Below are 56,871 nucleotides of genomic sequence, written 5' to 3' on the forward strand. Positions count from 1 at the left end.
GGGTCACGGCGACGGCGGCGTCGGCGCGCGGCGTGGCGCCCGGCGTGCCCGCCGTCCGGGTGGAGGTGGTCTCCGAGCAGGAGGAGGCCGCCAGCGCCAGGGCCAGCAGGCTCACCCCCCATATCGGACCACGGATCGCCTGCCGCACATGAACTCCCTGTCCCGGTACTGAACCACTAATTCAGTTATTACCCGGAGTAAGGGGATCACTACGGAGGACATCCGTCTTGTGCAGCTAACAAACGCCAAAAAGCGGACCACGGAAACTTTCCGTGGCCCGCTTCCGGGTCCTGCCTCCGCGGGCCCCCGCTGTGGCGGGGGTCCGCGGAGGCCGGGTCCCGCGGGGTCGGGGACCGGCGAGGCCGGTCAGTGGGAGAAGTGCCCCCGGTAGTACTCGAAGACGAAGCCGATCATGCTCATGATGACCGCGAAGACGCCGATCATGAACAGCCACCAGCCGATGACCAGGCCGACCGCGGTGAGCGCGACGGCCAGGCAGACGAACAGCGGCCACCAGCTGTGCGGGCTGAAGAAGCCGAGTTCTCCGGCGCCGTCGGCGATCTCACCCTGCTTGTCGTCCTCGGGCTGGTCACCGATGCGGCGGGCGGTGTACATCAGGTAGTAGCCGATCATGAAGGCGAAGCCCACCGAGATGGCCATCGCCGTCGTGCCGACCGGCTCCTTGGACCAGTACCAGTAGACGACGTCCACCGCGGCGAAGAAGACGCCGCAGAGGATGAACAACCAGCCCTGAACCTTCATCGGGCGTCCTCCAGCTCACGCGGAGCGGTCACGTACGGGTACTTGAGGTCGAATGCCGGACGCTCGGAGCGGATGCGCGGCAGCGAGGTGAAGTTGTGCCGCGGCGGCGGGCAGGAGGTCGCCCACTCCAGGGAGTTGCAGTAACCCCACGGGTCGTCCACCGTGACCTTCGGCGCGTACTTGGCCGTCTTCCAGACGTTGTAGAGGAACGGCAGCGTGGAGGCGCCGAGGATGAAGGCGCCGACCGAGGAGATCATGTTCAGGTCGGTGAAGCCGTCGATCGGGCTGTAGTCGGCGTAGCGGCGCGGGAAGCCCTCGGCACCCAGCCAGTGCTGCACCAGGAAGGTGGTGTGGAAGCCGATGAACAGCGTCCAGAAGTGCCACTTGCCCAGCCGGTCGTCCAGCATCTTGCCGGTGAACTTCGGCCACCAGAAGTAGAAGCCGGAGAACATCGCGAACACCACGGTGCCGAAGACGACGTAGTGGAAGTGCGCCACCACGAAGTAGGAGTCCGACACCTGGAAGTCCAGCGGCGGCGAGGCGAGGATGACACCGGTCAGACCACCGAAGAGGAAGGTGACCAGGAAGCCGATGGCGAACAGCATCGGCGACTCGAACGACAGGTGGCCCCGCCACATGGTGCCGATCCAGTTGAAGAACTTCACCCCGGTCGGGACCGCGATGAGGAACGTCATGAACGAGAAGAACGGCAGCAGCACCTGGCCGGTGGGGAACATGTGGTGCGCCCACACGGTGATCGACAGACCGGCGATGACGATGGTCGCGCCGACCAGGCTGATGTAGCCGAACAGCGGCTTGCGGCTGAAGACCGGGATGACCTCGGTCACGATGCCGAAGAACGGCAGCGCGATGATGTACACCTCGGGATGGCCGAAGAACCAGAACAGGTGCTGCCACAGGATCGGCCCGCCGGTCTCGGTGGCGAAGATCTGTGCGCCGAGCTTGCGGTCGGCCTCCAGGGCCAGCAGGGCGGCGGCGAGCACCGGGAAGGCCATCAGCACCAGGATCGAGGTGAGCAGGACGTTCCAGGTGAACAGCGGCATGCGGAACATGGTCATGCCGGGGGCGCGCATGGTGACGATCGTGGTGATGAAGTTCACCGCGCCGAGGATCGTGCCCAGACCGGAGATGACCAGGCCGCAGATCCACAGGTCGCCGCCGACGCCGGGCGAGCTGATCGCGTTCGACAGCGGGGTGTAGGCGAACCAGCCGAAGTCGGCGGCGCCGCCCGGGGTGAGGAAGCCCGACAGGGCGATGAGGCTGCCGAAGGTGAACAGCCAGTAGCTCACCATGTTCAGCCGGGGGAAGGCCACGTCCGGCGCGCCGATCTGCAGCGGCATCAGCTCGTTGGCGAAGCCGGCGAACAGCGGCGTGGCGAACATGAGCAGCATCACCGTGCCGTGCATGGTGAACAGCTGGTTGAACTGCTCGTTGGTGGTCACCTGCAGGCCCGGCTGGGCCAGCTCCGCCCGCATGATCAGCGCCATCACGCCGCCGATCAGGAAGAACGCGAACGAAGTGATGAGGTAGAGGTGCCCAATGATCTTGTGATCGGTGGAGGACAGCCACTTCGCGATGACGGAGCCCTTGCGGTCCGGCACCGGGATGGAGGTGAGGGGTTCGTTAAGTGCGGTCACTGGGCACCCGCCTGACTAGCGACGTACTGGTCGAACTCGGCCTGGGGGACGAGCTTCACCGAGAACAGCATGCGACTGTGGTCCACGCCGCACAGCTCGGCGCATCGGCCGGCGTAGACGGCGGGCTTGTTGAGCGTGTCGACCTCGAACCTGTTCACCACGCCCGGGATCACGTCACGCTTGAAGTGGAAGGCCGGCACCCAGAAGGAGTGGATGACGTCCGGCGACTGCAGCTCGAACTCGACCTTCCTGTCGACCGGGAGCACCAGCTGGGGGCCGGCGGTGTAGTCGCTGACCGGCCGGCCGACGACCTGCACCTGCTTGCCGTTGTAGTCGGTCGTGAAGCGCCAGCTCCACTGGAACGCCTCGACCTTCACCTTCACGTCCGGCTTGCCGGACATCTTGTCGATGTAGGTCTCGTCCCGGGCGGTGAAGTAGAAGAACACGCCGACCATGATGATCGGCACCACCGTGTAGAGGATCTCGATCGGGAGGTTGTAGCGGACCTGGGGAGGCAGCTCCTCCTTCGAGTTCTTCCTCTTACGGTGGAAGGCCACGGACCACAGGATCAGGCCCCACACGACCACACCGGTGGCGAGAGCGGCGATCCAGGATCCGTTCCACAGACTCTGGACCGTCTCGGCCTGCTTGGTGATGCCGACGGGCATGCCGGCGCGCTTCCACTCATCGGCACTGCACGCCGTCGCGGACACCAGCAGCAGCGCCAGAGCGGCAGCGCGTGGCACCCGGCGGCGGGCCAACGGACGCCGTGCAGAACGGCGGGTCGGACTCACGGATCGCCTACCCCACAGATGAAGCCCAGAAGTCACTTCTGGGCGGTCGTTTGTTCGTATTAACAACTCGTAGTTCACAGCTTTACGCTGGAGGACACACTAGCGCGGACCCGCCTCGCCCCCCCGCGCAGCCCCCGGTTCCACCACGCGGTGCGACGATGGGGGAATGGCGTACTTCGACGCGGCCTCCACCGAACCGCTGCATCCCCAGGCGCGCGAGGCGCTGATCGAGGCGCTCGACGCCGGCTGGGCCGACCCGGCTCGGCTGTACGGTCCCGCCCGCCGCGCAAGGATGTTACTGGAACAGGCGCGTGCCGAGGTCGCCGAGGTGATCGGCGCCCGGCCCGACGAGGTCTCCTTCACCGCCTCCGGCACCCAGGCGGCGCACCTGGGCGTGCTCGGCGCGCTCCTGGGCCGCCGCCGGGCGGGCCGCCGCCTGGTGGTCTCCGCGGTCGAGCACTCCGCGGTGCTGCACGCCGCCGCGCTGCACGAGCGTGACGGCGGCACGGTCGAGACGGTCGGCGTGAACCGGGCCGGCGCGGTCGACCCGGCCGCCTTCGGCGCGGCCGTCGGCGCCGGGGACACCGCCCTGGCCTGCCTGCAGAGCGCCAACCACGAGGTGGGGACCCTGCAGCCGGTGGCCGAGGCGGCGGCCGCGTGCGCCGAGGCGGGCGTGCCGCTGCTGGTGGACGCCGCGCAGACCGTCGGCCGGGCGCCGGTGCCCGCCGGCTGGTCGGTGCTGGCCGCGAGCGCGCACAAGTGGGGCGGTCCGGCCGGGGTCGGGGTGCTGGCGGTCCGCAAGGGCGTCCGGTGGCGTTCCCCGCTGCCGGAGGACGACCGGGAGCGGCGACGGGTCCCGGGCTTCGAGAACGTGCCGGCGATCATCGCCGCGGCCGTCGCGCTGCGGGCCGTCGCCGCCGACGCGGCCCGGGAGTCGGCCCGCCTCTCCGCTCTCGTGGACCGGATCAGGAGCGAGGTGCGGAGGACCGTTCCGGACGTCGAGGTCATCGGCGACCCCGTGGCCCGCGCCCCGCACATTGTCACCTTTTCGTGTCTTTACGTGGACGGTGAGGCCCTGTTGACAGAGTTGGATAGGGCGGGGTTCGCCGTGTCGTCCGGCAGTTCGTGTACGGCGAGCACGCTTCGCCCGTCGCATGTTCTGGAGGCCATGGGGGTGCTGACACACGGGAACCTCCGGGTGTCGCTGCCCCGGGGAGCCTCCGCGGCGGACGTCGACCGTTTCCTCGCCGTCCTGCCGGACGTGGTGAAGAGGATCCGCGAGGACGCGGGAATGCAGCCGTGACGGACCATTCTTCGGGGAGTGAAGTGACATGACGGCCGGCCAGACGACCGCGGAGGGGGCCGGGCAGCCCCCGGCGCTGACCATCGACGCGCTGGGCAAGAAGTGCCCGATCCCGATCATCATGCTCGCCCAGCAGATCAACGACGTCCCGCGTGAGGCGATCGTGTCGGTCCTCGCCGACGATCCCGCGGCGTTCACCGACATCCCGGCCTGGTGCCGGCTCAAGTCGCACCACCACGTGGCCAGCCACGAGCTCCCCTCGGGCGGCTGGGCCATCCACGTGCGGCGCAACTACTGAGGCCGCCGGGCCCGGGACGGGCCGCCCGCCGCCGGGGCCCGCCGTGCCGTACGGCGGGCACGGCGGCGCCCCGGCCGCCGCGGAAGCGCGGTGACGCCGCGCCCGGACGGACCGGACGGCCGAGGCCGCCGGGTTCCGTTCGCGGGTCGCCCCGCCCGCCGCGGGGCGATCCGCGGAGCGGGTTCTAGGGGTGCTGGCAGCGCACGTGGCGGGAGATCTCGTCGGCGGCCTCCGAGCCGTAGGCGGCGGCGAAGCGGTCGAGGAAGACCCGCTGGCCGAGGCGGTACTCCTGCCCGCCGACGTGCTCCAGGACGTGGGTGGCGGTGAGGTTGCCGAGCTGGCCGCAGCGCTCCAGGGACAGGCCCCAGGCCAGGCCGGCCAGGAACCCGGCGCGGAAACCGTCGCCGACGCCGGTGGGGTCGGCCTTGCCCAGCTCGGGGACGGCCGGGACACGCAGGATCGGCTCGCCCCTGCGCTCGATCGCGACGCCCTTGGGGCCGAGCGTGGTGACGCGGACCTCGACGCGGTCGAGCACCTCCTCGGCGGACAGCCCGGTCTTCTGCTCGATCATGCCCTTCTCGTAGTCGTTGCTGAACAGGTAGGCGGCGCCGTCCAGCAGCGGGCGGATGTCGTCACCGGACATGCGGGCGATCTGCTGGGAGAAGTCGGCGGCGAAGGGGATGCCGCGCCGGCGGGCCTCCTCGGTGTGCCGCAGCATCGCGTCGGGGTCGTTCGGGCCGACCAGCACCAGGTCGAGGCCGCCGAGCCGCTCGGCGATCGGGCCGAGCTCGATCAGCCGCGCCTCGGCCATCGCGCCGGTGTAGAAGGAGGCGATCTGGTTGTGGTCGTCGTCGGTGGTGCACAGGAACCGGGCCGTGTGGTGCAGCTCGGAGGTGTGCACGGAGTCGCAGTCGACGCCGTGCCGCTCCAGCCAGGACCGGTAGTCGGCGAAGTCGGCGCCGACCGCGCCGACGAGGACGGGCCGCAGACCGAGGCACCCCATGCCGAAGGCGATGTTGGCCGCGCAGCCGCCACGGCGGATCTGCAGGTCGTCCACGAGGAACGACAGGGACACCCGATCGAGCTGGCCGGCGATCAGCTGGTCGCTGAAGCGCCCCGGGAAGGTCATCAGGTGGTCGGTCGCGATGGAACCGGTGACGGCGATGCGCACGGGGTTCTTCTCCTCGTTGTCGGCATCTGGAAGATGGTCGGGGGGCGGTTGCAGGCGTGCGGACACACGACGGCCCCGCCGGGTGAGTCAGCTCACCCGGCGGGGCCATCGTATTGCGACTAGTTGAAAGAGTCGCCGCAGGCGCACGAGCCCGTGGCGTTGGGGTTGTCGATCGTGAAGCCCTGCTTCTCGATCGTGTCGACGAAGTCGATCGTCGCGCCCGTGAGGTAGGGGGCGCTCATCCGGTCGGTGACCACGCTGACCCCGCCGAAGTCGGAGACGATGTCGCCGTCCATCGAACGGTCGTCGAAGAAGAGCTGGTAGCGCAGGCCGGAGCAGCCGCCGGGCTGCACGGCCACGCGCAGCTGGAGCCCCTCCTCGCCCTGCTGCTCCAGCAGGCTCTTGACCTTGGCGGCGGCGGCGTCGCTGAGGATCAGGCCCTGCGCCGTGGTCTCGCTGCTCTCAACCGACATGTGGTGACTCCCGCGTCTGCGTCAACCGCCCGGTCGGGACGGTTGTCTGTTTCTGACGTCCTACTAAGACGCTACCAACACCTGCGCGGGCCTACACATTCCTGCGGGCTCCGGTCTCCCGCCGCCGCCCCGCCCCGGCCGGGGCCGCCGGCCCGTGCGGACCCCGCCCGTACGGGCGCGGCGCGACCGGCCGTACGGCCGTGGCCCCGGCTCGGCGCGGCCCCCGGCCGGACGACCGTGACCGCCCCGATCAGGACGTTCACCCCGATCGACTCCCCCGGGAACAAAAACCCCCGGCCGTGTGTCATCATTAGTCGTCACTTCGACGATAAGGGGGTGGTGGTCGTGACGACCACCGAGACCGGCCTTCCGCTCTTCGTCCTCGGCCGGGGAACCGACCCGCACAGCGAGCGCGGTGTCGACTGCCCCGGCGAGCTGCCGCCCGCGTCCGACCCGGCGCTGGTGGAGCGGGCCCGGCGGGCCAAGGCCGCGCTGGGCGAGCGGGTCTTCGTGCTGGGCCACCACTACCAGCGCGACGAGGTCATCCAGTTCGCCGACGTGACCGGCGACTCGTTCAAGCTGGCCCGCGAAGCCGCCGCCCGGCCCGACGCCGAGTACATCGTCTTCTGCGGCGTCCACTTCATGGCCGAGTCGGCCGACATCCTCACCTCCGACGCGCAGAGGGTCGTCCTGCCCGACCTCGCCGCCGGCTGCTCCATGGCCGACATGGCCACCTTCGACCAGGTCGAGGAGTGCTGGGAGGCGCTGCAGGACGCCGGGATCGCCGACGTCACCGTCCCGGTCACCTACATGAACTCCAGCGCCGACATCAAGGCGTTCTGCGGGCGCAACGGCGGCGCCGTCTGCACCTCCTCCAACGCCCGGCGCGCCCTCGACTGGGCCTTCTCGCGCGGCGAGAAGGTGCTGTTCCTGCCCGACCAGCACCTGGGGCGCAACACCGCGGTGCTGGAGATGGGCCTGTCCCTGGACGACTGCGTCGTCTACAACCCGCACCGGCCGAACGGCGGGCTGACCGCCGGGCAGCTGGAGAACGCCAAGATGATCCTGTGGAAGGGGCACTGCTCGGTGCACGGCCGCTTCAGCGCGGGGTGCGTCGACGACGTCCGGGAGCGCATCCCCGGCGTCAACGTGCTGGTCCACCCCGAGTGCCGCCACGAGGTGGTCACCAAGGCCGACCACATCGGCTCCACCGAGCACATCATCGAGACGCTGCGGCGGGCGCCGGCGGGCTCCGCCTGGGCCGTGGGCACCGAGCTGAACCTGGTGAAGAGGCTCGCCCGGATGTTCCCCGACAAGAACGTCACCTTCCTCGACCGGACCGTCTGCTATTGCTCGACGATGAACCGGATCGACCTGCCGCACCTGGTGTGGGCGCTGGAGTCCCTCGCCGCCGGGCAGGTCGTCAACCAGATCACGGTCGACGACGACACCGCGCACTGGGCGAAGGTCGCCCTCGACCGGATGCTCGCGCTGCCCTGACGGCCCCGGGGCCGCCTGGGAGCCGTCGGGGACGGCGCCCGGCGCGGCCGCCGCCGTGACGGTCCCGGCCGCCGCTTCCCCGGCGGCCGGGGGCGGGCGGCTACAGCATCATCGAGTAGACCACCTGGACGTGCACCGAGACGTTCTGCTGGCCCGGGCTGATCGAGCTGCGGTCGGCCATCCCCGCGGCGGCGAACATGATGGGCCGCGGCGGCGTGACGTCCTGCTCCCTGATCGTCAGGACGTCGCCGAGCGTGCCGCCGGCCAGCCTCGCGTACTGCTGGGCGCGGGCCTTGGCGTCGGCGAACGCCAGGTCCCGGGCGGCCCGCAGCGCGGCGTTGTTGTCGGAGAGCTCGAAGGAGACGCCGTTCAACCGGGCCTCGGGCCCGACGGAGACGACCGTGTCCACCGCCTTGTCGGCGTTGTCGAGGTCGCGCACCACGACCTCGACGCCCTGCGCCGCCCGGTATCCGGCGATCTTCGGGTAGTCGTCGTACACCGGGGCGAGGGAGAGCTCGGTGGTCCGCAGGTCCTTGGGGGCGATGCCCGCGTCGAGCAGCGCCTGGGTCAGCCTGGCGGCGGCCTGGCGGGCCTGGGAGAACGCCTGTCCCGGCGTGTCGGTGCGCACCTCGACGCCGGCGTTGAGCCGCATGATGTCAGGGGTGACGAGCAGCTCGCCCTCTCCCATGACCGTGACCTTCGGCGGGTAGTCGTCCGCCGTCGCCCGCGCCGCTCCGACGGCGGGGCCGGCGCCGGGATCGACGCCGGCCAGGGCCGTGCCGCACATGCCCGCGGTGGCGATCGCCGCCGCCGCCGTGGCGGCGGCCAGGGCGTGAGATATCTTGATCATGGGGTCATGGCACCACGGGGCGGCGGGCCCGCCGGGGAGCCGCCCGCGCGCCCTGTCATGTCTTGAAGAGCAGATTACGGCGTGTTCCCGCCGCCGGGCCGGCGCGTCGCGGCGCCGCTGAAGCCCCGGCGCGCCACGAGGCCGCTGAAGACCCGGCACGCCGTGCCGCCGAAGACCCGGCACGCCGCGGCGCCGCTAAAGGCCCGGGGCGCCCCAGAGGGGGAACCAGCGGTCGAGGTCGGGCTCGACGGGCAGCTCGTCCTCCAGCGCGGCGCGCACCTGGAGTTCCAGTGCGCCGTCGCGGTGCTGCCCCGACAGGGGGGCGAACGGGTAGAAGGTGCCGCGCTTGTACAGATAGACCAGCGCCAGGCCGCGGCCGGTCGGGGCGGAGAAGCAGACCAGCGAGCACAGCAGGGACGGGCCGAACCCGGCCGACTCCAGGGAGGAGTTGACCGCGTGCAGGTCGGTGACCAGCTCGCCGAGCCGGTCGGGCGAATGGCGCATGAACAGCCAGGTGTAGCCGTAGGGGTCCTGCGTCTCCTCGACCGCCGGGCCGTTGCCGGCGGCGAGCAGGTCCACGACCTCCTCCTGCAGCCGGTTGAACGCCTCACCCTCGGCGGAGCGGAAACAGACCGACCCGTGCCCGCTCGGCGCCAGCCCGGTCGCCGCCTGCAGCGTCACCGCCGCCGACGGCAGCGCGAACAGCGCGTCCAGGTCCGGCTGCGCCGGCTCGGTACGGCCCAGCATCGCGTCCCACCACCGCTTCACCGCGTCACACCCCCCGGCCCAGGTCGGCGGAGATCCTGGCGAGCTGCTCCAGCCGCCGCTCCAGCGGCGGGTGGGTGGCCAGCAGCGCGGCCATGGCCGTGCGCCCCGACACCGCGGGGGCGAAGAAGAAGGCGTTGAACGGCTCGGCCTCGCGCAGGTCGCGGGTCGGGATGCGGGCCATGTCCCCGCTGATCTTGGTGAGCGCGCTCGCCAGCGTCGAGGGGCGGCCGGTCAGCAGCGCGCCGGCCCGGTCGGCCGCCAGCTCGCGGTAGCGCGACAGGGCGCGGATCAGCAGGAAGCTCACCGCGTACACCACGACCGACACCAGCAGGATGATCAGCCCGACCGGCGGGCCGCCCCGGTCGTCACGGGCACGCCCGCCCAGGCCGCTGTAGAGGGCGACCCGGGTCATCAGCCCGGCGACCACCCCGAGGAAGGAGGCGATCGTCATGACGGCGACGTCCCGGTGGGCCACGTGGGACATCTCGTGGGCGAGGACGCCCTCCAGCTCCGGCTCGTCCAGCCGGCGCATCAGGCCGGTCGTCACGCAGACCACCGAGGTGCGCTGGTTACGGCCGGTGGCGAACGCGTTCGGGACGTCCGAATCGGCGATCGCCACCCGCGGCTTCGGCATGTCGGCCAGCGCGCACAGGCGGTCGACCAGGGCGTGCAGGGCGGGGGCCTCCCGCGGTTCGACCACCCGCCCGTGCATGGCGAACAGGGCGATGCGGTCGGAGGCGAAGAACTGCACCAGAAGGATGCCGCCCGCGATGAGCAGCACCACGACCGCCCGGACGCCCAGGGAGATCAGCACGCTCACGAACACGACGTACAGCAGCCCGAGCAGGAACATGGTCAGGACCATGCGCCTGGTCAGACCCCGATCTTGGACAAATCGATCGCGAGCTGCCGTCATATGGACAAACTAACCGGGAATCAGCCCCTCATCCCCGAGCATCTCCCGTACTTCGTCCATGGAAGCGTCGGCCGGAGGCAAAATCAGCTCCGAGGACTCCAGACTGTCGTCCGGCAGCGGCTTGCCCACGTGGCGGATCTTGTCGAGCAGGTCGTGCAGGCAGCCCCGGAAGGCTCCCTCGTCACCGGACTCGATCGCGGCCTCCAGCCGGCCGTCGAGCGCGTTGAGGACGTCGAGGTCCTCCGGGGCGATCTGGACCTGCCCCTCACCCATGATGCGAACGATCACCGGCCCTCCCCCGGCTGGCCGTACTCCTGGGTCGGCTGCGCGTGCGGCCGCGGCTGCTGCTGCGGCGCCTGCTGGTAGGAGGGGGCCTGGCCCTGCTGCGCCGGGCCGGACTCGATCGCGCCCTGGGGCGCCGGGCCCTGTCCCAGCTCGGCCTTCATCCGGGCGAGCTCCAGCTCCACGTCGCGTCCGCCGCCCATGCGGTCGAGCTCGGCCTGGATGTCGTCGCCGCGCTGGCCGCTGAAGTCGTCGAGCGCGCCGCTGGCGAGCAGCTCGTCGATGGCGCCCGCGCGGGCCTGCATCGAGGCGGTCTTGTCCTCGGCCCGCTGGATCGCCAGGCCGACGTCGCCCATCTCCTCGGAGATGCCGGAGAACGCCTCGTTGATCCGCGTCTGCGCCTCGGCGGCGGTGTAGGTGGCCTTGATGGTCTCCTTGCGGGTGCGGAAGGAGTCGACCTTGGCCTGCAGGCGGTGGGAGGCCGTGGTGAGCTTCTCCTCCTCGCCCTGGAGGTTGTCGTGCTGGACCCGCAGGTCGGCGATCTGCGTCTGCAGGGCGCCGCGGCGGGTCAGCGCCTCGCGCGCCAGGTCCTCGCGGCCCACGCTGAGCGCCTTGCGGCCCTGGTCCTCAAGCTTGCGGGCCTGGGCCTCGATCTGGTTGATCTGCAGCTCCACCCGCTTACGCGAGGTCGCGACGTCGGCGACCCCCCGGCGCACCTTCTGCAACAACTCCAACTGCCGCTGGTAGGAGTAGTCGAGGGTCTCGCGTGGATCCTCCATCTTGTCCAAGGCGTTGTTCGCCTTGGACCTGAAGATCATGGAAAGTCTCTTCATCACGCTCATGCGCGTCGGCCGTCCCCTTCTTCAAATGCGCTTCGGGTCACCCGGGTGTTCTCCGGCCCCCTGGGAGAACAACCGGAATCCACCTAGGTTCACCCTACGCATAACGTACGGGGGCGTCACTAAGTTGCAGTCCCGGTAGGCTGGCGATGTGTTCCGACGTACCCAGACCACCGCGGACGACTCCCCCGCCTCCGCTCCCGATCCTAAACCTGCGGGCAAGGGGCGTCCCACACCCAAGCGCCGCGACGCCGAGGGCCGCCGCCGCCAGCCGGTGACCGCCCCCAAGGACCGCAAAGAGGCCTACCGCCAGCTCCGCGAACGCCAGGCCAAGGAGCGCGTCAGGGCGCGCGAGGGCATGATGCGCGGCGAGGAGCGTTACCTCCCGGCCCGCGACCAGGGCCCGGTCCGCAAGTTCGCCCGCGACTGGGTCGACTCCCGCCGCCTCGTCAGCCAGTACTTCCTGCCGTTCATGGTGGTGGTCCTGCTGATCACCTGGATCCCCTTCCCCGACCAGAACTTCCGCAACGCCGTCAACATCGCCGTCGTCACGATCGGCTGGCCGATCATGATGGTGGGCGTGGTGCTGGCCTCGGTCTGGGTGGCCTGGCGGGTCAAGAAGCTCGCGGCGGAGAAGTTCCCCGGCGAGAACATCCGGGGCGTCGGCTTCTACGCCGCCATGCGGGGGCTGCAGATCCGCAAGCTGCGCTTCCCGCCGCCCACCGTCCTGCCCGGCGGCAGGCCCGTCCCGCCGAAGAAGTAGACGCGGCGGCCCGAGAAGACGGCGGACGGACGGCGGCCCTCGAAGGCCGGCGCCCGCGACCCCGCCCTCCTCTCCGGGACGCTGCCGGCGAAGCAGATCGAAAAGCGGCGGCCCCATGATCACAGATGTGATCATGGGGCCGCCGTCGTTGTTCCCGCTCGCGGAGGGCGGGGCATTCTCGTCATGTCAGGGGCGGGTTTCCCGCCCGCTCCGTCCCGGCGGCGGTCAGCCGATCCATATCCAGAGCTCGTACTTCGGGCTTCCCTGCCAGCCGCTGGCGTAGTACCTGCACTCGTAACGGCGGGAGGACGCCTGACCGTCCCTCTTGCAGGCGTTATAGCCCGCGGCGTCACCGTAGTAGTACCCCTGGTAACTCCACTGCCCTGCGGCGACGCTCGATGAGGCGGTGGTCGGCGCGGCGGCGGCGGGTGCCGAGGTCAGCAGGGCGGGACCGGTGGTGAGGGCGAGGATCGTCCCCGTGAGGGCAAGGCCGCGCTTCCAGGCGGACATGGGCTCTCCGATCACCGTGTCAGACAATATTTTACATTCATGATCTTGGCGTGGTCGTGAGGGTGACGTCTAGCGCTCAGCGCTGAGTTCATGCCGACAGCGGGAAGCTCCACCCTCCGCGGGGACGCTGTCGGTGAATCGATCAACAGGTCACGCGGCCGGACGCGGAGCCGCGAAGGGGGAGGTCCGATACGGCGGCGCCGCGCCGTACCGCCGCCCGGCCGCCGCCTCAGCTGTCCGGCACGTCCCAGCGGAGCTCGCCGTCGACCGCCAGGGGCTTCCAGTACCCGATGGTCCCGCCCGTCTCCAGGGCGTCGGCCATGGCCTTCAGCAGCGCGTAGTAGGAGCGGACCGGGACGCCCCCGGGCTCGAAGTCCAGCTGCCCCTCGTGGTCGTGCTCCCCGACGTCGCGGATCAGCGAGTCGGCCACCAGGTGGTTTCCGCTGCCGTCGGCGCCGAACGGGATCATCCGCCCGTCCCACCACTCCGTCCGCGGGTCCGACGGACCCGCGGTGTCGTCGGTGTCGTCGATCCCGCACAGCATGCGCCAGGTGTCGCGGATCTCGCGCACGCTCATGAGCCCGTTGTCCAGCGGCCCGAACGGCCAGGCCCGCCCCGCCGCGACCGTGCCGTCGTGCCGCAGCAGGGAGGCCCGCAGGTCGTTGGGGAAGCGCAGGCCCATCTGCGCCTCGGCGACCGCGATGGTCCGGGCCCTGCCGGGTCCGGCGAGCGTCCTGTAGGTCTTCGGCGCGTTCCTCCGCAGCCACCGCTCGATCCGCGCCCACTGCCGGTTCACCGCCCGGGTGACCCGGGGCGGCACGGCCCGCACGCGGGGCCGGGCGGTCCCGGGACGGCAGTCGGCGTCGGGGGCCCCGGAGTCCCCGTACGGCCCGGCCGTACCCTCCGGGGAGCCGGTCTCCATGGGGTACGGGCCCCCCGTCGCCTCGGCGCGAGCCGCCAGGTCGCCCTCGAAGCCGCCCGGATCCTCCCCGGGGTATGGATACGACTCCTCCGTGAGGGTCTGGCAGGTGAACACGGCACCCCAGCCGGGCTCACAGGCCGGCGCGTCCTCGACGTGGTCCTTCTCCGCGCGCACCGCCCTCGCCCCGGCTCCCCCCGAGAAGACGTTGCTCTCCAGGGCCTGCGCTCCGGCGGCCAGCAGGACCAGCGCCGCGGCCACCGCGCCCCAGCGGGTCAGGCGGCGCCGGACCGGGCCGTCGAGGGGACGTCGCGGCGGCCGTTCCGCGGTCAGGAAGCGGGGCAGGCGGGCCCCGGACCCGTAGCGCCTCAGGTCGTCGGCGGTGGGGACGCCGAGGATCGGGACGGGCGGCCACTGCCCCTCGGACTTCGGCCCGGGTCCCGGCGCGGGCGGGGAGACGGGCGCGGGGGCGGAGACCGGTCGCGGACCTGCGGCGGGAGCGGCCGGACGGCCCCGCAGGCGCATGATCACCACGACGATCACCGCCGCGGCGGCGGCCACGAGGCCGAGCCGTACCCATCGAGAAGTGATCAAGCGCAGCACGCCGGGCAGAGTATCCCGAATCGGTCGGTCGGATGGCACCTACTAGGGTCGGCGTATGGAATTTCGGCATCTCGGCCGCAGCGGTCTCATGGTCAGCGAGATCAGCTACGGCAACTGGATCACCCATGGCTCCCAGGTCGAGGAGGACGCCGCCAAGGCGTGCGTGCAGGCGGCGCTCGACGAGGGGATCACCACTTTCGACACCGCCGACGTCTACGCCGGCACCAAGGCGGAGGAGGTTCTGGGCCGCGCCCTGAAGGGCGTCCGCCGCGAGTCCCTGGAGATCTTCACCAAGGTCTTCTGGCCCACCGGCCCCGGCCCGAACGACCGTGGTCTGTCCCGCAAGCACATCACCGAGTCCATCCACGGCTCGCTGCGCCGCCTGCAGACCGACTACGTGGACCTGTACCAGGCCCACCGCTTCGACAACGAGACGCCGCTCGAGGAGACCCTCAAGACCTTCGACGACCTCGTACGGCAGGGCAAGGTCCTCTACGTCGGCGTCAGCGAGTGGACCGCCGAGCAGATCGGCCGGGCCCTGAAGATCGCCGACGAGATGGGCTTCGACCGCCTGGTCTCCAACCAGCCGCAGTACTCGATGCTGTGGCGGGTCATCGAGTCCGAGGTCGTCCCCCTCTGCGAGAAGGAGGGCCTCAGTCAGGTCGTCTGGTCGCCGATCGCGCAGGGCGTGCTCACCGGCAAGTATCTTCCGGGCCAGCCGCCGCCGGCCGGCTCCCGGGCCACCGACGCGAGCGGCGGCAACTTCATCTCCCGCATGCTGACCGACGACGTGCTCACCCGCGTCCAGGAGCTGAAGCCGATCGCCGCCGACCTGGGGCTGAGCATGGCCCAGCTCGCGGTGGCGTGGGTGCTGCAGAACCAGAACGTGGCCTCCGCCATCATCGGCGCGACCAAGCCCGAGCAGGTGCGTGACAACGTCAAGGCGTCGGGTGTGAAGCTGGACGCCGAGGTGCTCAAGAAGATCGACGACATCCTCGACCCGATCGTCGAGCGGGACCCGGCCAAGACCGTCAGCCCCGCGAAGCGCCCGTAGTCACCGCGGTCACCGGGGTCACCCGGGTCACCGCGCCCGCCGCGGGACCATGGGCCGTGGCGGCCCGGTGCGGCCGCCACGGCCACCGGCTCAGGAGCCGGGGCCCTCACCGGATCGCCGCCCGACGGCTCCGGTTCGTCGCCCAGCCCCGGGACGCACGCCCCGGCCTCGTCGGCCTCGTCGGCCCCGGGCGGCCGCGTCTCAGGCCGGGCGCAGCGACATCCTCGCGTACTCCACCCGGTCGCCCTCCAGGAGGCTGACGCTCTCGACGCCCGCCTCCAGCAGCTCGCGCCACGTCTCGCCGAGCCACGACTCCGCGTCCGCCTGACTGGTGAACGTCTCGGACGGCACGGCCTCCACGGTCACCGGGTCGCCGTTCGCGTCCTCGTAACGCCAGTACCACGCCATGTCCCGCGCTCCTTCCGCCGATGCCGCCGGCGCCCTCCGACCGCTCAGCGAACCCTACCTCGCCGGTCGTCCCCGGGCATGATCGCGGGGCCGCCGCCCGTACGCTGGGGCGGTGAAAGTCCTGATCTCCGGTACGGCGCGCGGCGGAGGATGGCCCGTCCCGGGCTGCGGGTGCGCCTCGTGCGGCCGCCTCTCCCCCGGCCACCGCCGCCCCACCGAGGTCGTCGTCGCCGAGGCGCCCGTCCCCCTGACCGGTTCCGCCACGGGCGTCCCCTCCCACGCCCCGGCCCCCGGACACGCCCCGGCCCCCGGATCCGCCTCCGGAACGGCTTCCGGGCCCGTCCTCGGAGCCGCCGGCGCCGTACGGCTCCCGCTCGCGGCCGGCGGCCCGCCGCCGGGGTGCCGGGTCTCGGCCACCGCCGACGGCCTCGTCCTCGTCGTCCCCGGTGGCGGCCGGATCCTCGACACGACGGCCTCGCCCGTCCCGCCCCCCTCGTCCCCCGCGCCGGCCCCCGGCCCCTCCGCGGCCCCGGACGGCGCGCGGGGGGACGCCTGCGACCTGGTGCTGATGGACGTGCTGGACCGGCCGGAACGGCTCGGGGACATGCGGCGGCGGGGGGTGGTGGACGAGTGGACGCGCGTGGTGGCCGTGGACGTGGACCACCGGGTGCCGACGGAGGCCGAGCTCGCCCGGCGGGCCGCGCTGTGGGGGGTGCTGGCCGTACCGGACGGGACGGTCCTCGACCTCGCCGGGCCCGCACCCGCCCGCGCCCCGCTGCCGCCGCGGACCCTGCTGCTGGGCGGGGCGCGGTCGGGCAAGTCGGCCGAGGCCGAGCTGCGGCTGGCGGCCGAACCCGAGGTCCTCTACGTGGCGACCGGGCCGTCCGGCGACGGCGACGCCGAGTGGGCCCGCCGTGTGCGGGCCCACCGCGACCGCCGGCCGGCCCACTGGGGCACGGCCGAGACGATCGACCTCGCCGGCCTGCTGCGGACCCCGGGGCCGCCCCTGCTCGTCGACGGGCTCGGCACCTGGGTGGCCGCGGTCTTCGACGAGAACGGCGCCTGGCCGGGCGACCCGGAGGACACGGAACGCACCGACGACGAGAACGGCCCGGACGGCGCGCGGGGCGAGGACCACACGGACGGCGCAGACGGTGCAGGCGGCACGGGCGGTGCAGGCGGCCTGGGGGCGGTCTCCGCCCGGTGCGACGAGCTGGTCGCCGCCTGGCGGGAGACCCGCCGCCGGGTGGTGGCCGTCTCCGACGAGACCGGCCTGGGCGTGGTGCCCGCCACGGCCGGCGGCCGGATGTTCCGCGACATCCTGGGCCGGCTGAACCAGCGGCTGGCCCTGGAGTCGGAGGAGGTGGCCCTCGTGGTGGCCGGCCGCCTCCTCCCCCTGCCCGTCTGACCCCGCGGCCGCCGGACGACGGGTGACAGGTGACGGGCGGCTACGATCGGCGGTCATGTCCGCAGGCCCCTCCTCGCCCCGCCCGTCCACGTTCGCGGACGGGCTCCGCCTGGCGGTCGGCACGCTGAGCGTCCTGCCGGTCCGGTCGCCGGGGGTGGTCGACCGCCGGGCCGCCGGGGTCGCGATGACGGCCGCGCCGCTCGTGGGCGCGCTGCTCGGGGCGATCGGCGCCGCCGTGCTCGCGGCGGCGCTGTGGGCCGGGGTCTCGCCGCTTCCGGCGTCGGTGCTGGCCGTGGGCTCCCTGGCGCTGCTGACCCGGGGCCTGCACCTGGACGGCCTGGCCGATCTGGCCGACGGCCTGGGCAGCGGCAGGCCCGCGGACCGCGCGCTGGAGATCATGAAGCGGTCCGACATCGGCCCGTTCGGCGTCGTGACGCTGGTCCTCACGCTGCTGCTCCAGGTCACGGCGCTGGAGGAGGCGGCCTCGGCGGGGCTGGGGCCGGTCTCGCTGGTGACGGCCTGCGCGGCGGGGCGGCTGGCGCTCACCTGGGCCTGCCTGCCGTCCGTCCCGCCGGCCCGCCCGGATGGGCTCGGCGCGACGGTCGCGGGCACCGTACGGCGCGGCGCCGCGCTGGCGGTGACCGCGCCGGTGCTCGCCGGGGTGACCGCCCTGGCGTACGGCGTGGCGTGGCGGGGGCCGTACGCCGTGCCGTGGTGGTGGTTCGCGCCGGCCGTGCTCATCGGGCTCCTCGCCGCCTGGGCGCTGCGGCGCAGGGCCGTGCGGCGGCTGGGCGGGGTCACCGGTGACGTGCTCGGCGCGCTCGTGGAGGTCGCGGCGACCGCCGCGCTGCTGGTGTGCGCGGCGGTCGCGGGCTGACCGTCGTTCAGACGGCGACGGGGGCGGGCGCGGTGACCGGGCGGAACAGGAACAGCGCGGCGGTCAGCACGGCGACCAGGGCCGAGCCGGCCAGGCCGGTGATCCCGGCGACGACCAGGTTGGGCGGCGCGGCGGCGTCGCCGACCAGCAGGACGAGGCCGGCCGAGGCGTTCAGCGCCCCGTGGCCGACGACCGCGGGCCAGACGCTGCCGGAGCGCAGGCGGAGCCAGCCGAGCAGGGCGCCGAAGGCCACGCAGAAGACGACGAACATCGGTGCGGCCCACGCGCCGAGCTCGGGATAGTTGTAGCCGCGCAGGGTGAGCGGGGCGTGCCAGGCGCCCCAGATCACCCCGGAGACCAGCAGCGCCCGCCAGGTGCCCAGCGGCATGAGCCTGGGCAGGAGCCAGCCGCGCCAGCCCCACTCCTCGCCGAAGGCCGCGATCGAGTTGATCAGCGGGGCGATCAGGAAGATCGAGACGACCTGGATGACGGCCATGATCGTGGGGTCGGGCTGCGCGGCCTGCCCCTGGCCCGCGCGGAGGAGGCCCTGGCGGAACAGGCTGAGGCCGTCCAGGTCGACGGAGAGCAGCCCGAGGGCGGCGCTCAGCGCGATCGCCACGGCGGCGAGGACGGGAACGCCGAGCCAGGCCGCCGCGACCAGCCCGAGGGCGCGGCCCCGGCGCTCGCCGAGGGTCAGCCCGGTGCGGCGGGCCCACTCGCGCGGGGAGGTCCCGGCTTCTCCGCGGTTCCTGCGGTACAGCCACACGGCAAGGACCCCGAAGGTGGGGGTGAACATCAGCACGATGCCGGCGACCGTGAACAGCGAGGAGCCCGTGGGGGCGTCGGCCAGCCAGACGGGCAGCGCGGCCAGCCAGGACAGGGCGAACGCGACGAGCAGGAACAGCGGGAGGTCAGCGGATCTGCGTGGCATGACGTCGCCTTTCGTGACTTCGGGGGCAGGGGGGATCGGGCCGTCCGGGCGGGTCGCGCGGCGGCGGCCTCAGCGGCGGCCTCGGCGGCGTGCTCGGCGCGGAGCGGGCGTCCGACGCGGGTCACGCGGCGGCGGCCTCGGCGGCGTAGGCGTTCAGCAGGGCCGCGGCGCGCTCGGCGTCGTCGACGGAGACGATGAGATCCCCGCCGCCGGCCCGCCGGACGACCAGGCACTCGCCGCCGCGCACCATGACGGCGAGCCGCCCGGTGCCGGGCAGGCCTCGCAGGCCCCAGCCGCCGACCTCGGCGGGGCTGCGCCGCTCCGCCGTGGCCCACGCGATCTTCTCGGTGGGGACCCGGAACGCGGGCCAGGAGAACGGGCCGAAGCCGACGCGCAGCCCGTCCGGGCCGACGCGGACGCGGACATCGCTCACCAGGGACACGATCGCCGCCAGTGGCAGCAGCGGCAGCAGGACGGCCCAGACGGCCTCCCCGGCCGGCGCCCCCAGGAGGAGGAACGTGCCGGAGACCACACCGGCCAGCAGCATCGCGGCCGACAGCCACGACATCCAGCGGTTGGCGGCGCGGCCCGCCCAGACCGCCCGCCGCCCCGGCCGCAGCCGCATGGTCGGCGCGTCCCCGGGCTCGACCGGCCGGTCGGGCTCGCCCCGGCCGAGGTAGCCGGCGAGCACGCCGGTCGAGAGGGCCGCGACGAGCACGGCGGGGATCGCCCAGCCGGGCATCGCGGCCTGCCGCCAGTCGGCGGCGTCGAGGTTGGCGAGGAGGATGGAGCCCGACACGCCCAGGGCGAACACCGACCCGCCGGCCAGGAAGCCCCACCAGCCGGCCCGTCCGCCCCGGCGGTTCAGCACCTCGCCGTGGGCGGCCGAGACGAGCAGGAACACCCAGGCGACGCCCCAGAGGACCAGGCTCGGCGCGAGGCCCGCGGCGAAGGACATCGAGCCGTCGACGCCGTTCGAGCCCCAGTGTGTGGCGAGGGGGTCGGGCAGGCGGTCGCGCAGCGCGAGGGGACCGGCGACCAGGGCCGCGCAGACGAGCGCGCCCCAGACGGCCGCGACGGTGACGGCGGTCCGGCGGTCCCGGCCGGAGCCGCCGGGCCGCCCGGAGGCGGAGCCGGTACGGCCGGCGGCGGCCCGCCCGGAACCCGTGCGGCCTGCGCCGGCCGGGACGTCGCCCGTGCCGGGGTTTCGGAAGGTCATGGCGTCTCCTCGGTCGGATGGGGGTCGGATGAGGGCCGGGTGCGGCCGGGCGGGAGGGGTTCCACCACGGGGGGCCGGGTCCGGGTCACGACAGCTCCCGGATGATGTGGATGACCTCTTCGGGGCCGTAGCCGTACCGGTCGGCCTCGGCGAGCAGCTCGCGTGCCGCCTCCTGCAGCGCCGCGCGCGCGTCGGGCCTGCTGAGCACGCTGACGCCGCGCCCGCGGCGGAACTCCAGCAGGCCCTCGTCGCGCAGCTCGCGCAGCGCCCGCAGCACCGTGTTGACGTTGATCCCGAGCGCGCCCGCCAGGTCCCGGGCGGGCGGGAGCCGGTCGCCCGGGGCGTAGGAGCCCTCGGCGATGGCCCGCCGGATCGACCCGGCCACCTGATCGTGCAGTGGGCGGGGATCGTTCAAGTCCAAAGTGAGCAGCATGGTGATAACTACAGTAGCACCATGCTCTTGATGGTGCTAATAAAAATGGTTTCATCCGGAGACTCACCGATTCGTAGGACGAACCCGCGTTTACGAGTTGCCCCCAAGCACGACTAGCATCGGGCGACGTGACCACTGTGCGGCTGAACTCAACTGACAACGCTGTCTCGTTTGATACCGATGCCCTGGTCGTCGGCGTCCACAGCAGCCCCGACGGTCCCGTCCCCGCTCCGGGGGCCGAGGGCCTCGACGACGCGCTCGGCGGCCGGCTGGCCGCGACCCTCGGCGCCATGGGCGTCAAGGGCAAGGCGGGCGAGATCGCGAAGGTTCCGACCTTCGGCGCGCTGAGCGCCCCCCTCCTGGTCGTCGCCGGTCTCGGCGACGCCCCCGAGGGCGACCACGACCCCGAGGTGCTGCGCCGCGCCGCGGGTGCCGCGACCCGCGCGCTGGCCGGGACCGCCCGGGCCGCGCTCGCCCTGCCCGCCGCCGACGCCGGGCGGACCGGGGCCGTCGCGCTGGGCGCCCTGCTCGGCGCCTACTCCTTCGACAGGTACCGCACCGGCGACGCGCCGACCGCCCCGGTCGGCGAGCTCACCGTGCTGAGCCGCGCCGAGGACGCCCAGGCCGCGGTCGACCGCGCCGTCACCGTGGCCGAGTCCGTCTCCCTCGTCCGCGACCTGGTCAACACCCCGCCCTCCGACCTGTGGCCGGCCCGCTTCGCCGAGATCGCCCAGGAGACCGGCTCGCAGGCGGGCCTGTCGGTGGAGGTCCTCGACGAGAACGAGCTCAAGGAGGCCGGGTTCGGCGGCATCGTCGCCGTCGGTCAGGGCTCGGCCAACCCGCCGCGCCTGGTCCGCCTCGCCTACAGCCACCCCGAGGCCACCAAGCGGGTCGCCTTCGTCGGCAAGGGCATCACCTTCGACTCCGGCGGCCTGTCCCTCAAGCCCACCGCCTCGATGGACTGGATGAAGTCCGACATGGGCGGCGCGGGCGCGGTCTTCGGCGCGCTCGTCGCGATCGCCAGGCTCGGCCTGAAGGTCAACGCGGTCGGCTACCTGTGCCTCGCGGAGAACATGCCGAGCGGCACCGCGCAGCGCCCCTCCGACGTCTTCACCAGCTACGCCGGCAAGACCGTCGAGGTCCTCGACACCGACGCCGAGGGCCGCCTGGTCCTGATCGACGGCATCGCCCGCGCCGGCGAGGACGAGCCCGACGTGATCGTGGACGTCGCCACGCTCACCGGCGCCCAGATCGTGGCGCTCGGCTGGCGTACGGCCGGCGTCATGGCCAACGACGACGAGCTGCGCGAGGCCGTCGTCGAGGTCGCCGGCGAGCAGGGCGAGGCCGCCTGGGGCATGCCCCTGCCGGAGGAGCTCCGCAAGGGCCTGGACTCCCCCGTCGCCGACATCGCCAACCTGCACCCCGAGCGCTTCGGCGGGATGCTGACCGCGGCCATCTTCCTGCGGGAGTTCGTGCCCGCCGGGGTGAGCTGGGCGCACATCGACATGGCCGGTCCCGCCTTCAACAAGGGCGAGCCGCACGGCTACACCCCCAAGGGCGGCACCGGGGCGATCACCCGGACCCTCGTGGGCATCGCCGAGCGCTACGCGGGCTGACCGGCACACCGCCCCGGACGGTGCCCGCGAGCGGGCGGCGCGCGGGGCGGACAAATGAAAAGATGCGGTCGCCGGAGCCCGGCCGACGGGCCGGGTCCCGGCGCGAGCGGCGGTCCGCACCCCGCGGGGCGGACGCGCACGGCGCACCCGCGCCGTTCGCGGGGCGGGCCGGGCGCGACCGTGAAGACGGTATTTCGATCCGACAAGGAGCTTTCCTGTGGCTGATGGCAGCGGCCCCTACGACATCGTCGTCCTGGGGGGCGGCAGCGGGGGGTATGCCTGCGCTCTGCGGGCCGCCGAGCTGGGCAAGAGCGTCGCGCTGATCGAGAAGGACAAGATCGGCGGCACCTGCCTGCACCGGGGGTGCATCCCCACCAAGACCCTCCTGCACTCGGCGGAAGTGGCCGACGAGACCCGGGAGAGCGCGGCGTTCGGCGTCCGGGCCCGTTTCGAGGGCATCGACATGAACGGCGTCCACGCGTTCAAGGACAAGATCGTCAACCGCGCCTGGAAGGGCGTGCAGGGCCTGCTCAAGAGCAAGGGCATCACGATCGTCGAGGGTGAGGGCCGCCTGGCGGGCCCGAACCGCGTGGCCGTCGGCTCGGAGGTCTACGAGGGCCGCAACATCGTGCTGGCCACCGGCTCGGCGCCCCGGACGCTGCCCGGCCTGGAGATCGACGGCGAGCGGGTCATCACCAGCGAGCACGCCCTCAAGCTGGACCGCGTGCCGAGTTCGGTGGTCGTCCTGGGCGGCGGCGTCATCGGCGTGGAGTTCGCCAGCGTCTGGCGTTCCTTCGGCGCCGAGGTGACGATCGTCGAGGCGCTGCCGCACCTGCTGCCCCTGGAGGAGGAGTCCAGCTCCAAGCTGCTGGAGCGGGCCTTCCGCCGCCGCGGCATCAAGCAGGAGCTGGGCGTCTTCTTCGAGAGCGTCAAGACGACCGACACCGGCGTGGTCGTCACGCTCGCCGGCGGCAAGACCCTCGACGCCGAGCTGCTGCTCGTCGCCGTCGGCCGCGGCGCCGTCTCCTCCGGCATGGGCTTCGAGGAGGCCGGGATCGCGATCGAGCGCGGCACCGTCGTGGTGAACGAGTACTGCCAGACCAGTGTCCCGGGCGTCTACGCGGTGGGCGACCTCATCCCCACCCTGCAGCTCGCCCACGCCGGTTTCGCCGAGGGCATCCTGGTGGCCGAGCACATCGCCGGGCTGAACCCGGTGCCGATCGACTACGACGGCGTGCCGCGGATCACCTACTCCGACCCCGAGGTCGCCTCGGTCGGCATCACCTCCGCCCAGGCCCGGGAGCGCGGCCACGAGATCGTGGAGTTCACCTACGACCTGGCGGGCAACCCCAAGAGCCAGATCCTGCAGACGCAGGGCGCGGTCAAGGTCATCAGTGAGAAGGACGGCCCGGTGCTCGGCGTGCACATGGTCGGCCGCCGCGTCGGCGAGCTGGTGACCGAGGGTCAGCTGATCTACAACTGGGAGGCCCTGCCCTCCGAGGTCGCGCAGCTGATCCACGCCCATCCCACCCAGTCCGAGGCCGTCGGCGAGGCCATGCTGGCCCTGGCCGGCAAGCCGCTGCACGTCCACAACTAACCACCGGCCCTCACTCGGAAAGCACGAGAGAAGACACCAATGCCGAAGTCCGTACAGATGCCCCAGCTCGGCGAGAGCGTCACCGAGGGCACCGTCACCCGCTGGCTGAAGAAGGAAGGCGAGCGCGTCGAGGCCGACGAGCCGCTCCTCGAAGTCTCGACCGACAAGGTCGACACCGAGATCCCCTCCCCGGCGTCGGGCGTCCTCACCAAGATCGTCGTCGGTGAGGACGAGACCGTCGAGGTCGGCGCCGAGCTGGCGATCATCGACGAGGGCGGCACGGCCGCCGCGGCCCCGGCCCAGGAGGCCGCCCCGGCCGCCGAGCCGGAGCCGCAGCCCGAGCCCGAGCCGGCCCAGCCGATCTCGTCGATCCCGCAGCCCGCCCCGCAGGCGCCCGCCCCGGCCCCGCAGCCGCAGGTCCAGGCTCCCGCTCCGGCGCCCGCCCCGGCCCCCGCGCCGCAGGCCCCGGCTCCGCAGCAGGCGCCCGCCCCGCAGCAGCAGGCCCCGCAGGCTCCGGCCGGCGAGAGCCCGTACGTCACGCCGCTGGTGCGCAAGCTCGCCAGCGAGCACAACGTCGACCTGGAGACGCTGAACGGCACCGGCGTCGGCGGCCGCATCCGCAAGCAGGACGTCCTGGAGGCCGCCCGCAACCAGCGTGAGCAGGTTCAGGCCCAGGCTCCCGCCCCGCAGGCCGCCGCCCCGCAGGCGCAGCAGGCCCCGCAGGCCGCCGCCCCGGCTCCCGAGCCGGTCGCGGTGGACACCACGCTGCGCGGCCGTACCGAGAAGATGTCGCGGCTGCGCCAGACCATCGCCAAGCGCATGGTGGAGTCGCTGCAGGTCTCGGCCCAGCTCACCACCGTGGTCGAGGTCGACGTCACCAAGATCGCGCGGCTGCGCGACCGGGCGAAGGCCGAGTTCCAGCGGCGCGAGGGCGTCAAGCTGTCGTTCATGCCGTTCTTCGCCCTCGCCACCATCGAGGCGCTCAAGCAGCACCCGAAGCTGAACGCCACGATCAACAGCGAGACCAACGAGGTCACCTACTTCGACGCCGAGCACCTGGCCTTCGCGACCGACACCGAGCGCGGCCTGATCGTCCCGGTGATCAAGGACGCCGGTGACCTCAACATCGCCGGGCTGGCCCGTAAGATCGCCGACCTGGCCGAGCGCACCCGCACCAACAAGGTGAGCCCGGACGAGCTGACCGGCGGCACGTTCACGCTGACCAACACCGGCAGCCGCGGCGCGCTGTTCGACACGCCGATCCTCAACCAGCCGCAGGTCGGCATGCTGGGCACCGGCGCGGTCGTCAAGCGCCCGGTGGTCGTGGACACCCCCGACGGCGAGGTCATCGCCGTCCGCTCGATGGTGTACCTCGCGCTCAGCTACGACCACCGCCTGGTCGACGGCGCCGACGCCGCCCGCTTCCTGACGACGATCAAGCGTCGCCTGGAGGAGGGCCGCTTCGAGAACCAGCTGGGCCTGAACGCCTAGTCACTCCGGTTCCCCGTTCCGGGCCGGTCCGCGTCACGCGGGCCGGCCCGGTCCGTTCTCCCGGGACCCCGGCGATCCGGGCCGTCTCCCGGAAGGCCGTGACCCGGAAGGCCGTGGCCCGGAGTCCCGGCCGCCGTTCCGGGTCGGCGCGTCCGCCCGGAGTCCCCGGTCACCGCCGCAGCGCCGCGTGCCCGCCGGACGGTCCGCCGTCCCGGGCTCCGGTACGGCCGCGCCCGGGTGAATCCGGCGGCCTCCGCCTCCCGAAGACCGGAGGGGAGGTCGATTACATTGGACGATATGACGATCATCGTGACCGGCTCGTCGGGCCTGCTGGGATCCGCCCTGGTCCGGTCCCTGCGGGCCGACGGCACGCGGGTGGTCAGGCTCGTACGACGGGCGCCGCGGGGCCCGGACGAGGCGTTCTGGGACCCGGCGGAGGGGACTCTCGACCCGGCCGTGCTGGAGGGCGCCCGCGCCGTGGTCCACCTCGCCGGGGCGGGCATCGGCGACCGGCGCTGGAACGAGGCGTACAAGCGCGAGATCGTCCGCAGCCGGGTGGAGGGGACCGCGACCGTCGCCAGGGCCCTGGCGGAGCTGCCGGCCGGGCCGGCGCTGCTGTCGGCCTCGGCGACCGGTTTCTACGGCGACACCGGCGACCGCGAGGTGGATGAGACGTCCCCGGCGGGCTCCGGCTTCCTCGCCCGGGACGTCGTGGCACCCTGGGAGGCCGCGACCCGGCCCGCCGCCGAGGCGGGCGTCCGGGTGGCGCTGCTGCGCACCGGGCTGGTGCTGAGCCGCGACGGCGGCCTGCTGACCAGGATCCTGCCCCTCTTCCGGGCCGGGACGGGCGCCCCGCTGGGGTCCGGCCGGCAGTACATGTCGTGGATCTCCCTCGACGACTGGGTGGGGGCCGTGCGGTACATTCTGAACGACCCGGAGATGTCGGGGCCGGTCAACCTCACCGCGCCGGAACCGGTGACCAACGAGCGGTTCACCAGGGCGCTCGGGCGGGCCGTGCACCGGCCGACGATGCCGGTGGCCGTACCCGGCTTCATGTTGCGCGCGGTCCTCGGCGAGTTCGCCGAGGAGGGCGTGCTGATCGGCCAGCGGGTGCTGCCGCGGCGGCTGCTGGAGGCGGGGTACCCGTTCCGGCATATCCGTCTCGACGACGCACTCGCCGCCATACTCTAGGGTCCGTTTCCCCGGGGTCCGTTTCTCCGGGGCCCGTTTCCGCCGAAGTCATCGGGAGATCAACATATGGCCAGGTCCGGGCAGTCGCACATCCTCGCCATCGGGGGCGGCTCCTTCCGCCAGACCGAGCGCCACGGGTTCATCGAGGCGAGCCCGCTGCTGCGCTACGCCCTCGACCTGACCGGGCAGGACCGCCCCAGGCTGGGCCTGCTGGCCACCGCCACGGGTGACGACGCCGACTGGCTGCTGAAGATGTACGGCGCGTTCCGCGACTGGGACGTCGAGGTCAGCCACCTGACCGTGTTCCCGATGCCCAACGTCGCCGACCCGCGCGAGTGGATCCTCAGCCAGGACGCCATCTACGTCAGCGGCGGCAGCGTGGCCAACCTCGCGGCGCTGTGGCGGCTGCACGGCCTGGACGACGCGTTCGCCGAGGCGTGGCGGGCGGGCGTGGTGCTGTCCGGGCAGAGCGCCGGGGCGCTGTGCTGGCACGTGGGCGGCAACACCGACTCCTTCGGCCCCGAGCTCCGGGTGTGGGCCGACGGCCTCGGGCTGCTCCCCTACTCCTGCGGCGTGCACTACGACTCCGACCCGCAGCGCCGCGAGCTGCTGCACGGGTCGGTGGCCTCGGGCGAGCTGCCGGGCGGCTACGCCGCCGACGAGGGCGTCGGGCTGCACTACGTCGGCACCGAGTTCATCCAGGCCGTCACCGTCTCCCCGAAGGGCTACGCCTACCGGGTCGAGCACGACGGCGCCGGAGGGGTCAAAGAGCTCCGCATCGAGCCCCGGCTTCTCACCGCATGAGCGGGGCCGGGTCAACTACTCTTGGTACGTGAGTGACCTGGCGATAGTCCGTCTCGGTGTCGACTTCCCCTACGAACAGGCATGGGATCTTCAGCGGCGGCTCCACGCCCGCCGGGTGGCCGGTGAGATCCCCGACACCTGCCTGCTGCTCGAACACGCGCCGGTCTACACGGCCGGCAAGCGCACCGCCCCCGGCGAACGGCCCACGGATGGCACCCCGGTCATCGACGTCGACCGGGGTGGCCGGATCACCTGGCACGGTCCCGGCCAGCTCGTCGGCTACCCCATCGTCAAGCTCGGCGGGCCGCTCGACGTGGCCTCCTACGTCCGGCTGCTGGAGGAGACCCTGCTCGGCGTCTGCGCCGACTTCGGGGTGCCCGCCGTACAGGTGCCGGGGCGCAGCGGCGTCTGGGTGGCCGGCGACCCCTCGCACGGCCTGCCGGACCGCCGGGTCGGCGCGGTGGGCATCCGGGTGTCGCGGGGCGTGACGATGCACGGGTTCTCGCTCGACTGCGCCAACGACCCGAGCTGGTACAACCGGATCGTCCCGTGCGGGATCAGCGACGCCGGGGTGTCCTCCCTGTCGGCCGAGACCGGCCGCCGGATCGTGGTGGACGAGGTCACGCCGTACGCCGAGAAGCGCCTGGCCGAGGCGCTCGGCGCGCGGGCCTTCGAGTTGTTCGAGGAGGACCTCTTCCGCCCCTAGGCGCGCCGGGGGCGGCTCGGGAGGCGGGGCCGGGGAACCCCGGACCGGGGGGCGGGGCCCGAGGGCCCGATCCGCCGCGCGGGGCGGGCGGCGCGCCGCAGGTCGCCACGGGGTGCCGGGTGCGTCCGCTGTCCGCCGGGGACATAAGCTGAATGGCGTGACCGTTGCTCCTGAAGGCCGAAAGCTCCTCCGCCTGGAGGTTCGCAACAGCCAGACCCCCATCGAGCGCAAGCCCCCGTGGATCAAGACCCGGCTGAAGACGGGCCCTGAGTACACCGAGCTGAAGTCGCTGGTGAGACGCGAGGGTCTGCACACGGTTTGCGAAGAGGCCGGCTGTCCTAACATCTACGAGTGCTGGGAGGACCGCGAGGCCACGTTCCTCATCGGCGGCGACCAGTGCACCCGGCGCTGCGACTTCTGCCAGATCGACACCGGCAAGCCCGCCGAGTACGACACCGACGAGCCGCGCAGGGTCGCCGAGTCGGTCCAGCAGATGGGCCTGCGCTACGCCACCGTGACCGGCGTCGCCCGCGACGACCTGCCCGACGGCGGAGCGTGGCTGTACGCCGAGACCGCCCGGCAGATCCACGCGATGGTGCCCGGCTGCGGCGTCGAGCTGCTGGTGCCCGACTTCAACGGCGACCAGGCCCAGCTGGAGGAGGTCTTCTCCGCCCGGCCCGAGGTGTTCGCCCACAACATCGAGACCGTGCCGCGGATCTTCAAGCGCATCCGCCCCGCGTTCCGCTACGAGCGGTCCCTGGAAGTGATCACCAAGGCCCGGCGGGCCGGTCTGGTGACCAAGTCCAACCTGATCCTCGGCATGGGCGAGGAGCGCGAGGAGGTCCTGCAGGCCATGCGCGACCTCCACGAGGCCGGGTGCGACCTGCTGACCGTCACCCAGTACCTCCGCCCCACCCCGCGCCACCACCCGGTGGACCGCTGGGTGAAGCCGGAGGAGTTCGTCGAGCTGCAGAAGGAGGCCGAGGCCATCGGTTTCGCCGGGGTCCTGTCCGGCCCGCTGGTCCGCTCCTCCTACCGCGCCGGCCGTCTGTACCAGCAGGCCATCGAGGCCCGCCAGAACGCCTGAGGCCGTCGTACGGCCCGCCGTACCGCCGCGTGCCCGCGCCGCCGTACGGCTCCCGGCCGCGCCGCCGTGCGCCCGTGCCGCCGTGTGCTCACGGCGGCGCGGGCGGGGGCCGGACCGGTCGGCCACCAGGTCACGTTTTCATCTCTTGCCCACTCGATTTGTATCCTTCATAACTATGGCGAAGAAGCCCGAAGACCAAGAGCGCCCGGGGCGCGTCAAGCAGCTCCGCATGATCGCTCAGATCATCAAGCAGGCCAACCCCAAGGGGATGCCGATCGTCTACGCGTCGGCGCTCGGCACGCTTGTGCTGTTCGTCGTGCTCGGTCTGGTCACGGGCTGGTTCTGGTACCTCCTCCTCATCGGGGTGATGGCGGCCCTCATCGTCGGGCTGGTCGTCTTCGGCCAGCTCGCCCAGCGGGCCCAGTACTCCATGCTGCAGGGCCAGCCGGGCGCCGCCGCGGCGATCCTGCAGAGCATGCGCGGCAACTGGGAGGTGACCCCGGCCGTCGCGGTCAACCGCGACCAGGACATCGTTCACCGCGTGGTCGGCTACCCCGGCATCGTCCTGGTCTCCGAGGGACCGGGCTCGCGGGTGCAGCGGATGCTCGTCGCGGAGAAGAAGCGCGTCCAGCGGGTCGCGCTCGACGTCCCGGTCTACGACATCCAGTCCGGTGACGGCGAGGGGCAGATCCCGATCGCCAAGCTGCAGCGGCACCTGATGAAGCTGCCGCGCAACCTCAAGAAGCCCGCCGTCTACGAGGTCAACAACCGGCTGAAGGCGCTCCCGCAGACGCTGCCGATGCCCAAGGGCCCGCTGCCGCGCGGCGGCCGGATGCCCCGCCCGAAGATGCGCTGACGGGCCGGCCCGCCGATGGACCTCGCAGGGGTGGCACGGCGCCGGGTGGACGCCGCCGGCACCTCCCGGGCCAACCGCGGCTGGTGGGACTCCGCCGCCGACGACTACCAGGCCGAGCACGGCGGTTTCCTGCGCGACGCGGGCTTCGTCTGGTGCCCGGAGGGCCTGGACGAGGCCGACGCGCGCCTGCTGGGCGACGTCGGGGGCAAGGACGTCCTGGAGATCGGCTGCGGTGCCGGGCAGTGCGGCCGGTGGCTGACCGCGCAGGGCGCCAGGGTCGCGGCCTTCGACCTGTCCTTCCGTCAGCTCCAGCACTCCCGCCGGATCGACCTGGGCGGTGGCGGCGGCGAGCCGCTGCCGGTGGTCCAGGCCGACGCCGAGGCCATGCCGTTCGCCGGGGAGTCGTTTGACCTGGCGTGTTCGGCGTACGGCGCGCTGCCGTTCGTCGCCGACGCCGGGGCGGTGCTCCGCGAGGCCCGCCGGGTGCTGCGTCCCGGGGGGCGCCTGGTCTTCTCGGTCAGCCACCCGATCCGCTGGGCCTTCCCCGACGACCCGGGCCCGCGCGGCCTGACCGCCGACCGGTCCTACTTCGACCGCTCCCCGTACGTGGAGGTCGGCGACGACGGGCGGCCGTCCTACGTCGAGCACCACCGCACGCTGGCCGACTGGGTCGGGCACGTCGTCGCCTCCGGGCTGGTCCTGGAGGGGCTGGTGGAGCCGGAGTGGCCGGACGGCCACGAGCGCGAGTGGGGCGGCTGGAGCCCGTTGCGCGGCCGCCATCTGCCGGGCACCGCGATCTTCAGCTGCGCCCGGCCCGCCTGACCGCCGCTCCGCACCCTGGTCGCGGGTCTCGGTCGCGGAGCTCAGATGCGCACGACCACGGTGCCGGCCGCGCGGTCGTGCAGGCCGCGCTGGTCGCGGTCCCAGATCAGGGCCGGTACGGCCAGGCAGAGCAGCACCGTCCGCACCACCACGGAGAGGAAGGGCGGCCGTCCGCCGCCGAGCGCGGCGACCCGGATGCCGAGCAGGCGCATGCCGAAGGTCGTGCCGATCGTGCCGACCAGCAGGATGTACTCGGCCGCCAGGACCAGGAGCGGGACCCAGCTCCCCTGGGTGGGGTCGATCCGCAGCAGCCCCTGGGTGATGGCCCAGGCGCAGATCAGCCAGTCGATCACCAGCGCGCCGAGCCTGCGGCCGAACCCCGCGACCGACCCGCTGCCGTGCTCGGGCAGGCCGAGCCGTTCCCCCGGGTAACCGAGGTCGACTCCTGCCGATCGGACGCCGCCGAGCCACGTCTGGGTCCAGCGGGGTTGCCTGCTGCTCATGCCCCAACGGTATCCGCCCGTGCCGCCGCCCCCGAATCCGCCCGCGCCGGTTACCGGGACCGTACGGGCGGGGGCGGACAGGAGTCGGCGACTGGACGTGAAACTCCGGCAAAAGTCGATGTATCGGCGCAACCGGACGTGTCCGGGCGACTACCGTGGACGGAGGTCGTGCTTAACATGAGTGAAACAGTCGAGACACGGGGTGGTAACGGCGCAGTCCTACGTTCGGCACTGTCAGCCCGTGTCCCTTGGGAGGTTCGCGTGTTCAACTCCGCCGACGACGTCCTGAATTTCATCAGGGACGAAGGCGTGCAGTTCGTCGACGTCAGGTTCACCGACCTGCCGGGGACGACGCATCACTTCACCTTCCCCGCGGAGAACTTCGGGGCCGGCGTCTTCACCGACGGTCTGATGTTCGACGGCTCGTCCATCCGCGGCTTCCAGGCCATCCACGAGTCGGACATGCTGCTGCTGCCCGACCCGTCCACCGCGGTCCTGGACCCCTTCCGGCAGCACAAGACGCTCAACATCAACTTCTTCGTGCACGACCCGCTGACGGGCGAGGCCTACAGCCGCGACCCGCGCAACGTGGCCCGCAAGGCGGAGGAGTATCTCAAGGGCACCGGCATCGCCGACACGGTCTACTTCGGCCCCGAGGCCGAGTTCTACATCTTCGACGACGTGCGGTTCGAGACCAGCGCCCACTCGAGCTTCTACCACATCGACTCCATCGAGGGCGCCTGGAACACCGGCAAGGCCCAGGACGGCGGCAACCTCGGCTACAAGCCGCGCTTCAAGGGCGGCTACTTCCCGGTGCCGCCGATGGACCACTTCACCGACCTGCGCTCGGAAATGGTGCGCCGCCTCATCGACGCCGGCGTCGAGGTGGAGATGCAGCACCACGAGGTCGGCACCGCCGGCCAGGCGGAGATCGACTTCCGCTTCAACACGCTGCTCAAGTCCGCCGACACGATGATGCTGTACAAGTACATCGTCAAGAGCACGGCGCAGGAGTACGGCCACACGGTCACGTTCATGCCCAAGCCGATCTTCGGGGACAACGGCTCCGGCATGCACTGCCACCAGTCGCTGTGGAAGGACGGCGAGCCGCTGTTCTACGACGAGGTGGGCTACGCCGGCCTGTCGGACACCGCCCGCTACTACATCGGCGGCCTGCTCAGGCACGCCCCGTCGCTGCTGGCCTTCACCAACCCGACGATCAACTCCTACCACCGCCTGGTCCCGGGCTACGAGGCGCCGGTCAACCTGGTCTACTCCCAGCGCAACCGCTCGGCGTGCATCCGCATCCCGATCACCGGGTCCAACCCCAAGGCCAAGCGCATCGAGTTCCGCGTGCCGGACCCGTCCTGCAACCCGTACTTCGCCTTCGCCGCCCAGCTCATGGCCGGCATCGACGGCATCCGTAACAAGATCGAGCCGGCCGAGCCGGTCGACAAGGACCTGTACGAGCTTCCTCCGGAGGAGGCCCGTGACATCCCGCAGGTGCCGGGCTCGCTGCCGGAGGTGCTGGCCGCGCTGGAGGCCGACCACGAGTACCTGCTGGAGGGCGGCGTGTTCACGCCGGACCTGATCGAGACCTGGATCTCCTACAAGCGCGAGAACGAGATCGACCCGCTGCGTCTGCGCCCGCACCCGCACGAGTTCGAGCTGTACTACGACGTCTGACCGGTCACCGCGCGGCCGGCCTCGCGAGGAGTGACGCGAGGCCGGCGCCGCGCGGTCGTGGAATCGAAGAGCCCGTGGCAAGGCCGTGTGCCTTGCCACGGGCTTTCCGTTCTCTCCCCCGCTCCCGCCGATCCCCTCCCCGCTCCCGATGGCTCCTCCCCGCTCCCGCCGATCTCCCCGCTCCCGATGGCTCCTCCCGGTTCGGGCGGGTCGGTGAAAGGGACGATCGAGCGCGACTGGCGAGTGGATTAGGCAGAATTGACCTGACTTGCGCCGAGGAGCGGGGGTGAGCGGGATGGCGCGGATCTCGCGGAACGACCCGGACGGCCGGGCCGCGGTGGACACGGCGCGGCCCGGAGGCGGCACCGGACGCCGCGATCCGGCGGCCTTGGCGGACCCGACGGCCGCAGGCGGCCCGGACCGGCGCCGCAGGCGGGCGGTCGCGGCCGTGCTCGCGGGGGTCCTGGCGCTCACCAGCGGTTCCGCGCCTCTCCTGCCGGCCGCCCTGAACCGGGTGACGTCCATCGCCTTCTCGATCGAGGCCGGGGGCCACCGGCCGGGCTGGTCCGGCGGGTCGATCCCCTACTCCTGGGGCGGCGGCCACGACGCCGCGCCCGGCCCCTCCTACGGCACCTGCCAGGGCTACACCGGCCGGATCCGGCCCTGCCCGGCCACCACGACCCTGGGCCTCGACTGCTCCGGGCTGGCCAGGTGGGTCTACCACCTGGCCTACGGCCGCGACGTCCTGGGGCCGGGCAACACCGACGACCACGTCAGACGGCTCACCCGGGTGCCGGCCGACCAGGCCCGCCCCGGTGACCTGGTGTTCTACGGCAAGGTCGGCAAGCGTACGGTGAAGACGCACCACGTCGGCATCTACGTCGGCGGGGGTGAGATGGTGAACGCGCTGCGGACCGGCACCGAGGTGCGGATCGACCCGGTCACCGCCGTCAAGGGCCTCGCCGGCTACTTCCGCTACCTGCCCCCCTTGGGGCCCGAGGCGACCCCCCGGATCGGCGCCGTGGACCGTCCCGCCCTCCGTGACCGTCCGGGCGCCTTCCCGCTACGGTGAGGATCCCGCGAAGATGATCTCAGGAGTCCCCATGCGCCTCGGCGTCATGTTCGACCGCGACCTCCCCCCGGAGTCGCTCGTTCCCTTCTGCCGCCACCTCGACGCCACGGAGGTGGACGACGTCTGGGTGGTCGAGGACCTCGGCTGGACGGGGGCCATCTCGTCGGCCGCCACCGCGCTCGCCGTGACCGGGCGGATCCGGGTCGGCATCGGGATCACCCCGGCCCCGCTGCGCAACCCGGTCCTGCTGGCCATGGAGCTGGGCAACCTGGCGCGCATGCATCCGAACCGGCTCGCCGCCGGGATCGGCCACGGCGTCCAGGACTGGATGCGGCGGGCGGGCGCGGCCGTGCCCTCGCCGCTGACGCTGCTGGAGGAGACCGTCCTGGCGGTCCGGGCGCTGCTGCGCGGCGAGACGGTCACCACGCGGGGCCGGGCCGTACGGCTCGACGGGATGCGGCTGGTGCATCCGCCGGCTGTACCGCCGCCGGTGCTCGCCGGGGTGATGGGGCCGCGCTCGCTGGAGCTGTCCGGGCGGGTGGCGCAGGGGACGATCCTGCCGGAGGGGTTCGGCCCCGAGCGGATCGCCGGGGCCCGCGAGCTGATCGGCGCCGGCGGGCGCGGACCGGCGCTCCCCGCCCCGGGCGGCGGCGGGCGGGCCGCCGGCGGCGGTCCGGACGGCGAGCGCGGCCCGGACGGCGGTGACCGCCCGGACGGCGGCCACGAGGTGGCGGTGTTCACCCACCTGTACGTCGGCGACGACCCCGCGCGGGTCCGCGAGGCCGTCCGGCCCTCCGCCGAGGAGACGGCGTCGTTCCTGGGCATCGCCCCGGACGAGGCGCCGATGGCCGCGGGCACGGCGAAGGAGGCGGCCGAGCACGTCAGGGCGCTGTGGGCGGCGGGGGCCGGCACGGTGGTGCTCCGCCCGATCGGCGACGACCCCCTGGTCCACGTGGACCGGATCCTGGCGGCGCTGCGCGACGGCTGACCCCGCCCGGCGCGGAGACACCACGGGGACGGCCGCCGGAACCGCGGGGGACCGTCCCGGGCCGCCGCGCCGTCCCGGGCCGCCGTAGCCGTACCGGGCCCTATCCGGAGCGGCGGCCGCGCAGGCCGGTCAGGCGGCGCAGGACGTCCCACCAGAAGGACGCGCCGAACAGCAGGGCGACCACGGTGATCAGGTATCCGGGCCAGTGGCCGGGGCTGATCAGCCGGTCCCACCACGAGGCGCCGTTCCAGTTGAAAGAGGGGTCGCGCTCGCCGTCCGGGGGGATCGTCACGCTCACCAGGGAGTGGTCGAAGATCTTGACCAGCGCCGGCGAGCTGAACGCCTCGGTCACGCAGTCGTACGGCTCGGCGGTGCCGGACACGGCGCACTTCTCCCGCAGCGCCGCGAGGCCCTCGCCGCCGCCTCCGGCTATGGCGGCCACCCCGGCCCGGTAGGCGTTGTCGCGCAGCAGGGTCTTGCCGTACTCCAGGGAGTCCATGCCGAACACCAGCGTCAGCGCCAGCGCGAGGGCGAAGATCACCCACTTGACGTAGCGGCGGTACAGCCCGGACAGCCGTTCCATCTCGCCGTCGAACCAGCTCTCCACGCCCTTGCGGAACCGGCCGAGGTCGCGCTGGGCGCTCTCCCAGACGCCCCGCAGGTGGCCGGCCAGTGGGCTGCCGATGGCCTCCAGCTTGGCGAGCAGGCCCTCGACCCCGCCCTCCTCGGCGGCGACCAGCTCCATCACCGCCCCGGAGAACCGCTCGGGCGGGATGTCCGAGATGCTGGTCCGCGCGCCCTTGGGGTGGTCGATCTCACGCAGCCGCTCGTACAGACGCTCGGTCATGTCCACCCGCGGGGCGGGCACCGGCTCGACGACCGGCGGCGCGGGCTCCGCCTCGTGGCGGGGGCGCGGGTCGGCGCCGGAGAACGGCAGCCGGGCGAAGACGTCCGTCACCTTCGCCGGAACCCACGACCGGCCGTCCCCCCGGCCGCCGTCCAGGGTGTCACGGAGGTAGGCCCAGAGGAACTTGCTACGGATGCCGAACAGCCGGACGAGGGCCTCGTTGGCCCCGCTCACCATGAGCGAGAGGAACAGGAAGGCAAGCACCAGGCCGATGGCCAGGTCGATGTACACCGATATCAATGTGGATCACCCGCACCGTTGATACACGTCCGTCCCATCGGGCGCAACGGGATCGGCGAAAGAGACGGGGACGACCCGGAGCGGCCACAGCGAACCCTCGCACCGGGACACCGTCCCGGAGCGGCCCGCGGACCGGGATCATGGAGGCCGGCGGCGTCGGTCAGTCCTCGTAGAAAGCCCGTTCCATGACGCGCCGGGCGCGGCGGGTGACGCGGCGGTAGTCCTCCACGAAGTCCTCGGTGCCGTCCGGCGGGTAGCCCAGGGCCTGGGAGATGAGCGCGCGCTCGCGGACGTCCACCGGGATGGAGTCGGCGGCCCTGCCCCTGACCAGGACGATGGCGTTGCGGACGCGCGAGGCGAACCGCCACGCCTCGGCGAGCGCGGCCTCGTCGTCGGACGGCAGCAGGTCCTCGGCGACGGCGGCGCGCAGCGCCTCCAGGGTGCGGGTGGTCCGCAGCGACGGCAGCCGCCCGGCGTGGCGGAGCTGGAGGAGCTGGGCCACCCACTCCACGTCGGACAGCCCGCCCGGGCCGAGCTTGGTGTGCAGGGCCGGGTCGGCGCCGCGCGGCAGCCGCTCCGCCTCCATGCGGGCCTTGAGCCTGCGGATCTCCCGCACGGCGGGGTCGGGGATGCCGCCGGCCGGATAGCGCAGCGGGTCGGCCAGCTCCAGGAAGGCGACGCCGAGCGAGGCGTCGCCGGCCGAGAGCCTGGCCCGCAGCAGCGCCTGCGACTCCCACGGCGACGACCAGCGCCGGTAGTAGGCGGCGTAGGAGGCGAGGGTGCGCACCAGCGGCCCCTGGCGGCCCTCGGGGCGCAGGTCGGGGTCGATGAGCAGCGGCGGGTCGGGGGCGGGCAGCGCCAGCAGGCGCCGCAGCTCGTTGGCCACCGCGTGGGCGCCGGCGGTGGCGTCCCGCTCGGCGACGCCCTCCAGGGGCGAGTGAACGAACATCACGTCCGCGTCGCTGCCATAGGAGGGCTCGGCGCCGCCGAGGCGGCCCATGGCGATCACCGCGAACCTCGTGCCCAGCGGGGCGCGCCGTTCCATCTCGACCTTGTCGACCGCGGCGTCCAGCGCGGCCTGGAGGGTGGCGTCGTTCAGCGCCGACAGCGCCTGGCCGACCCGTTCGACGTCGAGGTGCCCGGTGAGGTCGGCGACGGCCGTGCGGAACAGCTCGCGGCGGCGCAGGCCGCGCACCGCGGCGACCGCGTTCTCGGCCGTCGTCTGGCGGCCCGCCGTGGCCCGCGCCTCGCTCAGCAGCGCCTCCGGGGGGCGGGGGGCCAGCTCGGCGTCCGAGCCGAGCATCGCCACCGCCTCGGGGGCGTTCAGCAGCAGCCCGGTGGCGTAGCGGCTGGTGCCCAGCAGCCGGGCGAGCCGCTCGGCCACCGCGGTCTCGTCGCGCAGCAGCCGCAGGTACCACGGGGTGGTGCCGAGTTCGTCGGAGACCTGCCGGAAGCCCAGCAGTCCGGCGTCGGGGTCGGGGGCGTCGGCGAACCAGCCGAGCATGACCGGCAGCAGGGTCCGCTGGATCGCCGCGCGGCGGGAGACGCCGCTGGTGAGGGCGCTGATGTGGCGCAGCGCCCCGGCGGGGTCGGTGTAGCCGAGCGCCTCCAGCCTCGCCTGGGCCGCGGCGGCCGACAGCCGGGTCTCGGACTCGGGCAGCCGGGCCACGGCCAGCAGCAGCGGCCGGTAGAACAGCTTCTCGTGCAGCCGCCGGGCCTCCATGGCGTGCCGCCGCCAGCGGGCGGTGAACGCCTCCACCGGGTCGCCGGCCATGCCCAGCGCCCGGCCCAGCCGCCGCAGGTCGGCGGGGTCCGCGGGCACGACGTGGGTACGGCGCAGCCGGTGGAGCTGGAGCAGGTGCTCGACCCGGCGCAGGAACGCGTACGCCTCGGCGAGGGCCTTGGCGTCGTCGCGGCCGACGTAGCCGCCGCGCGACAGGGCGGCGAGCGCGGGGAGTGTGGCGCGGCGGCGCAGCAGCGGGTCCAGACGGCCGTGAACGAGCTGGAGGAGCTGGACGGCGAACTCGATGTCGCGCAGGCCCCCGGGTCCCAGTTTGAGCTGGCGTTCGGCGGCCTCGCCGGTGTCCCTGCGGACGTGGTCCTCGACCCGCCGGCGCATGGCCTGCACGTCCTCGACGAACTTCTCGCGGGTGGCGGCCTGCCAGACCATCTCGTTCGCCGCCTCGACGTACCGCTCGCCGAGCTCGGTGTCGCCGGCGACCGGCCGGGCCTTCAGCAGCGCCTGGAACTCCCACGTCTTGGCCCAGCGCCGGTAGTAGGCCAGGTGGCTGGCGAGGGTGCGGACCAGCGGTCCGGCCTTGCCCTCGGGGCGCAGCGCGGCGTCCACCTCCCACAGCGCGCCCTCGGGGGTGGTGGCCGAGCAGGCCCGCATCATGCCCTGGGCCAGGCGGGTGGCGTGCCGGACCGCCTCGGTCTCGTCGCCGCCCTCCTCGGCCGGCTCGGCGACGAAGACGACGTCGACGTCGCTGATGTAGTTCAGCTCGCGGGCCCCGCACTTGCCCATCCCGATGACGGCCAGCCGTACCGCTTCGGAGCCGGGGTGCTCGGCCCGCGCGACGGCGAGGCCCGCCTCCAGCGCGGCCCCGGCCAGGTCGGACAGCTCGGAGGTGACCTCCGCGAGGGAGGCGGCGCCGGTGACGTCGCGGGCGGCCAGGTGGAGCAGCCGGCCGCGGTAGGCGACGCGCAGCGCCGACAGCGTCTCGGTGCCGTGCCCGGCTGCGCGGGGCCGGGGGTCGCCGGGGTCGGCGCCGACCGCGCGCAGCAGCCCGGCCCGCAGGTCCCGGGAGGCGGGGCGCCGTACGGCCCGCTCGCCGGCGAGGAGGGCGACGTGCTCGGGGTGCCTGACCAGGTGCTCGCCGAGGGCGGCGCTGACGCCGAGGACGCCGAGCAGCCTCGCGCGCAGGCCCGGGTCGGCGCGGAGCGCGCCGAGGAGGCCGGGGCCGGCGGAACCGCTCGGATCTCCAGAGCCGCCCGAGCCGCTCGGATCTCCAGAGCCGCCCGAGCCGCTCGGATCTCCGGAGCCGCCGGGGCCTCCGGGGTTCCGTTCGGCGAGCCGGGTGAGGGAGGTGAGGGCCAGGTCGGGGTCGGCCGTGCCGACCAGGGCGTCGAGCAGGTCCAGGTCACCGGCCGCCTCGGGTCCCAGCTCGCCGAGCAGCCGCTCGGCCCTGGCTCCGTCGGCGAAGCCGAGCCGGGCCAGCCGCCCGGCGGTCGTCTGCATGCGTGGCACGGTCTCCACCGGCCCTCCGTCGTCTTCACGGTCACGAGTCGTCTTCACGGTCACCAGCGCGGGTGACGCCCTGACGGTCCGCCCCGGCGGCCGGGGACGCACGGCGGTGACCTTCAGGACCTCATGACCGGATCTTACGGCGCGGCGCCGCGAGTCCCCGATGCCGCTTTCCGGGGGACGATGATGACCGGGCGGTGACCGGGGTGGCAGACTGGCCGGAACCTGGGTTCCGAGGAGAGTGTGGTGAGCCGGTGAGCGCTGTGAGTCCCGTCTTCGGCGAGGTCGCGGTCCCCGGCGGCGCGCTGCGCGTCGCGCGGTTCGGCACGGGGCCGCGCGTGGTCGTGGCGGTGCACGGCATCACCGCCTCCCTCATGTCCTGGGGCGCCGTCGCCCGGCGGCTGCCGGCCGACTGGTCGCTCGTCGCGATGGACCTGCGGGGCCGCGGCCACAGCGCCGATCTCCCCGGCCCGTACGGCCTGCCCCGCCACGCCGAGGACGTGAACCTGGTGGCCGACTCGGTGGGCGCGGCGCGGGACATCGTGCTGACCGGCCACTCGATGGGCGCCTACGTCGCCGCCCTCGCCGCGGCCGGCCGCGACTACGCGAAGGTCGTGCTGATCGACGGCGGGCTGCCGCTGCCGCAGGCCCCGGGCGCCGACCCCGACGCGGTGCTCGCCGCCACGCTCGGCCCGGCCCTCACCCGGCTGGAGCGGACCTTCCCCGGCGTCGAGGCGTACGTGGACTTCTTCCGCGCCCACCCGGCCTTCGCGGGCGCCTGGCGGCCGGAGGTGGAGGAGTACGTCCGCTACGACGCGACCGGCCCGGAGGGGGCCGTGCGCTCGCGGGTCCGGGCGGAACCGGTCCGCCAGGACGGCCGGTGGCTGCTCACCGAGGGAGAGGCGATCGGCGACGCGCTGCGCGCGGCGCGGTCGCCGCTGTCGCTGCTGCGGGCGCCGCGCGGGCTGCTGGACCAGCCGGTCGGCATGCTGCCCGAGGAGGTCGCGGCCGTCTGGGCAGGGCGGCTGCCCGGGCTGCGCGACGAGGTGGTCGACGACTGCAACCACTACACGATCCTGTTCGACGACCGCTGCGCCTCGCTGGTCGCCGACCGGCTGACCCGCTGATCCGCGGGCGCGCGGTCTCCCGGGACGGTTTCCGCGCCGGCCGGCCGCTGGGGCGGCTCCGGCGGGACGTGCCCGCGCCCGCCTCCGGGAGCGGGCCGCCCGCGCTCCTGGAGGACGGCCGCCCGCCGCGACGGCGGCGGGCGGGCCGGAGACCAGATGATCCGGAAGGATCGGCCGGCCGGAGGATCCGGTCGCCCGGAGGGTCAGGCGGGGGCGATCCAGGTGGCCTTGGCGGCGGCGACCAGGGTGCCGTCCACCTCGTACACGGCGCTCTCACCGAAGAGCTTGCGGCCCTCGCGGCCGGTGGCGCGGGCCACCACGGAGTAGGTGCCGCCGGGGTAGACGCGGCGGTGGACCCGCGCGGTGAGACGGCCGAGCAGGGCGAACTCGCCGGGCTTGAAATGCGCCCAGCCGGTGGCGCAGTCGAGCGCGGCCCAGACGACCGCGTCGGGGACGACGCCGTCGGTGTCGGTGACGGTCATCGGCACCCGCCAGCCGGCGGCCACCAGGCCGGTGTCGCCCACCGGGCCGGGGAAGATCCGCAGGCCGTCGCCGGGCGTGCGCAGACCGCAGGAGAAGCACCCGGGGAAGGCGTGGGCGGTGAAACCGGCGAAGCCGCCCTCGGCGCGGGCCGCCTCGTTGAACGGCACGAACCCCGGGGCTTCGAGCTCCTCGGCGACCGAGATGGCCTCCACCAGGAGGGCGCCGTCGTGGGTGAGGGTGGCGGTGTTGGCCAGGTGGCGCAGCTCCAGCTCGGTGTCGAGCGGGGTGGGCGCGTGCAGCGTGACCTCGACGGCCGAGTCGTGCCGGGCGCCGTGCGACGCCTCGGTGACCGTGCCCGCGATCCATCCGCCGTTCGCGGTGCCCTCCGGCCCGCGGAAACGCGCCGGAACGGTCAGCACGGTCTGCAGCTCGGCAGCCGTCGTCATGCCGCACCTCCTATTGCCTTCACGGCGATTGGTTCGTTAAGAAATCGTTTTGAACGGACCGACCGATTTTACCGGAGCCATCGCGTACCCGCCGAATCAGGGGTCCGTGACGTCCCGCCGGTCACGGGCGTTCCCCGGCCGCGGGGCGGCCGGCAGGTCTCGCCGGGAGACGCGGATCGCGGCGGCACGGGAGGGCAAGGATAGGGCACCGCGCGGCGCTTGCGCGGCCGGATTCCGGGTTTCGGTGAGATATGCTGCCCGTCACCGTCGCCTCACTAATGCCCTGGTTCATGCCGGTTCGTCCGGTGGACGGCCGGCCCCGCGGGTCGTGTCACCGATCTCCGCAGGCGGGGACAGCGGCTGTCGCGCGGCGGCGGCACGGTGACGAATCCGGTGCGCGAGGCTGGGCCCGGCGTGAAGAAGGGGTGTCAGATGACGCACTACGACGACGCCGAGCACGGGCCGGTGAGAGCGGGCGGGGCTCAGGTGTTCGCCGCCGACGACGAGGTCGGCAAGGACCTGGCGGTGGTGGACTGGCGGGCGACCCCGCTCGGGCCGCCGGCCGGGTGGCCGCAGAGCCTGCAGACGGCGGTGAGCATCCTGCTGGCGTCCCGGTTCCCCATGTGGCTGGCGTGGGGGCCGCAACTGACGTTCTTCTGCAACGCCGCCTACCGCCGCGACACCCTGGGCCGGAAGTACCCGTGGGCGCTGGGCCGGCCGGCCGACGAGGTGTGGGCGGAGATCTGGGCCGACATCGGCCCGCGGATCGGCACCGTGCTGGCGACGGGGAAGGCGACCTGGGACGAGGCCCTGCTGCTGTTCCTGGAGCGGGCCGGCTACCCGGAGGAGACCTATCACACGTTCTCCTACAGCCCCCTCAGGGACGACGCCGGCACGGTGGTCGGCATGCTGTGCGTCGTCAGCGAGGACACCGAGCGGGTCATCGGCGAGCGGCGGATGGCGACGCTGCGGGACCTCGGCTCCGATCCGAGCGTGGTCCGCACCGAGCAGGAGATGCTGGCCTTCGCCTGCCGCCAGCTCGGCCGTAACCTGCAGGACCTTCCGTTCACGCTGACCTACCTGCTCGACGACGGCTGCGCGCGGCTGGCGGGGACGACCGGGATCTCCGACGGGCACCCGGCCGCCCCGGCCGTCCTGCCGCTCGACGATCCGGACGGGGTGTGGCCCACGGCGGCGCCGACCCGCGGGGAGCCGGCGCTCGTGACACTCGGCGGCGACGCGTTCACCGGCCTCCCGTCCGGGGACTGGGCGGAGCCGCCCACGCAGGCGCTGGTGGTGCCGCTGCTGCAGCAGGGCGGCGCGCCGTACGGATTCCTGGTGGCCGCGCTCAACCGGTACCGGCCCCTGGACGACGCCTACCGCGGGTTCATCGAGCTGGCCGCGGGACATGTCGCGGCGGGGATCGCCAGTGCCCGCAGCTACCAGGCCCAGCAGCGGCGAGCCGAGGAGCTGGCCGAGCTGGACCGCGCGAAGACCGTCTTCTTCTCCAACATCAGCCATGAGTTCCGCACCCCCCTGACGCTGATCATGGGGCCGGTGGAGGAGCTGCGCACCCGCCTGCAGGGGGCCGACGCGCAGGTGCGCGACGAGCTGGAGGCCATCCGCCGCAACGGGCTGCGGCTGGGCAAGCTGGTCAACACCCTCCTGGACTTCTCCCGCATCGAGGCCGGCCGGATGCAGGCCCACTACGAGCCCGTCGACCTGGCCGCGGTCACCGCCGAGCTGGCCAGCCTCTTCCGCTCCGCCGTGGACAGGGCCGACCTGGAGTTCCAGGTCGACTGCGTCCCCACGGACGAGCCGGTGTACATCGACCGCGGCATGTGGGAGAAGGTGATCCTCAACCTTCTCAGCAACGCCCTGAAGTTCACCTTCGAGGGCTCGATCGGCGTCACGGTGCGCGGGGAGGGCGACCACGCGGTGGTGACCGTCGCCGACACGGGCATCGGCGTCCCGGCCGAGGAGGTGCCGCGGCTGTTCGAGCGGTTCCACCGCATCGAGAACGCCCGCTCGCGGTCCAACGAGGGAAGCGGCATCGGGCTGGCCCTCGTCCGGGAGCTGGTCGGCCTGCACGGCGGCACCATCGTCGCCGACAGCGTCGAGGGCGAGGGCACCCGCTTCACGATCAGCCTGCCGTTCGGCTCCGCGCACCTGCCTCCCGAGACGGTCGGGACGGCCGCCGACTCCGCCGCCGCGGGCTCCGTCTCCGCCGACCCCTACGTCCAGGAGGCGCTGCGCTGGCTGCCCGCGGACGACGCCGCGTTCACCGTGGACGCCGCGGAGACACCGCCCCACGACGCCTCCGCCTCCTCCGGCGCCGGCCCGGCCGTCTCGGCGCGGGTGCTGGTCGCCGACGACAACGCCGACATGCGCGACTACCTCGTCCGCCTTCTCAAGGGCGCCGGATACCGCGTCAGCACCGCGGGCGACGGGTGGGAGGCCCTGGACGCCATCCGCGCCGACGCGCCCGACCTCGTGGTCAGCGACGTGATGATGCCCCGCATGGACGGCCTGGCCCTGGTCTCGGCGCTGCGGAGCGACCCGCGCACCGCGGCCGTCCCCGTCCTGCTGCTGTCGGCGCGGGCGGGCCAGGAGGAGTCCATCGAGGGCCTGCAGGCCGGAGCCGACGACTACCTGGTCAAGCCGTTCGCCGCCGCGGAGCTGCTCGCCCGGGTACGGGCCAACATGGAGATGGCGCGTCTGCGCCAGCACCAGGCCCGCTGGCGCACCGCCCTGGTGGACTCGCTGCAGGAGGCGTTCTTCGTCTGCGACGAGAACGGCGCCGTCGTCGAGATCAACAGCGCGTTCACCGACGTCCTCGGCTACGGCCCGGAGGACCTGCCCTACGCGCCCGTCCACCCGTGGTGGCCGGACGCCGACGCCGACCCGGAGGCCCACCGGCAGGTCGCCGACGCCTTCTCCGACCTTCTCGGCCACGACAAGGGCGGCTACACCATCCCCGTCATCCACCGCGACGGGCACCGGGTGTGGGTCCGCGCCAGCTTCAACCACGCGCAGGACCCCGACACCGGGCGCCGCGTCGTCGTCGGCACGTTCCGCGACGTCACCGCCGAGCACTACGCCATCCAGCGTGAGAGCGCCCTCGCCTCGCTGAGCACGGCCCTGTCCCGGGCCGTGAGCCTCCCCGACGCGCTGGCCGGCGCCCTGCGGGAGCTGCACGGCCTGTGGCGCGCCCGGTGCGTGCTGGCCGCCGTCTTCGGCGGCGACGAACCCACCCTGACCGCCACCGACGAATCGTTGAGCTGGCACGGGCTCTCCGCCGAACACCGCCGGGCGCTCGCCGGCCTGCGGGAGCGGCCTCCGCTGGCTCCTGTCGCCGACCGCACCGGGATGGGCGTCCTGCTGGAGCACCCCGAGGGTCCGCTGGCGCTGTGGGTCGATCTGGGCGGCCACCGACCCTTCACCGGCGAGGACCAGCTGCTGCTGTCGCTGCTGGCCGGGTATCTCGCCCAGGGTCTGGTCCGCGCCCACCAGATCGACCAGCAACGCGAGACGGCGATCGCGCTGCAGCGCGCCATCCTCGGTCCCGCCCGGCTTCCCGACGGGTTCGCCGTCCGCTACGAGCCCGCCACCCGCCCCCTGGAGGTCGGCGGCGACTGGTACGACACCATCACCCTGCCCGACGGACGCATCGGCATCGTCGTCGGCGACTGCGTCGGGCACGGCGTGGAGGCCGCCGCCGTCATGGGGCAGCTGCGGAGCGCGTGCCGCGCGCTGCTCCTGCAGGACGCCAGTCCGGCCCGCACCCTCATGGCCCTGGACCACTTCGCCGCCGGCGTCCCCGGCGCGAAGTGCACCACCGCCTTCTGCGGCGTCCTCGACCCGGCGACCGGGCTCCTGACCTACTCCAGCGCCGGGCACCCGCCGGGCATCCTCGCCTACCCCGACGGCACCACCAGCCTGCTCGACGGCGGGCGTTCCATCCCCCTGGCCGCCCGGCCGGGCAGGACCCGCCCCGAGAGCGAGACCGTCATCCCCGCCCGCGCCACGCTCATGCTGTACACCGACGGCCTGGTCGAGCGTCGCCGCCATCCGCTGGACACCGGCATCGACCGGGCCAGCCGGGCCGTCCAGGACGGCCGGGACACCGCCATCGACGACCTCGCCACGCAGGTGATGAGCCGTCTGGCGCCCGCCGACGGCTACAACGACGACGTCGCCCTGCTGCTCTACCGCCACCCCACACCGCTGGAGGTGACCTTCCCCGCCGAGTCGTCCCAGCTCGCACCCGTCCGCAGCGCGCTGCGGAACTGGCTCACCCAGTGCGACCTGCCCGCCCAGACCATCCAGAACGTCCTCGTCGCCGCCGGTGAGGCGTGCGCCAACGCCATCGAGCACGGCCACCGCCACGCCCCCGGCGACACCGTCCGCCTGAGGGCCGAGGCGTTCGTCGACAACCTGCGCCTCACCGTCGCCGACAGCGGCCGATGGAAACTTCCCCAGCCCGAGGCGAACGCCCACCGCGGCCGCGGCGTCGCCCTGATGCGCGCCATGATGCAGCAGGTCACCATCACGCCCAGCCCGTCCGGCACCACCGTCGACATGCTCATGAGGATCGCCTGATGACCACGCCCCTTACCCTCACCCCCGGACACCGCCCGGACGGGGTCGCGCTCCTGACCGTCGCCGGTGAGATCGACATGAGCAACACCGACGTTCTCGCCGCCGCCCTCGACCGCGCCCCGGGCCCCCTGGTCCTCGACCTGACCGACGTCGAGTATCTCGACAGCGCGGGCCTGAGCGTCCTGTTCACCCACGCCGACCGCATCACGGTCATCGCCAACGACCTGCTGTCCCCCGTCCTGACCATCTCGGGGCTCGCCGAGCTCGCCACCGTCCACGACAGGAGACCCGAGTAGGCGCGCTTCGGGGGCCCGCCCGACGTCGCCGGCCGGGCCCCGGGGCCGTGGGACCCCGCCGGCGGTGTGCCGGGCCGGGGAGCCCCGCAGGTCAGAGCACCGGCAGGTAACGGCCCAGCTCGAACTCGGTGACCTGGCGGCGGTACTCGCGCCACTCGGCGCGCTTGTTGCGCAGGAAGTAGTCGAAGACGTGCTCGCCGAGGGTCTCGGCGACCAGTTCGCTGTGCTCCATGACCGAGATGGCCTCGTCAAGCGACTGCGGCAGCGGGCGGATGCCCAGCGCCCGGCGCTCGGCCGAGGTCAGCGCCCAGACGTCGTCCTCGGCGCCGGGGGGCATCTCGTAGCCGTCCTCGATGCCCTTCAGGCCGGCGGCCAGGATCACCGCGAAGGCGAGGTAGGGGTTGCAGGCCGAGTCCAGGGAGCGGAACTCGATGCGGGTCGAGCCGCCCTTGTGCGGCTTGTACATCGGCACCCGCACCAGGGCCGAGCGGTTGTTGTGGCCCCAGGAGATGTAGCTCGGCGCCTCGCCGCCGGCCCCGGCGATCGCCTCGGCGCCGCCCCACAGCCGCTTGTAGGAGTTGACCCACTGGTTGCACACGGCGGTGATCTCCGCGGCGTGCGCGAGCAGGCCGCCGATGAAGGAGCGGCCGACCTTGGAGAGCTGGTACTCCGCGCCGGGCTCGTAGAAGGCGTTGCGGTCGCCCTCGAACAGCGACATGTGGGTGTGCATGCCCGAGCCGGGCTGCTCGGTGAAGGGCTTGGGCATGAAGCTCGCCCAGATGCCCTGCTCCAGCGCGACCTCCTTCATGACGAGCCGGAACGTCATGATGTTGTCGGCGGTGGTCAGCGCGTCGGCGTAGCGCAGGTCGATCTCCTGCTGGCCGGGGCCGCCCTCGTGGTGGCTGTACTCGACGGAGATGCCCATCGACTCCAGCATCATGATCGCGTTGCGCCGGAAGTCGTGGCCGGAGCTGTGCGGGGTGTGGTCGAAGTAGCCGCCGTCGTCGATCGGCTCGGGACGGGCGCCCTTCTCCGGCCGCTCCTTCAGCAGGAAGAACTCGATCTCGGGGTGGGTGTAGAAGCTGAACCCCATGTCGGAGGCCTTGGCCAGGGTGCGCTTGAGCACCCAGCGCGGGTCGGCGTGGGAGGGTGACCCGTCCGGCATGAGGATGTCGCAGAACATCCTGGCCGCGCCGGGCATCTCGCTGCGCCAGGGCAGGATCTGGAACGTCGAGGGGTCGGGCTTGGCGAGCATGTCCGACTCGTAGACCCGGGCGAAGCCCTGGATCGACGAGCCGTCGAAGCCGATGCCCTCGGCGAAGGCCCCCTCCAGCTCGGCGGGTGCGATGGCCACCGACTTGAGGAAGCCCAGCACGTCGGTGAACCACAGCCGGATGAACCGGATGTCGCGTTCCTCAAGGGTGCGGAGAACGAACTCCTGCTGGCGGTCCACGGCTCCTCCTCCATTACCGACCGGGTGCGACACTCCTGGCCGCGTATCAGTCTGCCCGCTTCGTGTTTCGCACACGTTACGAGAAGAACGGCGGGAAGGCGCATCGGCCGCACCGCCCGCGGGCCCGGCGGCTGGCGCGTCCCGGCCGTCCGGCGTGACCGGTGGTGCGAGACTCCCAGCAGCCGGAACCGAGTTTGCCCAGGTCAAAGCGGCTAAAACCCCTCTGACCAGATCAAGGTGGTCACTCGTTCCCGGCCGGAACGGACCGATGTTCTCCCGGGGAGGAAGACGATGCGCACCGGACTGCGGCACGGACCTGCGGGCGGCACCGCGCCCGCCGCGCCGCCCATCTCGCTCACCGAGCGGCTCGCGGCGCTGGCCGTACCGTGCCCGGTGCACCCGTCGGTGCACCGGATCGAGGCGGCGGCCATCGCCTGGTCGCGGCGGCACGGCCTGCGGGCCGATCCCGGCGGGGGCGCGCACCTGCTGGCCGGAAGGGCGTTCGCCGGGTACGGCACGGACGCGGCCACGATGTTCGCCCGCTGGCTGGTCTGGATGTCCGCGGCGCGCGAGGACCCCGCGGCGCTGGCCGGGGTGCCGCGGGTGGCGCGCGGGGACGAGCCGGGCCCGGCGGCGGTGGAGCGGGCGTTCGCCGACCTGTGGCGGGCCTGCGCGCCGCGGATGAGCGACGGCTGGCGCGAGGGGTTCCTGGCCGGGCTGGCCGCCCAGTGCGCGGCGCTGCTCCGCGCCGCCGCGCCGGCGGCCGGGGACTACCCGCCGTTCGGCAGGGACCGCTTCGGCCGCTACCTGTTCGACCTGGTGGAGCCGTGCGCCGGGGTGGAGGCGCCCGCGGCCGTACGGCGGGGCCCGCACTGGGCGGCGGTCGTCGAGGCGAGCTGCGACGTGGTCACGTGGTGCGCGGACCTGATGGCCGGGGGCGGCTACCTGACGGCGGCGGCCGGGCTCCCCCGATCCGCGGCGGGGCTCACCGGTCCCACGGCGGGGCCCACCGGCTCCACGGCGGGGCTCACCGGCTCCACAGGCGGACAGAACGGCACGGTGGGGCCCGACGGCACGGCCGGACCCGATGGCGCGGGCGGCCGGGACGGCGTGTGCGGCGGGGACCCCGTGGCGTGGGTGACCGACCGGCTGGTCGAGCGGATGGACGACCTGTGGACGGCCGCCCGCGCGATCCCGCAGGTGGTGGAGCGGCGCGGCCTCGACACGGCCGCCGCCCGGGAGGTGATCCAGGTCACGTGCGCTTTCTTGACCATTCCCAGGGCCTACCTGGAATGGCTCTTGGAATCACCTCGCTATCGTCACCTAGCGTAATCGTTCGCGCCATTCACGTAACACGGGGGTCTACCGTGAGCACCGAACTTCTCAAGCACAAATTAGACCGCGCCTTCGGACACCTGGACGTCGACGGCGACGGCCGGGCCGTACGGGACGACATGCTCGGGCTGGGCGCCAGGATCCTGGTCGGTTTCGGAGAGTCACCGACCTCTCCGGCGGGCAACCGGCTCGTCGGCGGGCTGGAGGCGGTCTGGGCGACGCTGTCGGCCGCGACCGGCGGTGACGGCGTGATCTTCCCGGAGGGCTTCCGGGCCGGCATGATCTCGGCGTTCGTGGAGGGCGACCGGTTCGACCCGGTGTTCCGGCCCGCCGCCGAGGCGGTCGCGCGGCTCTGCGACACCGACGGGGACGGGTCGGTCCGGCCGGCCGGCCTGCGGATCGCGCTGACCGCCTTCGGCACCGCCCACGACGACGTGGACGTGGCGTTCGACCGGCTCGACCGCGACCGGGACGGGGTCATCGCGGTCGGCGAGCTGGTCGAGGCGGTCCGGCAGTACTACACCAGCGCCGACCCGAACGCGGCCGGCAACTGGCTCTTCGGGCCGCTGTAGTGCTCGCCAGGACATGCGGGGCGGCGCCCCGCGAGGTGGAGCGGTGGCCGTCCCGGGCCCACGCCCCCGTCACGGCCGCGTCCCTGCTCCTGCCCCTCGTCGAACGCGTCCCGGCGATGGGCGCGCCCTGCCGCATGCACCCCGCGATCGACCGGATCGGGGCGTCGCTCGCCGGGTGGGCCCGCGAGACGGGGCTGGAGCCGCCCCCGGGGGCGCGGTTCGAGCGGATGGCGGGCCGGGCGCTCGCCGACGCCGGCGAGGACGCGACACTGCTGTTCGCCAAGTGGCTGACCTGGCTGTTCTGCTTCGACGACGAGTGGGACGAGAAGCCGGCCGGGCGGGTGGCCGAGACCGTGGACGCCGCCTTCGCCCGCCTCGGCCTCATGACCCGGGCGTCGCCGCTCGTGCCGGGCGCGGCCGGGGAGCGCCCCCCCGTGGAGGCGTCGTTCGCCGGCCTGTGGCGGGCCACGGCGGGGCGGATGAGCGCCCGGTGGCGGCAGCGGTTCGCCCGGGGGCTGGTGGCCCAGGGGGCGGCCTGCCGCGCGGAGGCGGAGAACCGGTGCGCCGGGCGGGTGCCCTCGGCCGCGGAGTACCCGGCGCTGCGCCGGGGCACCGCGGGGCCGTACCTGTTCGACCTGGTGGAGCCCTGCCTGGGGGTGGAGGTGCCGCCGGGACTGCGGGAGAGCGTGACCTGGCGGACGCTGCTGGACGCCTGCAACGACGTGACGGCCTGGTGCAACGACGTGGCGTCGTATCCCAAGGAGCGGGCGAACGGCGACGTGCACAACTACGTGACGGTCGCCGCGAGGGCGTTCGGGCTCTCGGAGGCGGAGGCCGTCGCCTGGGTGAGCGACCGGATCGCCGAACGCGCCGAGGACCAGCGCGCCGCGGCCCGGCGGCTGCCCCGCCTGTTCGACCGGTTCGCGCTGTCGGCGGCCCAGGCCAGGGACGTCAGCAAGGTCGCGTGCGCCTTCCTGGCCGCGCCGCGGGCGCAACTGGAGTGGCTCCTGGAGTCCAGCCGGTACGACGCGGCCGGCCCGGCGGCCCGGGACGGGTACGGCCCGATGGCCCGGAGCGGGTAGGTACGGCGGCTCAGGGGACGCAGGCGAGGGAGTCGCCCACCGGGCTGCGGCGGTAGACGACCTCGCGGCCGAGACGGCGGCGGGTCACCAGCCCCCCGCCGGCCAGGACGGTGAGGTGCTGGCTGACCGCCCCGGGGGTGAGGTCCATCCGCCGGGCGAGCGCCGAGGTGGTCGCGGGCTCGCCCAGGGCGGTGAGGATCCGGGCCCGGGTACGGCCGAGCAGCGCGGCGAGGGCGTCGGGGGCGGGCGGCGGGCCGTCGGTCCACAGCGTGCCGACGCCCGTCGCCGGGTAGACGAGCATCGGCTGGTACGGCTCGACCATCGCGGCGGTGTCCGGCCAGTAGAAGGCGGTCGGCACGAGCACCAGGCCGTCGCCGCCGATCGGCGCCGAGTACTCCCAGTTCCGGACGACGGCGAGCCGGTCACCGCGCCAACTCACGTTCGGGTGCAGGTCGGCGAATAGCTCCCGGGCCCCGCCCGCGGCGAGCCTGCGGGAGCGGCGCAGCACGTCGGCCTCCAGCAGGCCGTGGACGCGCGGCCAGAACTCGGCGAACGCCGCCTCCCAGTACCGCTCCAGGGCGTCGGCGACGCGCGCCACCCCCGCCTCCGGGTCGGCGGTGAACCGTGCGACGATCCGGGGATCGGCCCCTTCCACCCAGCCCGCCTCCTCGGCCGCCCGCTCCGGGGGCGTGCGCCGTACTTGATCCAGTTCGGCGGCGAAGTCGGGCAGCGGGGTCTCGGGGGCCGGGGTGATGAAGTCGACGAGGTAACCGCGGACCGGGACCAGCGCGAACAGCTCCGCCATGTCGAGCGCGGCCACCCGGTCGCGCACCGCGCGCACCCACGGCAGGTGCAGGGAGTGCCGGGCCGGGTGGCGGATCACCCGCAGGCTGGCCACCAGCTCCCAGAGCGGGGAGAACGCGAAGCGGATCCGCGCGACGTCCTCGGGGGCGAAGATCCACTCGATGTGGCAGGACTTTTTAGGCACGGCTAAAAGATTCGCGCCCGGCCGCCCGCCTGTCCAATCCTGCCGCCATGACGAGCACGACCCTCGCCGGGCCCGGTTCCCCCGGCTCCCCCGGTCCCTCCGGCCCCTCCGGTTTCCTGCGGTCGAAGCTGGGCGGCCTGCCCCGGCCGTTCTGGGCGCTGTGGGCCGGCACGCTGGTGAACCGGGTGGGCATGATGGTCCAGCCGTTCATCGGCGTCTACCTGATCGAGTCCCGCGGCATGTCCCTGGCCGCGGCCGGCACGGTCATGACGGTGTTCGGGGCGGGCTCGCTGATCTCCCAGGTCCCGGCGGGCTGGCTGGCCGACCGGTACGGCAGGCGGATCACGCTGGCCGGCGGCATGACGGCGACCGCCACCGGCATGGCGGCGCTGGGCGCGAGCAGCTCGTTCCCGGCGATCGTGGCGTCGATGTTCGTGCTCGGCCTGGCGATCGACGCCTACCGGCCCGCCTCCAACGCGCTGGTGGCCGACCTCGTCTCCCCCGCGGACCGGCCGCGCGCCTACGGCCTGCTCTTCTGGGCGCTGAACCTGGGCTTCTCGGTGGCGATGGTCGCCGGGGGCTGGCTCGCCCGCGCCGGGTACGGCTGGATGTTCGCCGTCAACGCCCTCACCTCGCTGGCCTTCGGCCTGCTGGTGTGGCGGGCGGTGCCCGAGACGCTGCCCCGGCGCGCGGGCCGCACCGGGTCCCGGGGCGGGGACGGCGGGTCCCCGGACGGCGGCGGACTCCGGGGCGAGGGTGACCGGCTCCGGAACGGCGGGACGCCGGCCGGGGATCACGGCACGCCCCGGAACGGAGACGGCGGGACACCGGCCGAGGATCACGGCACGCCTCAGAACGGAGACGGCGGGACACCGGCCGAGGATCACGGCACGCCCCGGAACGGAGACGGCGGGACGCCGCCCGGGGATCGCGCCGGAGCGCCGCGCGGCGGGCTCGCCGCGCTGCTCGGCGACCGGCTGATGATCGCCTACTGCCTGATCTCCCTGCTGTACAACATGGCCTACTCCCAGGTGTTCACCACCCTGCCGGTGGCGATGAGCGGTTCGGGCTTCTCCACGGTCGACTACGGCCTGGTGATCGCGGTGAACGGCGTGCTGATCGTGATCCTGCAGCCGCTGACCGGCGACTGGGTCGGCAGGCGCGACCCCGGCACCGTGTTCGCCGCCGGACTGATCGTCATCAGCGCGGGCTTCGCGCTGACCGCCTTCGTCTCCAGCGTCGCCGGGTACGCGGTGGGCGTGGTCGTCTGGACGCTGGGCGAGATCCTCACCGCGGGGCTGCCGGGTGCGATCGTGGCGATCCTCGCCCCGCCCCACCTGCGCGGACGCTACGCCGGCATGTACGGCCTGGCCATGTCGGGCGGGGCGATGCTCGCCCCGCTGGCCGGGACCCACCTGCTCGCGGCCGGCCCCGTCACGCTGTGGCTGACCGTCGGCGGCGTCAACCTGGTCGCGGCGGCGGGCCTGCTCGCGATCCGCCCGGCCCTGCGCCGCCGCGCGGCCTCCCCGGAGGCGTGACCGCGGCGGCCGGCCCGCGGCGCCGGGCGCGTTGAGCCGTTGTTGATCCGATTGCTGTTCCCGCGCGGTACGGTCCCCCGGTCATGGAATGGAGGGCTGGGGCGATGCGCGAACCGAGCCGGGTCCCCCCGGGAACGGCGCCGGCCTGGGCGCGGAGCGCCGCGGCACCGGCACCGGCATCGACTGCGGCAGCGGCAGCGGCCGCCGCGCCGTCCGACGCACCCGCCGACTCCCGGCATAGCACTACATATTCGGTTATTTCACCCTTAAAGGGATTTTCCACTTTCGGGGTGAAGATCTGTGACCGAAGTGGTGCCGCCGCCCACCTTGAATGTGGGGTTTCGACTCCCGATGATTCTCTTCAGTCGGCGAACGATGGCAGGTGGGGCTGGTATGACATTGGACGCGGTGGCTCTACGCTTACGCCTGCGATGCTGACATTTCGGGCTCTGGGACCGTTCCAGGCATGCCATGGCGGGGACCCCGTCGATCTCGGCGGGCAGCGTCAGATGGCCGTGCTGGCCCGGCTGCTCGTCGCGGGCGGCCGTGCCGTACCGGTGAGCATGCTCATCGACGAGCTCTGGCCCGGCGAGCCCCCCGCCCAGGCCCTGTCCACCGTCCAGGGATACGTCTCGCGCCTGCGGCGCGCCCTGGAGCCCGGCCGCGCCCCCCGGGAGGAGGCGGAGGTCCTGGTCTCCGCCCCGCCCGGTTACGCGCTGCGCGCCGCCCCCGACCAGGTGGACACCTGGACGTTCGAGCGCGCGGTGAAGGCGACGGGCGAGCCGGCCGAGGTGTGGGAGCACCTGGGCCGGGCCCTCGCACTGTGGCGGGGACCTGCCCTGGCCGAGTTCTCCGACCTGCAGTGGGCGGCGACCGAGGCGGGCAGGCTGGAGGAGCTGCGGCTGGTCGCGGTGGAGCGCCGCGCCGACGCGGGCCTGCGGCTCGGGCAGTCCGGCGCGCTGGTGGCCGACCTGGAGGCCCACGCCTCCGCCCACCCGCTGCGGGAGGAGGCCTGGCGGCTGCTCGCGCTGGCGCTCTACCGCAGCGGCCGGCAGGGTGACGCGCTGGGCGCCCTGCGGCGCGCCCGTACGCTGCTGCGCGAGGAGCTGGGCCTGGACCTCGGCCCGGCCCTGCAGCGCCTGGAGTCCGACATGCTGGCGCAGGCCGCCCATCTGGACCTGCCGCCCGCGCCGCCCGCCGCCGGGGAGACCCGTGAGGCCCGCGAGGTCCGCGAGGTCCGCGAGGTCCGGGACACCGCGGCTTCCGCTTCCGCGGAGACGAGCGGGCCGCGGACGCTGCGCGTGGTGGTGGCCGACGACCAGGCGCTGGTCCGCACCGGCCTGCGGGTCGTGCTGGACAGCGAGCCCGGCTTCCAGCTGGTCGCCGAGGCCGAGGACGGCGAGCGGGCGATCGCGGCCGTCCGCGAGACCTCCCCCGACGTGGTGCTGATGGACATCCAGATGCCCCGGCTGGACGGCCTGACCGCCGCGCGGCGCATCCTGGCCGACGACGCGCCACCGAAGGTGATCATGATGACCACGTTCGGCACGGACGACAACCTGTACGCGGCGCTGCGGGCCGGGGTGAGCGGCTTCGTGCTCAAGACCTCCGCCCCCGAGCAGCTCATCAGCGCGATGCGGGCCGCGCAGGCGGGGGACGCGCTGATCGACCCCGCCGTCACCACCCGGCTGATCGCGGCCTTCGCCGGACGGGCCGACCCCTCGGTCCCGCCCGCCCTCGCCGGCCTCGGCGACACCGACCTGGACCTGATGAAGCTGGTCGCCCGGGGGCTCACCAACCGCCAGATCGCCGCGACCCTGTCGGTGTCCGAGCACTCGGTGGCGCAGTCGATGACCAGGCTCCTGGACCACCTCGGGCTGCACGACCGCGCCCAGCTCGTCGTCGCGGCCTACGAGTCGGGGCTGGTCAACCCCGGCGGACCGGGCAGGTAGCGGTGGCGGGGTGGTCCGCCCGGCGCGCGCTGCTCACCTCGCCCCGGCGGATCGTCGCCGTCGTGTCGGCCGTCGTGTCCGTCACGCTCACCGTCGCCGGCTACGTCACCTACCGGCAGCTCCCGCCGGGCTGGGCCTGGGACGTTCCCGCCACTCCGGACATGTCGGTCGGCGTGACCTTCCCGCTGGTGGGGGCGTTCCTGCTGGCCCACCGGTCGCGCCCGCCCACCGCGTGGCTGATGTGCCTGGGCGGCTTCGGCTGCGCGGTCAGCACCTTCGCCGGCGCCATGATGCTGCGCTCGGGCGCCGACGGCGCGATGGCGGCCGCCGGGTACTACCGCCACATCTCCGGCCTGGGCTGGATCTTCGGCGGAATCCTGCTGGCCACCGTACTGCCGCTGTACTCTCCCGACGGGCGGCTGCCGTCGCGGCGCTGGCGCCCGGTGGCGGCGCTGGCGTTCACGGTCATGGCGGCGGAGGGGTTCCGCGCGCTCACCCGCCCGACCCCGCCGCTCCGGAACTACCCGCTGCCGAGGGTCGTCCCGAACCCGTTCGCCGTCGAGGCGCTGGCCCCCCACATGGAGTGGATGCTCCTGGCCTCGACGTGGGCGATCAACGCCATGGCCGTCCTGGCCCTGGTCTCCCTGGCCGTCCGCTTCCGGGGCGCCGACCCGGTGCTGCGCCGCCAGATCGCCTGGCCGCTGAGCACGTTCGGCCTGTACGTCGTCGTCCTGCTCGGCGGTCCCGCCTGGTGGCTGCCGGCGACCGTCCTCACCGGGCTTATCCCGGTCTCCATCGCCTTCGCCGTGCTGCGCTACCGGCTCTACGGCATCGACACCGTGGCCGGCCGCGCCTTCGTGGCCGCCGGGCTGATCGCCGCGGTCAGCGTGGTCTACTTCGGTGCGGGCGCCGTGGCCGGGCTGTTCCTGTCCGACTACGCCCCGGTCGGCGGGGCGATCGCGGCGCTGTTCGCCGGCGCGGTCTTCCACCCGCTCCGCCGCGTGCTGCGGCTGTGGGCCGACCGGCTCCTGTACGGCACGCGCGGCGACCCGCGGGCGCTGACCGCGCGGCTGGCCGCGGAGGCCGCCCAGGCCGAGCCGGCGAACGCGCTCGCCGCCATGGCCGCGGTGATCCGCGACGTGCTGAGCGTCACCGGGGTCGCGGTCGAGGCGGACGGCGTGGAGGGCAGGGCGGCGGAGATCGGGCTGCTGGGCCCCACCCCGCGGGCGGTGCCGCTGGTCTGGCACGGGGAGCCGGTGGGGCGGTTGCTGCTGGGCTCCCCCGGCCCCCGCCGGTTCGCCGCCGCGCACAACGACCGGCTCATCGCGGCGGCCACGCCGTACGTGGCGGACGTCGTGCACGCCGTACGGATGACCGCCGACCTGCGGCGCTCCCGCGAGCGCATCCTGAGCGCCCGCGAGGAGGAGCGCCGCCGCCTGCGCCGCGAC

At 73.4% G+C, this 56,871-nt stretch carries 51 protein-coding genes (2 of these 51 only partly in view); 28 read left to right on the forward strand and 23 right to left on the reverse strand.

All coding sequences use genetic code 11. From position 1 onward, the window contains the following. The 4 genes from IEZ10_RS01385 to ctaC form a co-directional block, all read right to left on the reverse strand. Window positions 1–115: the start of a L,D-transpeptidase gene (locus IEZ10_RS01385; protein ID WP_229810830.1), read on the reverse strand. The gene continues 1,064 nt to the left of window position 1, outside the view; the window shows 115 of its 1,179 coding nt (coding positions 1–115); the start codon lies at window positions 113–115; its stop codon lies beyond the left edge, outside the window. Between the two features lie 251 nt (window positions 116–366). Continuing rightward, on the reverse strand, window positions 367–762 hold the full coding sequence (locus IEZ10_RS01390) for a cytochrome c oxidase subunit 4 (protein WP_189244589.1): 396 nt from the start codon (window positions 760–762) through the stop codon (window positions 367–369). Beyond that, window positions 759–2,420 (reverse strand): aa3-type cytochrome oxidase subunit I, encoded by a 1,662-nt coding sequence (ctaD, locus tag IEZ10_RS01395; RefSeq protein WP_189244590.1) that lies wholly within the window; start codon window positions 2,418–2,420, stop codon window positions 759–761. Before ctaD ends, IEZ10_RS01390 begins: the two co-directional genes overlap by 4 nt. Further along, the gene (gene ctaC / locus IEZ10_RS01400) at window positions 2,417–3,166 is read right to left on the reverse strand and encodes an aa3-type cytochrome oxidase subunit II (RefSeq protein WP_229810831.1); all 750 of its coding nucleotides are present in this window, start codon (window positions 3,164–3,166) and stop codon (window positions 2,417–2,419) included. The genes ctaD and ctaC overlap by 4 nt, the downstream gene beginning before the upstream one ends. Window positions 3,167–3,380: 214 nt before the next feature. Between ctaC and IEZ10_RS01405 the strand changes: the two genes are divergently transcribed. Together IEZ10_RS01405 and IEZ10_RS01410 are read left to right on the forward strand one after the other, a co-directional pair. Next, on the forward strand, window positions 3,381–4,517 hold the full coding sequence (locus tag IEZ10_RS01405; RefSeq protein WP_189244592.1) for a cysteine desulfurase family protein: 1,137 nt from the start codon (window positions 3,381–3,383) through the stop codon (window positions 4,515–4,517). A gap of 28 nt (window positions 4,518–4,545) precedes the next feature. Next, window positions 4,546–4,815, forward strand: coding sequence for a sulfurtransferase TusA family protein (locus IEZ10_RS01410; RefSeq protein ID WP_179818560.1), 270 nt, complete (start codon window positions 4,546–4,548; stop codon window positions 4,813–4,815). Window positions 4,816–4,999: 184 nt separating this feature from the next. On the opposite strand, the gene IEZ10_RS01415 is transcribed toward IEZ10_RS01410, so the two are convergent. After that, window positions 5,000–5,986 carry a carbohydrate kinase family protein gene (locus IEZ10_RS01415; RefSeq protein ID WP_189244593.1) on the reverse strand — a complete coding sequence of 329 codons (987 nt, stop codon included), beginning with the start codon at window positions 5,984–5,986 and terminating at the stop codon, window positions 5,000–5,002. A gap of 119 nt (window positions 5,987–6,105) precedes the next feature. After that, entirely contained in the window at window positions 6,106–6,459 is a 354-nt protein-coding gene (locus tag IEZ10_RS01420; protein ID WP_189244594.1) for a HesB/IscA family protein, read from the reverse strand. Between the two features lie 345 nt (window positions 6,460–6,804). Here IEZ10_RS01420 and nadA point away from each other — a divergent pair, with 345 nt between their 5' ends. Then, the gene (nadA, locus tag IEZ10_RS01425; protein ID WP_189244595.1) at window positions 6,805–7,959 is read left to right on the forward strand and encodes a quinolinate synthase NadA; all 1,155 of its coding nucleotides are present in this window, start codon (window positions 6,805–6,807) and stop codon (window positions 7,957–7,959) included. Window positions 7,960–8,059: 100 nt separating this feature from the next. On the opposite strand, the gene IEZ10_RS01430 is transcribed toward nadA, so the two are convergent. The 5 genes from IEZ10_RS01430 to IEZ10_RS01450 form a co-directional block, all read right to left on the reverse strand. Then, window positions 8,060–8,809, reverse strand: a complete 750-nt coding sequence (locus tag IEZ10_RS01430; protein ID WP_189244596.1) for an SIMPL domain-containing protein — start codon at window positions 8,807–8,809, stop codon at window positions 8,060–8,062. A gap of 195 nt (window positions 8,810–9,004) precedes the next feature. Beyond that, window positions 9,005–9,577, reverse strand: coding sequence for a PspA-associated protein PspAB (pspAB, locus tag IEZ10_RS01435; protein ID WP_373287364.1), 573 nt, complete (start codon window positions 9,575–9,577; stop codon window positions 9,005–9,007). Between the two features lie 4 nt (window positions 9,578–9,581). Continuing rightward, window positions 9,582–10,493, reverse strand: a complete 912-nt coding sequence (gene htpX / locus IEZ10_RS01440; RefSeq protein WP_189244597.1) for a zinc metalloprotease HtpX — start codon at window positions 10,491–10,493, stop codon at window positions 9,582–9,584. Window positions 10,494–10,502: 9 nt separating this feature from the next. Further along, window positions 10,503–10,781, reverse strand: coding sequence for a PspA-associated protein PspAA (gene pspAA / locus IEZ10_RS01445; protein ID WP_189244598.1), 279 nt, complete (start codon window positions 10,779–10,781; stop codon window positions 10,503–10,505). Beyond that, the gene (locus tag IEZ10_RS01450; protein ID WP_268246266.1) at window positions 10,778–11,617 is read right to left on the reverse strand and encodes a PspA/IM30 family protein; all 840 of its coding nucleotides are present in this window, start codon (window positions 11,615–11,617) and stop codon (window positions 10,778–10,780) included. The genes pspAA and IEZ10_RS01450 overlap by 4 nt, the downstream gene beginning before the upstream one ends. 148 nt (window positions 11,618–11,765) lie before the next feature. On the opposite strand from IEZ10_RS01450, the gene IEZ10_RS01455 reads away from it, so the two are divergent. Next, entirely contained in the window at window positions 11,766–12,377 is a 612-nt protein-coding gene (locus IEZ10_RS01455) for a DUF3043 domain-containing protein (protein ID WP_189244600.1), read from the forward strand. Window positions 12,378–12,602: 225 nt separating this feature from the next. Here the strand turns inward: IEZ10_RS01455 and IEZ10_RS01460 are convergent, their stop codons facing one another. Both IEZ10_RS01460 and IEZ10_RS39735 read right to left on the reverse strand, forming a co-directional pair. Next, window positions 12,603–12,887 carry a hypothetical protein gene (locus IEZ10_RS01460; protein WP_229810834.1) on the reverse strand — a complete coding sequence of 95 codons (285 nt, stop codon included), beginning with the start codon at window positions 12,885–12,887 and terminating at the stop codon, window positions 12,603–12,605. 229 nt (window positions 12,888–13,116) lie between these two features. Beyond that, complete coding sequence (locus tag IEZ10_RS39735; protein WP_189244602.1) at window positions 13,117–14,409, reverse strand: SMI1/KNR4 family protein; 1,293 nt, start codon at window positions 14,407–14,409, stop codon at window positions 13,117–13,119. 55 nt (window positions 14,410–14,464) lie between these two features. Between IEZ10_RS39735 and IEZ10_RS01470 the strand changes: the two genes are divergently transcribed. Then, entirely contained in the window at window positions 14,465–15,463 is a 999-nt protein-coding gene (locus tag IEZ10_RS01470) for an aldo/keto reductase family protein (RefSeq protein ID WP_189244603.1), read from the forward strand. Between the two features lie 201 nt (window positions 15,464–15,664). On the opposite strand, the gene IEZ10_RS01475 is transcribed toward IEZ10_RS01470, so the two are convergent. After that, a complete protein-coding gene (locus IEZ10_RS01475; protein WP_189244604.1) occupies window positions 15,665–15,871 on the reverse strand; it encodes a hypothetical protein in 207 nt (68 codons plus the stop codon). Between the two features lie 112 nt (window positions 15,872–15,983). Here IEZ10_RS01475 and IEZ10_RS38590 point away from each other — a divergent pair, with 112 nt between their 5' ends. Both IEZ10_RS38590 and IEZ10_RS01485 read left to right on the forward strand, forming a co-directional pair. After that, complete coding sequence (locus IEZ10_RS38590; protein WP_229810835.1) at window positions 15,984–17,279, forward strand: bifunctional adenosylcobinamide kinase/adenosylcobinamide-phosphate guanylyltransferase; 1,296 nt, start codon at window positions 15,984–15,986, stop codon at window positions 17,277–17,279. A gap of 55 nt (window positions 17,280–17,334) precedes the next feature. Beyond that, window positions 17,335–18,156, forward strand: coding sequence for an adenosylcobinamide-GDP ribazoletransferase (locus tag IEZ10_RS01485; RefSeq protein WP_189244605.1), 822 nt, complete (start codon window positions 17,335–17,337; stop codon window positions 18,154–18,156). Window positions 18,157–18,163: 7 nt separating this feature from the next. Here the strand turns inward: IEZ10_RS01485 and IEZ10_RS01490 are convergent, their stop codons facing one another. From IEZ10_RS01490 to IEZ10_RS01500, 3 genes are all read right to left on the reverse strand, one after another. Further along, entirely contained in the window at window positions 18,164–19,087 is a 924-nt protein-coding gene (locus IEZ10_RS01490) for a CPBP family intramembrane glutamic endopeptidase (RefSeq protein ID WP_189244606.1), read from the reverse strand. A 121-nt stretch (window positions 19,088–19,208) separates the two neighbouring features. Then, entirely contained in the window at window positions 19,209–20,306 is a 1,098-nt protein-coding gene (locus IEZ10_RS01495) for an SdpI family protein (RefSeq protein ID WP_189244607.1), read from the reverse strand. Between the two features lie 85 nt (window positions 20,307–20,391). Further along, a complete protein-coding gene (locus IEZ10_RS01500) occupies window positions 20,392–20,739 on the reverse strand; it encodes a GntR family transcriptional regulator (protein WP_179818577.1) in 348 nt (115 codons plus the stop codon). A gap of 128 nt (window positions 20,740–20,867) precedes the next feature. On the opposite strand from IEZ10_RS01500, the gene IEZ10_RS01505 reads away from it, so the two are divergent. The 9 genes from IEZ10_RS01505 to IEZ10_RS01545 all read left to right on the forward strand — a co-directional run bounded on the left by IEZ10_RS01505 (window position 20,868) and on the right by IEZ10_RS01545 (window position 30,909). Further along, window positions 20,868–22,355 carry a leucyl aminopeptidase gene (locus IEZ10_RS01505; RefSeq protein WP_189244608.1) on the forward strand — a complete coding sequence of 496 codons (1,488 nt, stop codon included), beginning with the start codon at window positions 20,868–20,870 and terminating at the stop codon, window positions 22,353–22,355. 217 nt (window positions 22,356–22,572) lie between these two features. Further along, window positions 22,573–23,952, forward strand: a complete 1,380-nt coding sequence (lpdA, locus tag IEZ10_RS01510) for a dihydrolipoyl dehydrogenase (protein ID WP_189244609.1) — start codon at window positions 22,573–22,575, stop codon at window positions 23,950–23,952. A gap of 39 nt (window positions 23,953–23,991) precedes the next feature. Continuing rightward, on the forward strand, window positions 23,992–25,443 hold the full coding sequence (gene sucB, locus IEZ10_RS01515; RefSeq protein WP_189244610.1) for a 2-oxoglutarate dehydrogenase, E2 component, dihydrolipoamide succinyltransferase: 1,452 nt from the start codon (window positions 23,992–23,994) through the stop codon (window positions 25,441–25,443). Window positions 25,444–25,740: 297 nt separating this feature from the next. Further along, window positions 25,741–26,634, forward strand: coding sequence for a TIGR01777 family oxidoreductase (locus tag IEZ10_RS01520; protein ID WP_189244611.1), 894 nt, complete (start codon window positions 25,741–25,743; stop codon window positions 26,632–26,634). A 66-nt stretch (window positions 26,635–26,700) separates the two neighbouring features. Further along, window positions 26,701–27,438, forward strand: coding sequence for a Type 1 glutamine amidotransferase-like domain-containing protein (locus IEZ10_RS01525; protein WP_189244612.1), 738 nt, complete (start codon window positions 26,701–26,703; stop codon window positions 27,436–27,438). Between the two features lie 28 nt (window positions 27,439–27,466). Further along, complete coding sequence (lipB, locus tag IEZ10_RS01530; protein ID WP_189244613.1) at window positions 27,467–28,144, forward strand: lipoyl(octanoyl) transferase LipB; 678 nt, start codon at window positions 27,467–27,469, stop codon at window positions 28,142–28,144. 157 nt (window positions 28,145–28,301) lie between these two features. Then, window positions 28,302–29,231 (forward strand): lipoyl synthase, encoded by a 930-nt coding sequence (lipA, locus tag IEZ10_RS01535; protein WP_189244614.1) that lies wholly within the window; start codon window positions 28,302–28,304, stop codon window positions 29,229–29,231. A gap of 175 nt (window positions 29,232–29,406) precedes the next feature. Further along, window positions 29,407–30,087: a DUF4191 domain-containing protein gene (locus IEZ10_RS01540; protein WP_189244615.1), complete on the forward strand. Its 681-nt coding sequence runs from the start codon at window positions 29,407–29,409 to the stop codon at window positions 30,085–30,087. 15 nt (window positions 30,088–30,102) lie between these two features. After that, window positions 30,103–30,909, forward strand: a complete 807-nt coding sequence (locus IEZ10_RS01545) for a class I SAM-dependent methyltransferase (protein WP_189244616.1) — start codon at window positions 30,103–30,105, stop codon at window positions 30,907–30,909. 41 nt (window positions 30,910–30,950) lie between these two features. On the opposite strand, the gene IEZ10_RS01550 is transcribed toward IEZ10_RS01545, so the two are convergent. Then, entirely contained in the window at window positions 30,951–31,412 is a 462-nt protein-coding gene (locus tag IEZ10_RS01550; protein ID WP_189244617.1) for an RDD family protein, read from the reverse strand. 261 nt (window positions 31,413–31,673) lie between these two features. Between IEZ10_RS01550 and glnA the strand changes: the two genes are divergently transcribed. The 3 genes from glnA (at window position 31,674) to IEZ10_RS01565 (ending at window position 35,158) form a co-directional block, all read left to right on the forward strand. Next, complete coding sequence (gene glnA, locus IEZ10_RS01555; protein WP_189244618.1) at window positions 31,674–33,098, forward strand: type I glutamate--ammonia ligase; 1,425 nt, start codon at window positions 31,674–31,676, stop codon at window positions 33,096–33,098. Window positions 33,099–33,393: 295 nt separating this feature from the next. Next, a complete protein-coding gene (locus tag IEZ10_RS01560) occupies window positions 33,394–34,170 on the forward strand; it encodes a C40 family peptidase (protein ID WP_189245046.1) in 777 nt (258 codons plus the stop codon). 13 nt (window positions 34,171–34,183) lie between these two features. Then, complete coding sequence (locus IEZ10_RS01565) at window positions 34,184–35,158, forward strand: LLM class flavin-dependent oxidoreductase (protein ID WP_229810836.1); 975 nt, start codon at window positions 34,184–34,186, stop codon at window positions 35,156–35,158. Between the two features lie 100 nt (window positions 35,159–35,258). Here IEZ10_RS01565 and IEZ10_RS01570 read toward each other — a convergent pair whose 3' ends face one another. Then, window positions 35,259–36,296, reverse strand: coding sequence for a hypothetical protein (locus IEZ10_RS01570; RefSeq protein ID WP_229810837.1), 1,038 nt, complete (start codon window positions 36,294–36,296; stop codon window positions 35,259–35,261). 169 nt (window positions 36,297–36,465) lie between these two features. Then, complete coding sequence (locus tag IEZ10_RS01575) at window positions 36,466–39,543, reverse strand: bifunctional [glutamine synthetase] adenylyltransferase/[glutamine synthetase]-adenylyl-L-tyrosine phosphorylase (RefSeq protein WP_189245048.1); 3,078 nt, start codon at window positions 39,541–39,543, stop codon at window positions 36,466–36,468. A 260-nt stretch (window positions 39,544–39,803) separates the two neighbouring features. On the opposite strand from IEZ10_RS01575, the gene IEZ10_RS01580 reads away from it, so the two are divergent. Next, window positions 39,804–40,676, forward strand: coding sequence for an alpha/beta hydrolase (locus IEZ10_RS01580; protein WP_229810838.1), 873 nt, complete (start codon window positions 39,804–39,806; stop codon window positions 40,674–40,676). A 203-nt stretch (window positions 40,677–40,879) separates the two neighbouring features. Here the strand turns inward: IEZ10_RS01580 and IEZ10_RS01585 are convergent, their stop codons facing one another. After that, window positions 40,880–41,605: a hotdog fold domain-containing protein gene (locus IEZ10_RS01585; RefSeq protein ID WP_189244620.1), complete on the reverse strand. Its 726-nt coding sequence runs from the start codon at window positions 41,603–41,605 to the stop codon at window positions 40,880–40,882. A gap of 432 nt (window positions 41,606–42,037) precedes the next feature. Here IEZ10_RS01585 and IEZ10_RS01590 point away from each other — a divergent pair, with 432 nt between their 5' ends. Both IEZ10_RS01590 and IEZ10_RS01595 read left to right on the forward strand, forming a co-directional pair. Continuing rightward, window positions 42,038–46,207 (forward strand): SpoIIE family protein phosphatase, encoded by a 4,170-nt coding sequence (locus IEZ10_RS01590; RefSeq protein WP_189244621.1) that lies wholly within the window; start codon window positions 42,038–42,040, stop codon window positions 46,205–46,207. After that, window positions 46,207–46,503, forward strand: coding sequence for an STAS domain-containing protein (locus tag IEZ10_RS01595; RefSeq protein WP_189244622.1), 297 nt, complete (start codon window positions 46,207–46,209; stop codon window positions 46,501–46,503). Before IEZ10_RS01590 ends, IEZ10_RS01595 begins: the two co-directional genes overlap by 1 nt. A gap of 91 nt (window positions 46,504–46,594) precedes the next feature. Here IEZ10_RS01595 and glnA2 read toward each other — a convergent pair whose 3' ends face one another. Then, window positions 46,595–47,956 (reverse strand): gamma-glutamylpolyamine synthetase GlnA2, encoded by a 1,362-nt coding sequence (gene glnA2 / locus IEZ10_RS01600; RefSeq protein WP_189244623.1) that lies wholly within the window; start codon window positions 47,954–47,956, stop codon window positions 46,595–46,597. A 291-nt stretch (window positions 47,957–48,247) separates the two neighbouring features. On the opposite strand from glnA2, the gene IEZ10_RS39740 reads away from it, so the two are divergent. The 3 genes from IEZ10_RS39740 to IEZ10_RS01615 are packed head-to-tail and all read left to right on the forward strand — an operon-like array spanning window position 48,248 to window position 50,945. Next, a complete protein-coding gene (locus tag IEZ10_RS39740) occupies window positions 48,248–49,288 on the forward strand; it encodes a terpene synthase family protein (RefSeq protein ID WP_189244624.1) in 1,041 nt (346 codons plus the stop codon). 35 nt (window positions 49,289–49,323) lie between these two features. Continuing rightward, entirely contained in the window at window positions 49,324–49,863 is a 540-nt protein-coding gene (locus tag IEZ10_RS01610) for an EF-hand domain-containing protein (protein ID WP_189244625.1), read from the forward strand. Further along, on the forward strand, window positions 49,863–50,945 hold the full coding sequence (locus tag IEZ10_RS01615; protein ID WP_189244626.1) for a terpene synthase family protein: 1,083 nt from the start codon (window positions 49,863–49,865) through the stop codon (window positions 50,943–50,945). Before IEZ10_RS01610 ends, IEZ10_RS01615 begins: the two co-directional genes overlap by 1 nt. A gap of 10 nt (window positions 50,946–50,955) precedes the next feature. Here IEZ10_RS01615 and IEZ10_RS01620 read toward each other — a convergent pair whose 3' ends face one another. Continuing rightward, window positions 50,956–51,933 (reverse strand): ArsR/SmtB family transcription factor, encoded by a 978-nt coding sequence (locus tag IEZ10_RS01620; protein WP_189244627.1) that lies wholly within the window; start codon window positions 51,931–51,933, stop codon window positions 50,956–50,958. A 47-nt stretch (window positions 51,934–51,980) separates the two neighbouring features. Here IEZ10_RS01620 and IEZ10_RS38600 point away from each other — a divergent pair, with 47 nt between their 5' ends. The 3 genes from IEZ10_RS38600 to IEZ10_RS01635 form a co-directional block, all read left to right on the forward strand. Beyond that, entirely contained in the window at window positions 51,981–53,471 is a 1,491-nt protein-coding gene (locus IEZ10_RS38600) for an MDR family MFS transporter (protein WP_229810839.1), read from the forward strand. A gap of 431 nt (window positions 53,472–53,902) precedes the next feature. Next, on the forward strand, window positions 53,903–55,423 hold the full coding sequence (locus tag IEZ10_RS40220) for a BTAD domain-containing putative transcriptional regulator (RefSeq protein ID WP_189244628.1): 1,521 nt from the start codon (window positions 53,903–53,905) through the stop codon (window positions 55,421–55,423). A 2-nt stretch (window positions 55,424–55,425) separates the two neighbouring features. After that, window positions 55,426–56,871, forward strand: the 5' portion of a protein-coding gene (locus IEZ10_RS01635; RefSeq protein ID WP_189244629.1) for a sensor histidine kinase. The gene runs 588 nt beyond the window's last position; the window shows 1,446 of its 2,034 coding nt (coding positions 1–1,446); it begins with the start codon at window positions 55,426–55,428; its stop codon lies off the right edge, out of view.

Origin of the sequence: Streptosporangium pseudovulgare (genome assembly GCF_014648055.1) — a bacterium.
In the GTDB taxonomy this organism is placed as follows: Bacteria; Actinomycetota; Actinomycetes; order Streptosporangiales; family Streptosporangiaceae; genus Streptosporangium; species Streptosporangium pseudovulgare.

Excerpts from the sequence above, each read along its gene's own strand:
- IEZ10_RS01390 (WP_189244589.1), bottom strand. The coding sequence starts at position 762 with ATGAAGGTTCAGGGCTGGTTGTTCATCCTCTGCGGCGTCTTCTTCGCC.
- IEZ10_RS01405 (WP_189244592.1), top strand. The coding sequence starts at position 3,381 with ATGGCGTACTTCGACGCGGCCTCCACCGAACCGCTGCATCCCCAGGCG.
- IEZ10_RS01410 (WP_179818560.1), top strand. The coding sequence starts at position 4,546 with ATGACGGCCGGCCAGACGACCGCGGAGGGGGCCGGGCAGCCCCCGGCG.
- IEZ10_RS01420 (WP_189244594.1), bottom strand. The coding sequence starts at position 6,459 with ATGTCGGTTGAGAGCAGCGAGACCACGGCGCAGGGCCTGATCCTCAGC.
- IEZ10_RS01430 (WP_189244596.1), bottom strand. The coding sequence starts at position 8,809 with ATGATCAAGATATCTCACGCCCTGGCCGCCGCCACGGCGGCGGCGGCG.
- htpX (WP_189244597.1), bottom strand. The coding sequence starts at position 10,493 with ATGACGGCAGCTCGCGATCGATTTGTCCAAGATCGGGGTCTGACCAGG.
- IEZ10_RS01450 (WP_268246266.1), bottom strand. The coding sequence starts at position 11,617 with ATGAGCGTGATGAAGAGACTTTCCATGATCTTCAGGTCCAAGGCGAAC.
- IEZ10_RS01460 (WP_229810834.1), bottom strand. The coding sequence starts at position 12,887 with ATGTCCGCCTGGAAGCGCGGCCTTGCCCTCACGGGGACGATCCTCGCC.
- IEZ10_RS01470 (WP_189244603.1), top strand. The coding sequence starts at position 14,465 with ATGGAATTTCGGCATCTCGGCCGCAGCGGTCTCATGGTCAGCGAGATC.
- IEZ10_RS01475 (WP_189244604.1), bottom strand. The coding sequence starts at position 15,871 with ATGGCGTGGTACTGGCGTTACGAGGACGCGAACGGCGACCCGGTGACC.
- IEZ10_RS01485 (WP_189244605.1), top strand. The coding sequence starts at position 17,335 with ATGTCCGCAGGCCCCTCCTCGCCCCGCCCGTCCACGTTCGCGGACGGG.
- IEZ10_RS01490 (WP_189244606.1), bottom strand. The coding sequence starts at position 19,087 with ATGCCACGCAGATCCGCTGACCTCCCGCTGTTCCTGCTCGTCGCGTTC.
- IEZ10_RS01495 (WP_189244607.1), bottom strand. The coding sequence starts at position 20,306 with ATGACCTTCCGAAACCCCGGCACGGGCGACGTCCCGGCCGGCGCAGGC.
- IEZ10_RS01500 (WP_179818577.1), bottom strand. The coding sequence starts at position 20,739 with ATGCTGCTCACTTTGGACTTGAACGATCCCCGCCCACTGCACGATCAG.
- sucB (WP_189244610.1), top strand. The coding sequence starts at position 23,992 with ATGCCGAAGTCCGTACAGATGCCCCAGCTCGGCGAGAGCGTCACCGAG.
- IEZ10_RS01520 (WP_189244611.1), top strand. The coding sequence starts at position 25,741 with ATGACGATCATCGTGACCGGCTCGTCGGGCCTGCTGGGATCCGCCCTG.
- IEZ10_RS01525 (WP_189244612.1), top strand. The coding sequence starts at position 26,701 with ATGGCCAGGTCCGGGCAGTCGCACATCCTCGCCATCGGGGGCGGCTCC.
- IEZ10_RS01540 (WP_189244615.1), top strand. The coding sequence starts at position 29,407 with ATGGCGAAGAAGCCCGAAGACCAAGAGCGCCCGGGGCGCGTCAAGCAG.
- IEZ10_RS01545 (WP_189244616.1), top strand. The coding sequence starts at position 30,103 with ATGGACCTCGCAGGGGTGGCACGGCGCCGGGTGGACGCCGCCGGCACC.
- IEZ10_RS01550 (WP_189244617.1), bottom strand. The coding sequence starts at position 31,412 with ATGAGCAGCAGGCAACCCCGCTGGACCCAGACGTGGCTCGGCGGCGTC.
- IEZ10_RS01560 (WP_189245046.1), top strand. The coding sequence starts at position 33,394 with ATGGCGCGGATCTCGCGGAACGACCCGGACGGCCGGGCCGCGGTGGAC.
- IEZ10_RS01565 (WP_229810836.1), top strand. The coding sequence starts at position 34,184 with ATGATCTCAGGAGTCCCCATGCGCCTCGGCGTCATGTTCGACCGCGAC.
- IEZ10_RS01575 (WP_189245048.1), bottom strand. The coding sequence starts at position 39,543 with ATGCAGACGACCGCCGGGCGGCTGGCCCGGCTCGGCTTCGCCGACGGA.
- IEZ10_RS01585 (WP_189244620.1), bottom strand. The coding sequence starts at position 41,605 with ATGACGACGGCTGCCGAGCTGCAGACCGTGCTGACCGTTCCGGCGCGT.
- IEZ10_RS01590 (WP_189244621.1), top strand. The coding sequence starts at position 42,038 with ATGACGCACTACGACGACGCCGAGCACGGGCCGGTGAGAGCGGGCGGG.
- IEZ10_RS01595 (WP_189244622.1), top strand. The coding sequence starts at position 46,207 with ATGACCACGCCCCTTACCCTCACCCCCGGACACCGCCCGGACGGGGTC.
- IEZ10_RS39740 (WP_189244624.1), top strand. The coding sequence starts at position 48,248 with ATGCGCACCGGACTGCGGCACGGACCTGCGGGCGGCACCGCGCCCGCC.
- IEZ10_RS38600 (WP_229810839.1), top strand. The coding sequence starts at position 51,981 with ATGACGAGCACGACCCTCGCCGGGCCCGGTTCCCCCGGCTCCCCCGGT.
- IEZ10_RS40220 (WP_189244628.1), top strand. The coding sequence starts at position 53,903 with ATGCTGACATTTCGGGCTCTGGGACCGTTCCAGGCATGCCATGGCGGG.